General features: G+C 60.4%; 60 protein-coding genes (2 of these 60 only partly in view). 40 read left to right on the top strand and 20 right to left on the bottom strand.

What is annotated here, in order from left to right; genetic code table 11:
* From LG373_RS05055 to LG373_RS05000, 12 genes are all read right to left on the bottom strand, one after another.
* Positions 1-70, bottom strand: the 5' end (the start) of a protein-coding gene (locus LG373_RS05055; protein ID WP_225749195.1) for an ATP-binding protein. 1106 nt of this gene lie to the left of the window's left edge; the window shows 70 of its 1176 coding nt (coding positions 1-70); the start codon lies at positions 68-70; its stop codon lies beyond the left edge, outside the window.
* Entirely contained in the window at positions 71-1441 is a 1371-nt protein-coding gene (locus tag LG373_RS05050) for an AAA family ATPase (RefSeq protein WP_225749014.1), read from the bottom strand.
* A gap of 1 nt (position 1442) precedes the next feature.
* Positions 1443-2741 carry a ParB/RepB/Spo0J family partition protein gene (locus tag LG373_RS05045; protein WP_225749015.1) on the bottom strand — a complete coding sequence of 433 codons (1299 nt, stop codon included), beginning with the start codon at positions 2739-2741 and terminating at the stop codon, positions 1443-1445.
* A 44-nt stretch (positions 2742-2785) separates the two neighbouring features.
* Positions 2786-3343 (bottom strand): hypothetical protein, encoded by a 558-nt coding sequence (locus LG373_RS05040; protein WP_225749016.1) that lies wholly within the window; start codon positions 3341-3343, stop codon positions 2786-2788.
* On the bottom strand, positions 3340-3723 hold the full coding sequence (locus LG373_RS05035) for a hypothetical protein (protein ID WP_225749017.1): 384 nt from the start codon (positions 3721-3723) through the stop codon (positions 3340-3342). Before LG373_RS05035 ends, LG373_RS05040 begins: the two co-directional genes overlap by 4 nt.
* A complete protein-coding gene (locus LG373_RS05030) occupies positions 3714-3866 on the bottom strand; it encodes a hypothetical protein (protein WP_225749018.1) in 153 nt (50 codons plus the stop codon). The genes LG373_RS05035 and LG373_RS05030 overlap by 10 nt, the downstream gene beginning before the upstream one ends.
* A complete protein-coding gene (locus LG373_RS05025) occupies positions 3863-4099 on the bottom strand; it encodes a hypothetical protein (protein ID WP_225749019.1) in 237 nt (78 codons plus the stop codon). Before LG373_RS05025 ends, LG373_RS05030 begins: the two co-directional genes overlap by 4 nt.
* A 74-nt stretch (positions 4100-4173) precedes the next feature.
* Positions 4174-4548, bottom strand: coding sequence for a hypothetical protein (locus LG373_RS05020; RefSeq protein ID WP_225749194.1), 375 nt, complete (start codon positions 4546-4548; stop codon positions 4174-4176).
* A 10-nt stretch (positions 4549-4558) separates the two neighbouring features.
* Positions 4559-4720, bottom strand: coding sequence for a hypothetical protein (locus LG373_RS05015; protein ID WP_225749021.1), 162 nt, complete (start codon positions 4718-4720; stop codon positions 4559-4561).
* A gap of 88 nt (positions 4721-4808) precedes the next feature.
* On the bottom strand, positions 4809-5153 hold the full coding sequence (locus tag LG373_RS05010; RefSeq protein WP_225749193.1) for a hypothetical protein: 345 nt from the start codon (positions 5151-5153) through the stop codon (positions 4809-4811).
* A 12-nt stretch (positions 5154-5165) separates the two neighbouring features.
* Entirely contained in the window at positions 5166-5393 is a 228-nt protein-coding gene (locus LG373_RS05005) for a helix-turn-helix domain-containing protein (protein WP_225749192.1), read from the bottom strand.
* Positions 5394-5579: a hypothetical protein gene (locus tag LG373_RS05000; RefSeq protein ID WP_225749191.1), complete on the bottom strand. Its 186-nt coding sequence runs from the start codon at positions 5577-5579 to the stop codon at positions 5394-5396.
* Positions 5580-5707: 128 nt separating this feature from the next.
* Here LG373_RS05000 and LG373_RS04995 point away from each other — a divergent pair, with 128 nt between their 5' ends.
* The 25 genes from LG373_RS04995 (at position 5708) to hflX (ending at position 34039) form a co-directional block, all read left to right on the top strand.
* Positions 5708-6109, top strand: coding sequence for a helix-turn-helix domain-containing protein (locus LG373_RS04995; RefSeq protein WP_225749190.1), 402 nt, complete (start codon positions 5708-5710; stop codon positions 6107-6109).
* A complete protein-coding gene (locus tag LG373_RS04990; RefSeq protein ID WP_225749189.1) occupies positions 6110-6652 on the top strand; it encodes a hypothetical protein in 543 nt (180 codons plus the stop codon).
* 23 nt (positions 6653-6675) lie between these two features.
* Positions 6676-6843, top strand: coding sequence for a hypothetical protein (locus LG373_RS04985; protein ID WP_225749188.1), 168 nt, complete (start codon positions 6676-6678; stop codon positions 6841-6843).
* 131 nt (positions 6844-6974) lie between these two features.
* The gene (locus LG373_RS04980) at positions 6975-7607 is read left to right on the top strand and encodes a hypothetical protein (protein WP_225749187.1); all 633 of its coding nucleotides are present in this window, start codon (positions 6975-6977) and stop codon (positions 7605-7607) included.
* A gap of 88 nt (positions 7608-7695) precedes the next feature.
* Positions 7696-8820: a hypothetical protein gene (locus tag LG373_RS04975; RefSeq protein ID WP_225749186.1), complete on the top strand. Its 1125-nt coding sequence runs from the start codon at positions 7696-7698 to the stop codon at positions 8818-8820.
* Positions 8821-8963: 143 nt separating this feature from the next.
* The gene (locus tag LG373_RS04970) at positions 8964-9659 is read left to right on the top strand and encodes a response regulator transcription factor (protein ID WP_216528527.1); all 696 of its coding nucleotides are present in this window, start codon (positions 8964-8966) and stop codon (positions 9657-9659) included.
* A gap of 25 nt (positions 9660-9684) precedes the next feature.
* On the top strand, positions 9685-10863 hold the full coding sequence (locus tag LG373_RS04965) for a sensor histidine kinase KdpD (RefSeq protein ID WP_225749185.1): 1179 nt from the start codon (positions 9685-9687) through the stop codon (positions 10861-10863).
* A gap of 224 nt (positions 10864-11087) precedes the next feature.
* Entirely contained in the window at positions 11088-11375 is a 288-nt protein-coding gene (gene rpsO, locus LG373_RS04960; protein ID WP_114566115.1) for a 30S ribosomal protein S15, read from the top strand.
* A gap of 197 nt (positions 11376-11572) precedes the next feature.
* Positions 11573-13807, top strand: coding sequence for a polyribonucleotide nucleotidyltransferase (locus tag LG373_RS04955; RefSeq protein ID WP_114566114.1), 2235 nt, complete (start codon positions 11573-11575; stop codon positions 13805-13807).
* Between the two features lie 295 nt (positions 13808-14102).
* Positions 14103-14876 (top strand): 4-hydroxy-tetrahydrodipicolinate reductase, encoded by a 774-nt coding sequence (gene dapB / locus LG373_RS04950; RefSeq protein WP_216528526.1) that lies wholly within the window; start codon positions 14103-14105, stop codon positions 14874-14876.
* Positions 14877-14968: 92 nt separating this feature from the next.
* A complete protein-coding gene (dapA, locus tag LG373_RS04945) occupies positions 14969-15862 on the top strand; it encodes a 4-hydroxy-tetrahydrodipicolinate synthase (protein ID WP_216528525.1) in 894 nt (297 codons plus the stop codon).
* Positions 15863-16014: 152 nt separating this feature from the next.
* Positions 16015-17904, top strand: coding sequence for a ribonuclease J (locus tag LG373_RS04940; RefSeq protein ID WP_216528524.1), 1890 nt, complete (start codon positions 16015-16017; stop codon positions 17902-17904).
* Between the two features lie 97 nt (positions 17905-18001).
* Entirely contained in the window at positions 18002-20533 is a 2532-nt protein-coding gene (locus LG373_RS04935) for a DNA translocase FtsK 4TM domain-containing protein (protein ID WP_225749184.1), read from the top strand.
* A gap of 4 nt (positions 20534-20537) precedes the next feature.
* The gene (locus LG373_RS04930) at positions 20538-21707 is read left to right on the top strand and encodes a RodZ family helix-turn-helix domain-containing protein (protein ID WP_225749183.1); all 1170 of its coding nucleotides are present in this window, start codon (positions 20538-20540) and stop codon (positions 21705-21707) included.
* Positions 21708-21806: 99 nt separating this feature from the next.
* Positions 21807-22304 carry a YajQ family cyclic di-GMP-binding protein gene (locus LG373_RS04925; protein ID WP_114566108.1) on the top strand — a complete coding sequence of 166 codons (498 nt, stop codon included), beginning with the start codon at positions 21807-21809 and terminating at the stop codon, positions 22302-22304.
* A gap of 16 nt (positions 22305-22320) precedes the next feature.
* On the top strand, positions 22321-23658 hold the full coding sequence (rimO, locus tag LG373_RS04920; RefSeq protein ID WP_225749182.1) for a 30S ribosomal protein S12 methylthiotransferase RimO: 1338 nt from the start codon (positions 22321-22323) through the stop codon (positions 23656-23658).
* A gap of 4 nt (positions 23659-23662) precedes the next feature.
* Positions 23663-24916 carry a CDP-diacylglycerol--glycerol-3-phosphate 3-phosphatidyltransferase gene (gene pgsA, locus LG373_RS04915; protein WP_225749181.1) on the top strand — a complete coding sequence of 418 codons (1254 nt, stop codon included), beginning with the start codon at positions 23663-23665 and terminating at the stop codon, positions 24914-24916.
* A gap of 268 nt (positions 24917-25184) precedes the next feature.
* Positions 25185-26243, top strand: coding sequence for a recombinase RecA (recA, locus tag LG373_RS04910; protein ID WP_114566106.1), 1059 nt, complete (start codon positions 25185-25187; stop codon positions 26241-26243).
* A gap of 6 nt (positions 26244-26249) precedes the next feature.
* The gene (locus LG373_RS04905) at positions 26250-26903 is read left to right on the top strand and encodes a regulatory protein RecX (RefSeq protein ID WP_225749180.1); all 654 of its coding nucleotides are present in this window, start codon (positions 26250-26252) and stop codon (positions 26901-26903) included.
* Positions 26904-27206: 303 nt separating this feature from the next.
* A complete protein-coding gene (rny, locus tag LG373_RS04900; RefSeq protein ID WP_114566104.1) occupies positions 27207-28739 on the top strand; it encodes a ribonuclease Y in 1533 nt (510 codons plus the stop codon).
* Between the two features lie 12 nt (positions 28740-28751).
* The gene (locus LG373_RS04895; RefSeq protein WP_225749179.1) at positions 28752-29852 is read left to right on the top strand and encodes an ATP-binding protein; all 1101 of its coding nucleotides are present in this window, start codon (positions 28752-28754) and stop codon (positions 29850-29852) included.
* A gap of 169 nt (positions 29853-30021) precedes the next feature.
* A complete protein-coding gene (locus LG373_RS04890) occupies positions 30022-30369 on the top strand; it encodes a stage V sporulation protein S (RefSeq protein WP_225749178.1) in 348 nt (115 codons plus the stop codon).
* Between the two features lie 13 nt (positions 30370-30382).
* Positions 30383-31744: a tRNA (N6-isopentenyl adenosine(37)-C2)-methylthiotransferase MiaB gene (miaB, locus tag LG373_RS04885; protein WP_225749177.1), complete on the top strand. Its 1362-nt coding sequence runs from the start codon at positions 30383-30385 to the stop codon at positions 31742-31744.
* The gene (gene miaA, locus LG373_RS04880; protein ID WP_225749176.1) at positions 31737-32693 is read left to right on the top strand and encodes a tRNA (adenosine(37)-N6)-dimethylallyltransferase MiaA; all 957 of its coding nucleotides are present in this window, start codon (positions 31737-31739) and stop codon (positions 32691-32693) included. Before miaB ends, miaA begins: the two co-directional genes overlap by 8 nt.
* Before the next feature lie 32 nt (positions 32694-32725).
* Positions 32726-34039: a GTPase HflX gene (gene hflX, locus LG373_RS04875; RefSeq protein WP_225749175.1), complete on the top strand. Its 1314-nt coding sequence runs from the start codon at positions 32726-32728 to the stop codon at positions 34037-34039.
* 175 nt (positions 34040-34214) lie between these two features.
* Here the strand turns inward: hflX and lexA are convergent, their stop codons facing one another.
* A complete protein-coding gene (gene lexA / locus LG373_RS04870) occupies positions 34215-34853 on the bottom strand; it encodes a transcriptional repressor LexA (protein WP_114566098.1) in 639 nt (212 codons plus the stop codon).
* 562 nt (positions 34854-35415) lie between these two features.
* Here lexA and nrdR point away from each other — a divergent pair.
* The 4 genes from nrdR (at position 35416) to LG373_RS04850 (ending at position 37443) form a co-directional block, all read left to right on the top strand.
* Positions 35416-35871, top strand: coding sequence for a transcriptional regulator NrdR (gene nrdR, locus LG373_RS04865; protein WP_114566097.1), 456 nt, complete (start codon positions 35416-35418; stop codon positions 35869-35871).
* Positions 35864-36310, top strand: coding sequence for a dUTP diphosphatase (gene dut / locus LG373_RS04860; RefSeq protein ID WP_225749174.1), 447 nt, complete (start codon positions 35864-35866; stop codon positions 36308-36310). The genes nrdR and dut overlap by 8 nt, the downstream gene beginning before the upstream one ends.
* A 115-nt stretch (positions 36311-36425) precedes the next feature.
* A complete protein-coding gene (locus LG373_RS04855) occupies positions 36426-36803 on the top strand; it encodes a MerR family transcriptional regulator (protein WP_225749173.1) in 378 nt (125 codons plus the stop codon).
* A 151-nt stretch (positions 36804-36954) separates the two neighbouring features.
* Entirely contained in the window at positions 36955-37443 is a 489-nt protein-coding gene (locus LG373_RS04850) for a hypothetical protein (protein ID WP_225749172.1), read from the top strand.
* Between the two features lie 390 nt (positions 37444-37833).
* On the opposite strand, the gene LG373_RS04845 is transcribed toward LG373_RS04850, so the two are convergent.
* Positions 37834-38094: a DUF4177 domain-containing protein gene (locus tag LG373_RS04845; RefSeq protein WP_114566094.1), complete on the bottom strand. Its 261-nt coding sequence runs from the start codon at positions 38092-38094 to the stop codon at positions 37834-37836.
* A 172-nt stretch (positions 38095-38266) separates the two neighbouring features.
* A complete protein-coding gene (gene fadK / locus LG373_RS04840; protein WP_225749171.1) occupies positions 38267-39901 on the bottom strand; it encodes a medium-chain fatty-acid--CoA ligase in 1635 nt (544 codons plus the stop codon).
* A 199-nt stretch (positions 39902-40100) separates the two neighbouring features.
* On the opposite strand from fadK, the gene LG373_RS04835 reads away from it, so the two are divergent.
* Positions 40101-40556, top strand: a complete 456-nt coding sequence (locus LG373_RS04835; protein WP_225749170.1) for a hypothetical protein — start codon at positions 40101-40103, stop codon at positions 40554-40556.
* Positions 40557-40967: 411 nt separating this feature from the next.
* Here the strand turns inward: LG373_RS04835 and LG373_RS04830 are convergent, their stop codons facing one another.
* Complete coding sequence (locus tag LG373_RS04830; RefSeq protein WP_225749169.1) at positions 40968-41792, bottom strand: hypothetical protein; 825 nt, start codon at positions 41790-41792, stop codon at positions 40968-40970.
* 207 nt (positions 41793-41999) lie between these two features.
* Here LG373_RS04830 and LG373_RS12305 point away from each other — a divergent pair, with 207 nt between their 5' ends.
* Positions 42000-42617, top strand: coding sequence for a response regulator transcription factor (locus LG373_RS12305; protein WP_370632854.1), 618 nt, complete (start codon positions 42000-42002; stop codon positions 42615-42617).
* On the opposite strand, the gene LG373_RS04820 is transcribed toward LG373_RS12305, so the two are convergent.
* From LG373_RS04820 to LG373_RS04805, 4 genes are all read right to left on the bottom strand, one after another.
* A complete protein-coding gene (locus LG373_RS04820) occupies positions 42614-43903 on the bottom strand; it encodes an OFA family MFS transporter (RefSeq protein ID WP_225749167.1) in 1290 nt (429 codons plus the stop codon). The two genes, LG373_RS12305 and LG373_RS04820, sit on opposite strands and share 4 nt — an antisense overlap.
* Positions 43904-44349: 446 nt before the next feature.
* Entirely contained in the window at positions 44350-45618 is a 1269-nt protein-coding gene (locus tag LG373_RS04815) for a RidA family protein (RefSeq protein WP_114566090.1), read from the bottom strand.
* A gap of 425 nt (positions 45619-46043) precedes the next feature.
* On the bottom strand, positions 46044-46520 hold the full coding sequence (locus tag LG373_RS04810) for a low molecular weight protein-tyrosine-phosphatase (protein WP_225749166.1): 477 nt from the start codon (positions 46518-46520) through the stop codon (positions 46044-46046).
* The gene (locus tag LG373_RS04805) at positions 46517-46963 is read right to left on the bottom strand and encodes a thioesterase family protein (RefSeq protein ID WP_114566088.1); all 447 of its coding nucleotides are present in this window, start codon (positions 46961-46963) and stop codon (positions 46517-46519) included. The genes LG373_RS04810 and LG373_RS04805 overlap by 4 nt, the downstream gene beginning before the upstream one ends.
* A gap of 41 nt (positions 46964-47004) precedes the next feature.
* On the opposite strand from LG373_RS04805, the gene LG373_RS04800 reads away from it, so the two are divergent.
* The 9 genes from LG373_RS04800 to LG373_RS04760 all read left to right on the top strand — a co-directional run.
* A complete protein-coding gene (locus tag LG373_RS04800; protein ID WP_225749165.1) occupies positions 47005-48267 on the top strand; it encodes an Mbeg1-like protein in 1263 nt (420 codons plus the stop codon).
* 49 nt (positions 48268-48316) lie between these two features.
* Positions 48317-49210, top strand: a complete 894-nt coding sequence (locus LG373_RS04795) for a prenyltransferase (protein WP_225749211.1) — start codon at positions 48317-48319, stop codon at positions 49208-49210.
* Positions 49211-49219: 9 nt separating this feature from the next.
* Complete coding sequence (locus LG373_RS04790) at positions 49220-50425, top strand: MalY/PatB family protein (protein WP_225749164.1); 1206 nt, start codon at positions 49220-49222, stop codon at positions 50423-50425.
* 11 nt (positions 50426-50436) lie between these two features.
* Positions 50437-50874, top strand: a complete 438-nt coding sequence (locus tag LG373_RS04785) for a lipocalin (RefSeq protein WP_225749163.1) — start codon at positions 50437-50439, stop codon at positions 50872-50874.
* A 427-nt stretch (positions 50875-51301) separates the two neighbouring features.
* A complete protein-coding gene (locus tag LG373_RS04780) occupies positions 51302-52057 on the top strand; it encodes a hypothetical protein (protein WP_225749162.1) in 756 nt (251 codons plus the stop codon).
* A 23-nt stretch (positions 52058-52080) separates the two neighbouring features.
* Complete coding sequence (locus LG373_RS04775) at positions 52081-54903, top strand: molybdopterin-dependent oxidoreductase (protein ID WP_225749161.1); 2823 nt, start codon at positions 52081-52083, stop codon at positions 54901-54903.
* A complete protein-coding gene (locus LG373_RS04770; protein ID WP_225749160.1) occupies positions 54903-55517 on the top strand; it encodes a 4Fe-4S dicluster domain-containing protein in 615 nt (204 codons plus the stop codon). Before LG373_RS04775 ends, LG373_RS04770 begins: the two co-directional genes overlap by 1 nt.
* 98 nt (positions 55518-55615) lie before the next feature.
* The gene (locus tag LG373_RS04765; protein WP_225749159.1) at positions 55616-56284 is read left to right on the top strand and encodes a molecular chaperone; all 669 of its coding nucleotides are present in this window, start codon (positions 55616-55618) and stop codon (positions 56282-56284) included.
* A gap of 62 nt (positions 56285-56346) precedes the next feature.
* Positions 56347-56945 carry the 5' portion of a ferric reductase-like transmembrane domain-containing protein gene (locus tag LG373_RS04760; RefSeq protein ID WP_225749158.1) on the top strand. It continues 85 nt past the right edge of the window, so the window shows 599 of its 684 coding nt (coding positions 1-599); it begins with the start codon at positions 56347-56349; its stop codon lies beyond the right edge, outside the window.

Raw genomic sequence — 56945 nt, 5'->3', positions numbered from 1 at the left:
CGCCTTCGGGCCCGTACACGACGACCTTCTGCGCCTTCGGCACGATGCCGCGCGTGATGTTGAGCGCCATCTACATCACCCACTTCGACTCGGTCTCGACGGCCTCGGCGTCGAGCACGGCATGGTTCGGGGCGATGGGATTGCCGCAGTTGAGCACCTTTCCCGCGTCGGGATGCGCAGCCTGTCCGCCGTAGCCGTCCTCGATGACGATGGAGCATTCGTCTCCCGTGCTGACGCGGGTGGCGATGACCTGCAGGCCCTCGGCCTCGGCCCACTCCCCGAACTCGCGCATGGTCTCGGCGTCCATCTGCTCCAGCTTGTCGACGAGGACGAAGCCGCACTCCGGCTTGAGGCGCCGCACGATCGCGGTTGCGGCCCGCAGCTGCTCGGAGCCGCTCATGCAGTCCCACTTGCGGCCCTGGTAGGTCAGCAGGCCGTTCTCGACCGCCAGGCCGGGCAGCGGGAGGTCGGCGCCTTTCAAGAGGTCCATCTTCGCCCGGCGCACCGACTCGATGCGCTCGGTCATCTCCGCGTACTGCTCGTCCAGCTCCTCTGCCTCGCGCTCGGCGTCCAGGCGGCGCTGGTTGTCGCGGACCTTCGCGTTGACGGTCTCGATCTGCTGCAGCTCTTCCTCGATCTCGGCCGTGGACTCGTCCTGCAGCTGCTCGGCGGTCTTCTTCGCGATCAGGAGGTCGGCGTGCAGGTCGGAGACCTCCTCGCACTTCGCTTCGAGGGCTTTCTGCAAGCCGGCGATCTGCTCCTGGATCAGCAGAGCATCGTTCGTGGCGTTGTCGTACGCCGTTTTCAGCTGCTCCGCCTTCTGCCGCTTCTTCTGGTTCTCGCCGTTCCTGGCCAGGATCTCCTGCTGGCTCTGGATCAGCTCCATCGCGCTCACCGGCTCGGCGGGCGCGTCGGGGTGCATGGGCATGTCGGCTGCCGCGCCCTTCTTCTGGTCGCGCATCTGCCCGATGCCGGTGCGCTGGTTGTAGAGCGTCTGCTCCTCCAGCTCCAGGCACGCCAGGTCCTCGCCCACGCCGATGATGCCGAGCAGCGTGCGGGCCTTGTCCTTGTCGTTCATCGCGAGGAACTTCGGCAGGTCGAGCGCGAGCGACTCCACGAACGAGTCGAGCAGCTGCTGCCCGCCCTTGCGGCCCTCCGGGTCCGTCACCTTCAGCGAGCCGGACTTGCCGCGGCGCTCCACGACGATGCCGTTGGACAGCTCCACCCGCAGATGCGGGTCGGTCGCGCTGCCGTCCCGCTTGGCGTCGCTCGGCCGCTTGCGGTCGCCGCCGAGCGCCCAGGCGATGGCGTCGAGCACGCTGGTCTTGCCCTGCCCGTTGCGCCCGCCGATGACGGTGAGCCCGTCCTCGGACGGCTCGAGGGCCACGGCCTTCACGCGCTTGACGTTCTCGACTTCCAGGCTGTTTATCTTCACGGCCATTCTATTCCTCCTCTTCGGTTTCTTCCTCAGGCGCTGATTCGAGCCATGCGCCCACCTCGGCGACGACGTCGGCGCATGAGAGCGGCATCTCCCAGCCGTCGGCCCTTGCCAGGGCTACGGCGTCGCGGAACGCCCTCGCGTACTCGACGGCCCAGCGGGGATTCCCCTCGTCGGCGCCGGTCGCGTACGGGATCGCGACCTTGACTCTGCGGGCGGACGAGAGCCAATCCTGCAGAATCGACACGCCTGCCATGCAGGTGGCCTTTCCGATCCGGCGCGGGCCGTCCCAGCCCGATGCGTTCACGGCCTCCGCCGCCTTGCTGCGGCGGCTCCACTGATCGTCGCAGCCCATGAACTCGTCCATGGCGCGCGCCATGGTTTTCTCCGGGTACGGCCCCTCCATGAGCGCGGCCACCAGGTAGTCGCTGACGGAGTCCAGCGCCTTCTCGGCCGCGTTGGCGTACGCCTCGGCGAGCTCGCGGGCCGCCGACGCCTCGGGGTCCTCGGCCTCGTCCGGCGCGTAGACGACGACGCGCGCGCCGTTCCATCGGTCCGCGATCGCAACGTACGCGGCCCCGTCTGGGGCGTCGGAGCACGCGGTCTCCAGGTCGTCCGGCGTGCGGCAGGTCGCCACGTAGGACATGCCCTCGACGCTCTCCAGCAGCTCGATGCCGAGCTCCGCGGCCTTGGAGCGCAGCTCCGCCATGGCCCGCTCGTTCTCGGCCTTCTCGCGGAGATCCTTGGCGATGCGCCGCCAGTCCTCGTGCCGGCAGCTGGCAAGCTGCTCGACCGCGTCCTCGTCGCCGGCCTCGTCGAACTCGGCTATGGCCAGCATGCGGTCGAGCGTCATGTCGTCTCCCGCGTCGTCGACGGCCTTCCTGGCGCGCCGCAGCCTCGCGGCGCTGCCCTTGGCCATGCGCCCAGCGCGCTCGACCTTCTCCGGGTCCACGCCGAGCAGCAGCATCTGCTGGACGCCGCGGCTTCGCTCGATCTCGGTCAGCTGGCGCTTGTCGTCGGTCGCGACCATGGCCACCATGGCGTTGGCCTCGTCCATGCCGTCGCACACGACGGCATGGCAGCGCTTGAGGCGGTTGGCCTTCATGGCCTTGTAGCGGCGCTCGCCGTCCACGATGCGGTAGATGCCTCCGTCCTGCACGACCACGATGGGGTTCACCGGCTCGCCGGGGTTGACCGCGTTGAGCATGCAGCTCTCGGCCAGGGCGGAGATGTCGCCGAAGTCCTGCCTCGGGTTCTTCTCGTCGGGGTACACGTCCTCGACATTGATTTCTCTGAGTTCCATTGACACCCTCCTAACAGGGGTTTCGTTGAAAACCCCCACTCGTTTCACTTTTTTCTCGGGTTCGTTCCCGTGACTTCCCGCATGCGGCGCAGTCGTGTCTTGGCGGCGTCGTACGGCAGCTTGAGGCGGCGGTACTCCCACTTTTCAAGATCGAGCAGGTACTCCGCCTGCGCCTTGTCCCTCTCGTAGCGGCTCATGGGGCAGCTCTCGCGCTTGGCGGGCCTCGGCCTTGCGTCGAAGCGGCGCGTCGCGCGCAGCGCCTCGCTCTCGGCGTACACCGCTCGCTGCTCCGGGGTCATGGCCGCCAGCGCCTCGGCGCACGCCGCCTCGCGCCCTGCCAGCTGCTCGCGCATCCGGCACACCCGGCACCTTCCGTCCCTGTCGAGGGCGGAGCGCCACGTGGCGCACTCGTCGCACCATACGAGCCTCGTGCGGCAGCACCTCAGGGACAGGCCGAGCCTGGCGGCGGCGTGCTCCACCGATTTGCGCGAGCGCTTGAGGTTGCGGCATATCTCGCGCACGGGGATCCTGCCGGCCATGTCGCGCAGCCGGTCGATCTCGGCGGTGGTCCACGCCCTCTGGGCCGATCCCCTTCGCGTCATCGCGGCATGGACGCTTTCACGTGCCGCCAGCTGCGGACCAGGGGGCGGCGCCCCGTGACCTCGGCGAACTGCAGCTGCAGCCACGTCGTGCCGGCCTGGCTGTCGAGCGTCGGGTCGAGATGCGGGTGTATCCGGTCGGCCAGGCCGGGATTGTCCATGATCAGCAGCCTGGACAGGCACGGCCAGTGGGCCATGGCCAAGCCGGGGAGCTGGTGCACGACCGCCTGGCCCGCGTCCGTCGTGCGGACGACGCGCAGCACGTCCAGGTACAGCGCCGTGTAGTTGTTGACGGCCGGGTCGACCTTTGACGGGGCCTTGCCCCACGCTACGGCCTCGCGGGCCGCCTTCATCGCGGGCGCCTGCTCCACGGTCACCACCATCCCTGGGCCATGCCGTGCGCCGCCAGAACGATGACGGCGTAGGTGACGGCGAACGACCCGAACGCGAACAGCAGATCGCTTCGCATGTCGTTGTATGCTCCGCGCCGCCCGCTTTCGCGGCCCTTGAACGACGATCCCTTCATCTGACGCCCTCCTCGAACCATTCGTCGAACCACTCGGGCTTCACCAGCTGCCCTCGCTCGCGGCCTGGCGGCAGGAACGTCTTCAACCGCCCTCGGCTGGCTTCGCGCCGAAGCGTCGTAGGGGACACGCCCGACGCCGCCGCGATCTCGCTGATGGTGTACGCTCCTTTGACCGGCAGCCCGACCAAACGGGCCATCCCGAGGAGCTGACCGGTATCTCCGATGGTCTCCATTGTGGTATCCTCTCTCATGTCATGCGGGCGTTCCTGGCAGGGATTGCCGCCCGCTTGTCTTTCCGGCCACCGCATTACGCGGTGGCTTTCTTGTTCAGCGCGTAGCCCATCAGCTGCATGTCTACGGCGATCGGCCTGGTTCCATTCACGATGACGTTCGATTCGTCGGCCAGGTTGGCTCCGACGTTCACGCTTCCGGGACTCGACCTCCTGATGTGCACGGAGTCGACGGTGTAGACCTTCCCGTCGGCCAGCGACAGCAGCTTGTCGCCGACGGCTACCGTGTCCCCGTACGCGTCCATCAGCCCGAGCGCGTCTGCGATCTGCTGCGCGTCCACGTGCACGGAAGCGCGGCGCTGCTTCTCGGCCATCCCCGACTCGATGCGGGCGACGGCCTCCTTGAGCTCCTCGAACTCGGCGAGGGTGGGGTACTTCCTAGGCGTTGCCATGTCTCGCCTCCTATCGTTGACGGTTCGACTTTGCGTCTCGGGCGGCCTCCTGTTCGATGCGATAAAGGCGCTTGTTGGCCTTTAGCGCTTCGGAATAGGTAAAAAAGATGCTTACTAAGATCGCAACGCTTGGTCCGTCCCATTGGCGGATCCAATCCGTAATCCATTCCATCTGGGCATTCACCTCCTTTTCGCTTTCTTTCGGCTTTTCGCGAGCTTGACGATGTCGAGAAAAAACACGAATCTCCGGCGACCGGCGCTTACAGATTGGCGGCCACTCTCGTGGCGACCTTCGTCACCGGATCGTTGCTCCATGCTGCGAGGTTCTGGTATTCAGAGCCGATTGAAGCCAAGCTGAGAAGCATGGAGAATGCGGCTATTGCGCCGATGGTGATCGCAACCCAGCAAACCCCGGCCCAAACGTCCTCTCCGCCGTGCTTCAACTTGCGCCAGGCAGCCACTGCGGCGACGGCGCAGACGGCGACGATCGACAGCTCGATGGCGACGGCCATCTGGTACCCTGAGATCGCGAGTTCGCACGAAGCGATCTTTTTCGCGACGTAGTCCGGCGTCGCGATCTGGCTTGCGAATTCGAACAGTTCCATTGATCTTCCTCTCTATCCCGCCTTGCGTTCGTCCCATCCCATGAGGTAGTCGGGCGTGCATCCGAGCGCCTCTGAGAGCAGGCACACCTTGTCCGCGCCGGGCGTGTAGCTGCCGCTCTCGTACTTCACGATCGCGTCGACGCAGACGCCGACCTTCTTGGCGAGCGCAGCTTGGCTGATGCTCGCCTCGGCTCGCTTGCCCCGCAGCCTCGCGGCGAACACATCCTTGTCGAATCCCATTCATTCACCCCCTTCCCAGTTTCCGAGGCCGATTCCAATGCCCGTGATTAAGATTCCAAGCAAGACGTTGACCTGCCACCACGGGTTGAAAGCGGCGAATGCGATCGAGCCGAACAGGAACCAGAACCCACAGATGCGGACTTGCAGCGCGCAGGTCGGGCGGATCGCTTTCCAGAGCTTGTCCACGTGGGGCCTCCTTTCGCCAAAATAGGAAATATCTCGCTTATCATGATTGAAGTATAGGCGAATTATCGCACAAATCAAGAGTAAACTAAGAAATATCTCGCTTATTTTATTGAACTGAATTACAATTAATGGCAATAGGTCGCCACAATACTGGAGGCATAGTGGAGCTTAAACTTAGAGAATTGAGAAAGAAGTCTCGTATTCCTCAGACAGACTTGGCTTCAATGGTTGGCGTGTCGCTTAGGACTGTAGGGGCATGGGAAAGAGGCGAAACGATACCGGATGCCGAGCAGGTATGGAACTGCGCGGTCGCGCTCGGATGCACGCCGAACGACGTGCTGGGCTGGTACGAGTCGCATCCGCGCGAGGCGATGCTCGAGGACGCCTACGAGCGCGAGCTCGTCGGGTGCTACCGGGGGAGCACGGTGCAACGCAAGGCGAACATCCTGCAGACCGCCCGCGACGCTGCGGGAATGTCTAAAGAAGCTGCCGAACATGCTGTACATGAACCCGGCAGAAAGGCGATGTAGATGAAGGTGACGAAGGACAAAGTGACCGAGTGGTCGCTCGGGTCGATCGTCGGGAGTATCGTACTTGCAATTTTGACGGGCATCGTGACGGTTTACACCGGATCATGGGACGTGGTAGCGCCGTTTGTCGCGGAGAACAAGTTCGACTCGGTCATGTGCGCGTCGTTCGTGCTCGCGCTTGGGATCGCAATCGGAGCATCTGTCGTGAAGTTGCAGAACGCAATATCGAGAAGAAAACTGCGTTCTGCTATTCTCGCACTCCCCGGAGAATCAAAGGCGATGCTCGAATGGCTCCATCGTGAAGGCGATGTATCTACGGTTAACAAGCAGAGCAACGCAAGGATGATGCATCTTATGGGCTGGGGAATGGTTGGAATGGTTGAGAAGACTATAAGTCTTGACGATTCGATAGGGGATACCTGGATGGTCGTTCCTCGCGTCTCTAAGCTTATCAACAAAGACAGCAAGGTTTCAGAAGATCTCGATAAAGCATATTTTGATTGGTACGAAGATGCTGAACTTCTTGGAAGAATTCCAAGTTAGTAGTCTATTGAAAGGATTCAAGAATGACCGTAATACTTCAGATCCTGGCGTTCGTGCTCGTTGCTACGGGGCTGCTCGCTATGTTCGGAGCGAGCCTCCCCACCGGCCTCATCATATTCGGCATCGGATCTACCGTGCTGGCGCTTGCGTGGATCCTCGACGAGCTGAAGAAGATCGAGAAGAAGCTCTAACAGAAGAGCGCCACCGTCATGATGGCGAGCATGCACAGTAGGAGGGCGAGGACGACGATCCAGCAGCCGATGATGATCTTGAACAGCGTGTCTATGCTCATGGAGCTTCTCCTAACGGTAAAGGATGCAGTATGAACATCCCAGATATGTCACATTTCGATTGGGGCCAGGCGTTACCGTACCTTTCGGTGCTGGTGGCGGCTGTTGCCGCTGTCGGCGCTATAGCGTCGGCGATCGTTTCGCGCAAAGTGTACTTGTCCCAAACGCGTCCTAACGTGATCGTCTACGTCGACCACGACAGATCGAAAGGATCCATTGTTCTCTGGGTGAAGAACATTGGAAACGGCGTGGCTTTCGACATATCGTTTGAACTGAATGGCCTGCCTGGGCTCGATTGTTTGGATCGTGGCTTCGTGGACAAGCTCAACAAAAGCGGGATTAAAATGCTCGCTCCCGGAACGTACGTGGACTCAGTGGTCGGGATATCGTCCGATGCCGTATTTCGTGATCCTGTTGGAGTTATACCGGTTCGAGTATTCTATTACGGTAGAAGCAATAAAGAAGGAACCCGGTTTTGCGACGAGTACTTTCTGGATTACGATGCATTTCTTGGCTCGATATATACAGATTCAGAAGAGCGCCAAACCAGGCGCGCGGTCGAGAGGATCGCCGATTCCATCGGTAAAAACGGCAGCGGCCTGAAAAGCGAGATAGCCAAAGCGGGAACCGCTATAAAAGGAGCGATCGAGGAGATGTCCAAGTAGGGTCTACGGCAATCGCACCCCCGCGTAAGTTTGGCGACCTGGGCGGGGGTGCAACCTAACCTGACGGAAAGGCAAGGTGGATTGTACCATGCCGAGGAAGAAACGGCGGCGCTCGTGGGGTTCGATCACGAGCGTGACGAAAACCAAGCACGTCCTGCGCTGGACGGAGAACACGCCGGAGGGGCGGAAGCGGCGCTCGCGCACCGTCGAGTGCACTTACAAGGAGGCGTGCTTCGAGCTGAGCCGCCTGGAGGTCGAGCATTCGGAGGACCGCCCCGTCCCGACCATAGGGGAGGCGTACCGAATGTGGTACCTGCCGTGGATCGAGCGGCGGGTTGCGGACGGTCGCACGAAGCCGAACACCCGCGACGCGTACGCCGTCTGCTGGCGCAACGTGGCGGCGCCGCGATGGGATCGCGTGCCCGTGGACAGCGTCGAGCCGGCGAGGGTCCAGGAGTGGCTCCTGACGCTCTCCGTCGGCAATGCTAGCCATACCGTCGTGATCCTGCGCAAAGTGCTGGACTTCGCGGTCCAGTACGATCTGGTCCTATCGAATAAGTTTCGCCTTCCGTACGAGATGCCGGTCAGAAAAGCGATCGAGAGGCGAGTCGGGACGTACGACCTTGCGCGCGCGGAAGCCGTGCTCGCGAAGCTGCGAGGGACCATCGTCGAAGCACCCTACATAATGGCTTGCTTCGGAGGGGCGCGCACGGGCGAGTCGCTGGGCGTCAAGCCGGAGGAAGTGGAGCTCGTCGAATCCCACGGCGTGCGACTGGCGGTCGTGCCGATAGTGCGTCGCATGGAGAAGGCGGGGGAGGCCCCGATGCCGGACGGCGATCTCAAGAACCCGCAGAGCGTGAGGACGACCGTCATACCGGAGCCTTACGGGGTCCGCTTGCACGAAATAGCGCGCCAGAGGATAGCCGAGGGGTCGGGATGGATGGCCGACCGCGGCGACGGGGTGCCGCTCAGCATGAACTCGTTGAAGCACGCCTGGGAAGCGTCCGCCGGCTCTGACGCGATACCGTTCGCCAGCCTCCGGAACTCATGGCGCACCATCGCCCAGTACGATTGGATGGTAGACTTCGACACGTTGGAATTCCTTATGGGGCACGTCCTGCCGGGGGTGACCGGCAAGCACTACCTCAAGCCGACGGTCGACAACCTGGTGGACGCCGTGGGCCGCGCCTTGGTGCAATCTGCGTCCAGTTAGGATATTTAAGGATATTTCGACGAATAACCCCAGGTCAGAGAGATTAAATCTTAAGCTTTCCTTAAATTTTGAGTCGCCGCGACCGGGGGATCGACCGGGGCGGATACAATGAATCCAACGAGAGGCAAGGAAAGGGGCTAGACGTGGAGTCGAGGAACCGGGTGGCCGTATGCGATGACGAGCAGGCCATCGCCGACCTGGTAGGACAGCTGCTTTCCGAGCGGGGCTTCGAGCCCGCGGTGTTCTACGCGGGCGCCGATCTGCTCGACGTTTTCGAGCGCGAGGGGTTCGACCTCGTCATCCTCGATATCATGATGCCCGGTATGGACGGGTTCGCCTGCTGTCGCGAGATCCGCAGGACAAGCGCCGTTCCCATCATTTTCCTCACGGCGAAAGACGAGGAGATCGACAAGGTGGTCGGCTTCGAGCTGGGCGCCGACGACTACGTGGTCAAGCCGTTCAAGCCGCGCGAGCTGATAGCCCGCGTACGGGCGCGTCTTCGCCGCACGGCTCAACCCTCAGATGCGCGGTCAACGCCGTCGCTGTTGGAATCGAGCGGAATCGTGCTCGACGAGGGTGCCCACGAAGCCTCGCTGCACGGCGAACCGCTCACGCTCACGCCGAAGGAGTTCGCTATACTGGCGGAGCTGCTGCGCGCGAAAGGGCGGCCGGTGGCATCGCAATCGCTGTTCGAGAGCGTATGGAACGAACCTGCGAACCCTCAAAGCAACAACACGGTCATGGTGCATATCAGGCACGTGCGCAAGAAGCTGGCCGCCGTGGATTCCTCGCAGGAATTCATCGAGACGGTGTGGGGCGTCGGGTACAAGTTGGGCTGACAGCCTCGCGCTTGCAAGGAAAGGGATGGATGCTATGAAGGAAACGGTCCTCGACCAGGCCCGGCAGGATCAGACGCGCAGGCTTTCGAATGCCATTTTGCGCCGTACGATCGTGAACGTGATCCTGTTCTCGGTGGCGTACATAGCAGGGTTCGCGCTGTTCATGCTGACGCTGGGCAACGTCGTATCCAACCTCGTCTACCGATTGGTGCTGTACAACGACCAGATTCACGGACTGATCGCCATGCTGTTCATCCCGCTGACGATTTGCGGGTTCGTCCTGGGAATTGTGCTGGTGGTGCGCTCCGGCATTAACCGGGCGCTCGGCTACTTCGATCTGCTGCTCGACTCGGTGTCCGACATTCTCGCGAAGCGGGAAGGCCCCATCGTGCTGCCGGCCGAGCTGGCTCCAACGGCCATGGCTTTGAACGGGATAAAGGTGGAGTCGGAGCAGAACGAGCGCACGGCCAAGGCGGCCGAGGAGCGCAAAAACGAGCTGGTCATGTACTTGGCGCACGACATCAAGACGCCGCTCACGTCCATTATCGGCTACCTCTCGCTGCTTGAAGAGTCGCCCGACTTACCAGTGGAAGTCCGCGCTCGCTACACGGGCATCGCGTTGGCGAAGGCGCATCGGCTTGAGGAGCTGCTCGAAGAGTTCTTCGAGATCACGCGGTACAATTTACAGGCGCTTCCCATTGAGCGCTCGCGTTTCGACGGCGTTCTGTTCGTGAACCAGGTGATCGAGGAGTTCTATCCTCTGGCCGAAGGGCGCGCCCTGAGCCTGGCCTACGAAGGACCCGAGGAGCTTTCGGTCTTTGCGGACGCAAGCCGCGTCGCGCGCGTGCTCAACAACGTGATGAAGAACGCGGTGGCGTACGCCGATGCCGGAACCGACGTGGTCGTGCGCACGAACTTGACCGTTGCGGCGGACGGCTTCGTGTGGTGGGAGCTGACGGTGACCAACCGGGGCCGCGAACTGTCTCCCCAGCATATCGAGCGCATTTTCGAGAAGTTCTTCCGCGCGGACGAGGCGCGCGCCTCGTCGGGAGGGGCGGGGCTGGGGCTTGCCATCGCGCGCGAGATAGCGCGGGCGCACGGCGGCGACATCTATGCGACAAGCGATGCGGGCGTCACTTCGTTCACCATCTGGATTCCCCAGGGGCCGAGCGTGATCGCGCCGTCGCAGAGCGCTTGCGAGTGACCGACGCCGTTATATGTGGGCAAGCTGTGGCGCGCCCGTATCGTCTGCTTGCCGGGCGCGGGTGCTTGGCATACAATAGGCGGGCTGCGAAAACGCAGGCACTTTCCGCTTGGTTCGCATACGTCCACCGTATGTCCACCCAGAGGAAAGCGCGTACCCCGCGCTCCGTTTTCGGACGAGCGCAGAAAACGCGGAGCCGCAAGGCCCGCAGGAAAGGTGGAGACATGGCTGATAGGCTTAGCATCAGCAAGGAGCGTACCGCGGAGCTCATCAAGGAGTTCGGTAAGGGCGAGGGCGACTCCGGTAGCCCCGAGGTGCAGATCGCGATTCTTTCCGAGCGCATCCGCAACCTGACCGAGCACTTGAAGGTGCACAAGAAGGACAACCACACGCGCCGTGGCCTCATGATGCTCATCGGTAAGCGTCGCGGTCTTCTGAAGTACGTCAAGAACCGCAACATCGAAGAGTATCGCGTGCTCATCAAGAAGTTGGGCATCCGCGACAACATCTAAGCTCCGAGAAGCCCGCCCCGGCGGGCTTTTTCGCATAAACGCAGGGATCTTTCCCCGCACGAGCGGGGTTGGAAATACAAGCGGTCGGAAGCGCAAGGGCGCATTCGCTCGCGGCAGAGAGAAAACGTAAGTACCTCGTCGCCGAAGAAGCTGAGCAGCACTAGGGCCGCTCAGGTGAAGAGAAAGAAAAGAAGCTTATGGAGAAAATCGTCGAATCCTTCGAACTGTACGGGAAGCAGTACCGTTTGGAGACAGGCGAGCTGGCCAAGCAGGCCACGGGCTCGGTCGTCGTCACTCAGGGCGACACCACCGTGCTGGTGACGGCCGTCATCTCGAACCAGGAGAAAGACTACGACTTCTTTCCCCTTACGGTCGACTTCATCGAGAAGATGTACGCCGTCGGCCGCATCCCCGGCGGCTACCTCAAGCGCGAAGCGCGTCCGTCCGACAAGGGCACGCTGACCGCGCGCATGGTCGACCGTCCCATCCGCCCCGGTTTCGTGGACGGATTCAAGCGCGAGGTGCACATCGTGTGCACGACGCTCGTGGTGGATAGCATCAACCCGCCCGACACCGTGTGCGTCATGGGCGCTTCCGCGGCCCTCATGCTGGGCGCCGCTCCGTTCGACGGCCCTGCTGCGTGCGTGCGCATCGGCCGCAACCCCGAAACGGGCGAGTTCATCGTCAACCCGACGTTCGAGGAATCCGAGAACTCCGACCTCGAGCTGACCATCGCCGGTACGGCCGACTACATCTCCATGGTGGAGGCCGGCGCCGACGAGATCTCCGAAGAGGACATGCTGGCGGCCATGACGTTCGGCCAGGAGGCCATCGCCGCGTTCTGCGAGGCGCAGCAGCGCTTCCTCGACCGCGCCCATATCGAGCCGCGCGAGTGGCCCGTGCATGTGGCCGATCCGGCTATCGCCGAGCGCATCGCTCCGTTCGAGGCCGAGATGGCCGCCGCGCTGCGCGACGCCGACAAGCAGGCTCGCATGGGCAAGGTGGAAGAGCTCAAGAACCGCATCAAGGCCGAGCAGTTCACGGACGAGGAACTGGCCGCCTGGAAGGGCGACGTTTCCGCCGAGCTCAAGAAGCTCGAGAAGAAGGCTATGCGCGCCATGGTCATCGAGACGGGCGAGCGCGCCGACGGACGTCGCCCCGAGGATATCCGCCCGCTCTACATCGTGCCGGGCTACCTGCCCCGCGTGCACGGATCGGGCCTGTTCCAGCGCGGACAGACGCAGGCGCTTTCCATCTGCACGCTCGGCATGCTGAACGAGTGGCAGCGCCTTGACACCATCGACCCCGCCGAGGGCAAGCGCTACATGCACCAGTACAACTTCCCGCCGTACTGCACGGGCGAAACCGGCCGCATGGGCGCTCCGAAGCGTCGCGAAATCGGTCATGGCGCCCTTGCGGAGCGCGCTCTCATTCCGGTTCTGCCGAGCGAGGACGACTTCCCCTACGCCATCCGCGTGGTGTCCGAGGTGCTGGAGTCCAACGGTTCGTCCTCCATGGCGTCCACGTGCGGTTCCACGCTGGCGCTCATGGACGCTGGCGTGCCCATTAAGGCTCCCGTGTCCGGCATTGCCATGGGCCTCATCAAAGAGGGCGACGACGTGGTCATCCTTTCCGACATCCAGGGCATCGAGGACTTCCTCGGCGACATGGACTTCAAGGTGTGCGGCACCGAGAAGGGCATCACGGCTCTTCAGATGGACAACAAGGCCCGCGGCCTGTCCGTCGACATCCTCGCTCGCGCGCTCAAGCAGGCAAGCGAGGGCCGCGCTCACATCCTGGGCGCCATGCTGGAGACCATCGCCGCACCGCGCGAGGAGCTTTCCCAGTTCGCGCCGCGCATCGAGACCATTCACATTCCCGTTGACAAGATCCGCGACGTCATCGGCAGCGGCGGCAAGGTCGTGCGCGGTATCCAGGAGGAGACGGGTGCGCACATTGACATCCAGGAAGATGGCACCATCCACATTGCCGCCATCGAGGGCCCTGCTGGCGACGCTGCAAAGGCCATGATCCTGGGCATCGTCAAGGAGCCCGAGGTGGGCGAGGAGTTCGACGGCGAAGTCGTGGGCATCAAGGACTTCGGCGCGTTCGTCAAGCTCACGCCGGGCAAGGACGGCCTGCTGCACATCAGCCGCGTGGCGAACGGCCGCGTGGGCAAGGTGGAAGACGTGCTGAACCTGGGCGACATCGTCAAGGTGAAGGTGCTCGAGGTCGATCCCAACTCCGGTAAGATCTCGCTCGACCGCCTGGACAAGCCGGAAGCGCCCGCCGGCTCAGCTCCCGAGCGCGGCGACCGTCCGCGTCGCGAGGACCGCGGAGACCGCGACACCCGTCCCGGTCGTAGCGGTCGCGAAGGCCGCGGCGGCAACGGCGGCAACGGCCGTACGCCTCGCAGGCGTCACGAGGGCTAATCTTTCGGGAAAGGCTGCCGAAGCGGCTTTTCCGAGTTCGAGCGTTTTCGTTTGACGACGGGCGCCGACGACCCTGCGGTTGTCGGCGCCCGTTTCGTTTCTCCGGAAGCGGTAGGGCCGCTTCCGGAGATTTGGGCGCGAATGGTCGCAGGGACCACGCAGGGCGTTCTGCCGCTGACGGGCTTCATGTGCGAACGCCGCCCGATCCCGCCGCCGAAGCCCCGATGCGCCGATGCAGCGCCGTTCCTTTCCGGCTCGTGGTACTATGCTGCAAACAAAAGACGAAAGGAAGAACATGATCAAGGTTGCAGTGTCGGGTTGTGCAGGTCGGATGGGCACCGCGGTGGTAGATGCAGTAGGGAAGGCCGAAGACATGGAAGTCGTCTGCGGCATCGATCCGCACGGAGCGGAGCTCGACGCTGCGCAGCCCGTGTTCGCCAGCATTGCCGAGGCGCTCGAAGGCGCGACGTTCGACGTGCTGGTGGACTTCACGCAGCCTTCCGTCGTGGCCGACAACGTGCGCGCGGCCCTGTCGGCCGGCGTTGACTGCGTCGTAGGCACGACGGGCATGTCAAACCAGGTGCTCGAGGAGCTTGCGGCAGCGGCGGCGCCGGGCGCGTGCTTGTTCTACGCTCCGAACTTCACGACGGGCGCCGTGCTCATGATGGAGTTCGCCAAGGCGGCGGCACCGTATTTCCCGGAGGCCGAGGTCATCGAGTTCCATCACTGCAACAAGAAGGACGCTCCTTCGGGAACGGCCGTGCGCACGGCGCAGATCATCGCGGAAGCTCGCGGCGGGCGCGCAAGCGAGGCTCCGGGTCGCGAAACCGAGATGGAGGGCATGGAGGGCGCGCGCGGCGCGCTCGTCGAGGGCGTTCCCGTGCATGCGGTGCGCTCGATGGGCTACGTGGCAAGTCAGGAGGTCATGTTCGGCTCGCTCGGCCAGACGCTGACGATTCGCCACGATTCGTGGGATCGCACGTCGTACATGCCGGGCGTGCTGCTGGGCATCCGCAGCGTAGGCGCGCGCGAAGGCCTCATTGTAGGTTTGGAGAACTTCATGTCATGACGCTTGCGTCGTGGCATAATGACGGTTTGTACATGATGTAGGAACAGCAATGCGGCACGGTGCCGCGTTGCAGCAAGGTGAGGAGCACGAGCATGTCGCAGCCCCGTTTCGGTCGCATGATTCCGGCCATGGTGACGCCCTTTAATCAGGATCGCGAACTGGATCTGGACAAAGCCCAGGCTCTCGCCGTGCGCCTGGTCGACGGCGGCAGCGATTCGCTCATCATCAACGGCACCACGGGCGAGAGCCCGACCGTGTTCTACCCGCAGAAGATGAAGCTGTTCAGCGCAGTAGTCGAGGCCGTTGGCGATCGCGTCCCCGTCATCGCCAACGTTGGCGACAACTGCACTGCCGATACGGTCGACTTCGCACGCGACGTCGCAGCCTTGGGCGTCGACGGTTTCATGTGCGTGGTCCCGTACTACAACAAGCCGCCGCAAGAGGGCATTTACCAGCACTTCCGCGCTATCGCGGGCTCGGTGGAGCTGCCCATCATCCTGTACAACATCCCCGGTCGCTGCGTGGTCAACATGGAAGCGGAAACCACGCTGCGCCTGGCCAACGAATTCGACAACGTGGTAGCCGTCAAGGAAGCGTCGGGCAGAATGGACCAGGTGAAGGCCATCATCGACGCTGCCCCCGAAGGCTTCGACGTATACTCGGGAGACGACTCGGCCACGTTCGACATCATGCAGATGGGCGGTGCCGGCGTTATCTCGACGATCGGCAACGTGGCGCCTGCTCGCATGAAGGAAATCGTCGATCTGTGCGCCGCCGGCGATTGGGAAGTGGCGGCGGCCGCCAACGACCGCCTCATGCCGCTTATGACGGGCCTGTTCGAAACGTCGAACCCGATCCTCGTCAAAGAGGCGCTGCGCCTGCTCGATTTCCCGGTAGGCGGCGTCCGTCTTCCCCTGGTGGATGCGACACCCGAACAGTCCGAGCGTTTGGCGCAGATCATGCGCGAAACGGGCGTACTGCAATAAAGGAATGTAGCGTCGGTCACGACGCATTGACATAGCCGCGACGTGCGGAAGCGTAGAAGCTGGCCGTTTTGGTTCAGGCTTCGCGCGAGGAAGCCGGGTCTCCCGGCTCCTTGCGTATGCGCTGACGTGCGCGCACGATGAAAAGGAATGACATGGAAGAAAACAAGCCGCGCGCGCAACGCGGAAATGGACGTGCGCGCAAAACCGAACAGGACCAAGCCGGCAATCCCCAGCAAGGGCAGTCGGGCGAGAAGACGCGTTCGTACAAGCACGTGAAGCTGGACCGGCAGCGTCCGCAGCTCTCGAAGGAAGGCGTCGGCAATCGCCGCGCGCCCGGTTCCGGAAACCAGAGCTCGCGACGCAACTTCTCGTCGCCCAAGAAAGACGGCTCCGCAACGCTCAAGATCATCCCGCTGGGAGGCCTTGATGCCATCGGCAAGAACATGACGGCCTTCGAATGCAAGGGCGACATGATACTCGACGACGCCGGCCTGATGTTTCCCGACGACAACCATCCGGGCGTGGATCTGATCCTGCCCGATTACACGTACGTTTTGCAAAATGCCGAGAAGCTTCGCGGCATCATCATCACGCACGGTCACGAGGACCACACCGGCACGCTGCCGTACCTCATGAAAGACCTTGACCGCCAGGTGCCCATCTACGGCACGAAGATGACGCTGGGCCTGATCGAAGGCAAGTTCGCTGAGCATAAGATCAAGAACGCGAAGCTCGTGGAGATCAAGCCGGGCGACCAGGTGAAGCTCGGTTGCTTCACCGCCGAGTTCTTTGCCGTGAACCACTCCATCCCCGGAGCGGTGGGCGTGTTCTTCCAGAGTCCGGCCGGCAACGTGCTGCACACGGGCGACTTCAAGCTGGATCAAACGCCCATCGACGGCGTGACCACCGACTTCGCCGCGCTCTCGAAGTTCAGCGGCATCGGCGTGGACCTCATGATGAGCGACTCGACCAATGCCCAGAACCCGAACTTCACCCCCTCCGAAGCCGAAGTGGGCAAAGAACTGGCGAAGATCATCTCCCAGGCGAAGGGGCGCGTCATCATCGCGTCGTTCGCCAGCCACATCCACCGCATGCAGCAGATCTGCGACGCGGCCGTGGCGAACGGGCGCAAGGTGGTGGTAACGGGCCGTTCGATGATCCAAAACACCGACATCGCCCGTCGCTTGGGCTACCTGGACATCAGCGACACCGACATCGTGGACGCCTACGACCTCAAGGGCATCCCGGCCGACCAGGTGGTCATCATGTGCACGGGCAGCCAGGGCGAGCCGCTTTCGGCGCTGGCGCGCATCGCCAACGGCGACCATCGCACCATCTCCATCGACGAGGGGGACACCGTCATCGTGTCCGCCACGCCGGTGCCCGGCAACGAGAAGGCGGTGACGCGCGTTATCAACTCCCTGGCGAAGATCGGCGCCGACGTGTACGACAAGAGCCGTGCGCGCGTCCACGTGTCCGGTCATGCGGGAGCTGAGGAGCTCAAGCTGGTGCTGTCCATCGTGCAGCCCAAGGCGTTCATGCCGGTGCACGGCGAAGCCACGCACCTGCGTGCGCATGCGCGTTTGGCCGAGGCTACGGGCGTGCCCGCCGAGAACGTGTTCATCTGCGAAAACGGAGAAAGCCTCGAGCTGACCTCGCGCGGCGTCCGTCGCGGCGAGATCGTGCAGTCGGGCATCGTGTTCGTCGACGGCCTGTCGGTGGGGGATACCTCCCAGGGCGTGCTCGACGAGCGCAGCGCGCTGGCGGCTCAAGGATTCGCCGCCGTGGCTGCGGCGGTTTCCGGGAAGAAGAAGTCCGTGGCGGGAGCGGTGCAAGTCGAGATGCACGGCATCACGGGCGGAGATGACGACTACCTGGTCCGCGAAGCCCAGACTACAGTGAAGAACGCCATCGGGCGCGCGCTTTCCAAGGATGGCGGCGTTAAAGAGATCAAGAAGGCCGCGCGCGACGCGCTCCTTTCGCTGCTGTGGGAGCGCACGAAGACGCGCCCCATGGTAATTGTAAATTTGCTGGAGGTTTAAGCTATAATGGCCGCATGTGCCTTGGGTGCATGCGGCCCTCGCCGACGAAAAACGAACTCATCAAACGTAGATCAAATGCAGCACGAAGGAGCGGGGCGTGGCCCGGAACTCATCAACCACATCGAAATCTAAGGCAGCGACCTCGAAGTCCAAGGGACGTGCCGCTTCGCCCGCGGAGAAGCGCGGCGGCAAGAACTCTTCGAGCCGCGCGAAGGCGGCGGCCGACGAGCAGCGCTTGTTCGACGATCGCGTGCGCCGCGACATCACCGGCGTCGCGTTCGCCATCGCGGGCATCGTCTTGTTCGTGACGGCCGTTCTGCCCTCCGACGCGGTGGTGACCTCGTTCGTTTCGAGCGCGTTGCATCTGCTACTGGGCCTGGGCGCCTACATCCTGCCGTTTTTCCTGCTGGTCGTAGGGGCAAGCTTTCTAGCTCGGTTCGAGCGCGAGCGCGTTCCCCTGCGGGTGACGGTGGGACTGGTCATGATATTCGTGGCAGTGCTCGTGCTGCTTGCCCTGTTCACGCCCGAATCGGCTCCTGATGCCGTCGATCGCCTGTTCGTCGAGGCCGAGCTCGTTTCGCGCGGCGGATACGTGGGCGCCGGCATCGCCTGGGTCGGCCTTCGTCTGTTCGGCCAGGTCATATCGTGCATTATCATGCTCGGCGTCATCTTGGCCGGGCTGATCGTCATCGGCTTCTCCCTTTCCAAGCTCATCGAGCGCGTGCAGGACGCGCGCGCAGCAGCAGCGGGGGAGGGCGGCGACGACGTGCTGGCTGCACCGCCCTTCGCGCGCGTCAAGCGTTCGGCAAGCTCGAAGATCCCCGTCGTTCCCACGATGGGCGACGCATTCTCGCAAGGGGCCACCAACGTGCTGCCCAAGGGCAAGAAAGCCGAAAAGGAGCGGTCCTCGAAGGCTCGTCGCGGCTCGCAGTCCCTGGCCACTCAGGCCATCGGTCGCGTAGAACCCGCCGCCGATACGGCAGGGGAGGCTCCTCAGACGCTTACGCGCAAGCTCGGCCGTAAGCACGAACGCGAGGCCGACGCCTCCGCATCCATGCCGAAGCCCTCGTCGGGTTCGAGCACGCCGTTGGCCGCTCCGCGCCCTGAAGACGGCTTCGAGCTTCCTCCCATGAGCCTGCTGGCCACGTCCAAGAACGCGAAGAAGGACGTCGCGTCGGATGTCGAGCTGAAGGAGACGGCGGCCTGCCTGCAGGAATCGCTCGAGAGCTTCCAGATATTCGCGGAAGTGGTGGGCTGGGTGGCCGGACCTACCGTCACGCTGTTCAAGGTCGACCTGCCCGCCGGCGTGCGCGTGAGCCGCATCACGGCGCTCGAAGACGACATCGCGCTTGCGCTGGCCGCGCCGGGCGTGCGCATCTTCGCGCCCATTCCCGGGACGAACTACGTGGGCATCGAGGTTCCGAACCGAACCCGCCAAAGCGTGCTTTTGGGCGACGTGATCAAGGACGCGCCTGCCGGGCCGCTCCAGATCGTGATCGGCAAGGACGTGGAAGGACGCTCCATCGTGTCCGACCTGGCCAAGATGCCGCACCTGCTTATCGGCGGCACCACGGGTTCGGGCAAATCGGTGTCCATCAACGCGATGATCATGTCCATCCTCATGCGCGCCACGCCGTCCGAAGTGCGCTTCATCATGATCGACCCTAAGCGCGTGGAGTTCACGCCCTACAACGGCATTCCCCATCTGTACGTGCCCGTGGTGACCGAGCCGCGCGAGGCGGCCAGCGCCCTGTCGTGGGGCGTGGCGGAAATGGAACGCCGCCTCAAGGTGTTCTCGAAGGTGGGCGCGCGCAATATCGGGCAGTACAACGCCAAGGTGCAAGCGGCGCAGGCCGAGGCCGAGCGCGCGGCGGACGCCGGAGAAGAGCCTCCCGCCAACGACCTGGGCGGCGAACTGCCTTACATCGTGATCATCATCGACGAGCTTGCCGACCTCATGATGAACGTGGGCAAAGAGGTGGAATTCTCCATCAGCCGCATCGCGCAGCTGGCGCGCGCGGCGGGTATCCACCTGATCGTGGCCACGCAGCGTCCGTCCACGAACGTAGTCACGGGCCTCATCAAGGCGAACATCACGAACCGTATCGCGTTCAATGTGGCGTCGGGCATCGACAGCCGCGTGGTGCTGGACACGCCCGGAGCCGAGAACCTGATCGGCTTGGGCGACCTTTTGCTGTCGAAGCCCGAGTACGCCAAGCCCCAGCGAATCCAAGGCTGCTACGTCTCGGAGGACGAGATCAACGCCGTGGTGGACATGCTCAAAGAGCAGGGCGAGCCCGAGTACCATTCCGAGATCCTGCAAACGAACCTCATCACCTTGGGCGCTTCGCAGCCCGACGGCAGCGGCGGTTCGGGGCTTTCGGACGATCCGCTCATCTGGGAGGCCGCAGACATCGTGGTGTCGAGCGGCCTGGGATCCACGTCGAACATCCAGCGCCGTCTTAAGGTGGGTTATTCGCGCGCTGGCCGTATAATGGACATGCTGGAGGAAAAAGGCGTCGTGGGGCCGCCGAACGGCAGCAAGCCCCGCGAAGTGCTGGTAGACGCCATGGAGCTCGAAACGCTGAAGGCGTTCGAAGCGAACGACGCGTCGGGTCCGGAGGAGTAACAGGATGGCTCAGGTTAATTTCGGGATGATTCTGCGCGAGGCGCGCGAGCGCAAAGGCTACGATCTGGCCACGGCCGCGCGCCGGCTGCGCATCAGGCCCGACATCTTGCGTGCGATCGAGGAGAACGACTTCTCGCGCATGCCTCCGCGCGGTTACGCGCGCAACATGGTGAACGCTTACGCGCGCCTCGTGGGGCTCAATCCCACCGAAATGACGCGCATGTACCTGGACGAGGCGTACGCTTATCAGGTAGGACGCGTGCGCACCGAGACGAAAACCGGCGCACGCTTCGACATGGGCGCGGCGTCGCGCCGCGCAGGAAGCTCGTCGGGCAGCGGTAACGGACCGGTCCGCCCGCGCGAGCGCGCAGCCCAGCAAGAGGCCGAACGCCCGCCGCGCCAGAACGCGCTCGGGCGCACGATGTACGACGATCGCCGCGAATACGTGCGCGATTACAGTTCGCGGGCCGGCGCGCCTGGGCGTCTGTACTCAGAGGATCGCACGCATCCAAGCAGGCACGCAGCGCTTCCGAACGGGCACTACACGAATTTCTACGCCGGCCCCAAGGCCCCCAATGCCGTGCAATCGAAGCTTCCTTTCATCATTGCGGGCGGCGTCATCCTGATTCTGCTGGTCCTGGTTCTCGTGCTGGCGTTCGGCGGCAAGGGAGGCAGCACCGACGACGCGCCGAAGGTGCCCATTACCGGCGTGACGGACACGACGCAAAACGGAGAGGGATCGAACGGCGGGCAGGAAACGGCGCCGCCGCAAGAGGCGAAGCCGGTGGAAACCGCTCCCACGAAGGTGACCGTCGAGTACAAGGTTGCAACCGGGAAGGAAGTGTACGCGGTCATAACGGCTGACGGGACCCAAACGCCCCAGATGATCACCGGTCCGGTAACCGAAGCCGTCGACGTTACGGGCACGTGGAGCTTTGCCACCTGGGTCGTCGACGCGGTGACCATCACGGTGGACGGCAAGGCTGTGAGCTTCGACGGCAAGGATGCGTCCGGCATGCCGCAGTGCACGGTGGATTTCCAGGCGTACCTCGAGCAATGGAAGGCCGACCATCCCGACGCTGCGTCGACCGGCTCGAGCACGTCGACGGGCACCGGATCGAGCAGCAGCACGGCAACCGGCGCGACGGGATCTACGGGCGCCTCCACCGAATAAACGAACAAGCACCTGCAGAAATGCGGTATGCTGTCATGATGCGAACGCTCAAGCGGCCTGCGCTCTTGCAGGCCGCGTTGTACGGAAAGGACGGTCTCCATGGCCAAGGAATCTAGCTTCGACGTCGTCTCCACGGTTGATATGCAGGAGGTCGACAACGCCTTTCAGCAGGCAAAGAAGGAACTTGCGCAGCGCTACGACCTGAAGGATTCGGGTGCCGAGATCACGCTTGACAAGGCGAACAAGACCATGACGGTTGCGGCTCCTGCCGACTTCGTGGCCAAGCAGGTCATTGACGTGATCGCGTCCAAGATCATTCGTCGCGGCATCGACCTAGGCGCGATCAAGTGGGCCGATCCGGAGGCTGCCGCCGGACAGAGCGTACGCCAGAAGGGCACTATCGTCGAAGGCATCGACAAAGAAACCGCCAGCAAGATCAACAAGGATATCAAGGCCGAGAAGTTCAAGGTGAAGGTGCAGATCGAGGGCGACAAGCTGCGCGTGAGCTCCGCATCCCGCGATGCTTTGCAGGAGGTCATCGCCTTCCTTAAAGAGAAGGACTACGGCCAGCCCCTTCAGTACGTCAACTACCGCTAAGGACGGCAGCCTTATCATGATGTCAGCAACAAAGCCGAACGCCGCGGTTCCCGCCGTGGCGTTCGTTACGCTCGGGTGCGCGAAAAACGAGGTCGACACGGCGCACATGAAAGCGCGCCTTACAGAAGCAGGGTTCGCGCTGGAGGACGACCCTGCCGCCGCGGACGCCGTCGTGGTCAATACGTGCTCGTTCATCCAAAGCGCTACCGAGGAAAGCCTCGAGGCCGTGTTCGATGTAGCGGGCCTTCCCAATGTGGCCGAGGGAGCCGCGCTCATCGTTGCCGGATGCATGCCGGCGCGCTATGGCGACGACCTTGCAGGCGAGCTGACCGAAGCGCGCGCGTTCGTTCCGTGCAGCCGCGAGGACGACATCGCGCAGGTTCTCGTGGACGCGCTCGGCCTTGGCGAAGAACCCGCTGCATCGGATCGCTTCGATACGGTGGAAGCCGCCTGCGCGAAGCAAACGGCCCCGACAAGCGTCTCGGCTTACGTGAAGATATCCGATGGGTGCGACCGATTCTGCAGCTTCTGCACCATTCCGTACATCCGCGGTCGGTACCACAGCTTCGCGTACGAGGACGTGCGCGCCGAGGTAGCCGGGCTGGTTGCCGGGGGCGTTCGCGAGATCGTGCTGATCGCTCAGGACACTGGCAGATGGGGGACGGATCTCGACGAGCCCTCTTCTCTCGCATGGTTGGTTTCCGCTTTGGCCGAAGAGTTTTCTCACACTTGGTTCCGCGTGATGTATATTCAGCCGCAAGGGCTGACCGATCAGCTGCTCGATGCGGTAGCCTCGCACGAAAACGTGTGCGACTACTTCGACATCCCGTTGCAGCACGTCAATCCCTCCATCTTGCGCGCGATGAATCGTTTGGGCTCGCGCGCCGAGTTCGAGGCGCTTGCGAACCGCGTGAGGACGCGCATTCCCCATGCCACGCTGCGCACTACCTTGATAGCCGGGTTCCCCGGAGAAACCGACGATCAGTTCGAGGATCTGTGCGATTTCGTGGAAGAGGGCCTGTTCGATTACGTGGGCGTCTTCCCGTATTCGCGCGAAGAGGGCACGAAGGCCTATGATTTGCCCGATCAGGTGGATGAAGACGAGAAGGCCGACCGCGCGCAGCGCTTGCGCGACCTTGCGGACGCGGTGTGCTGTCCGCGCATAGCCGCCCGCGTGGGGCTTGAATTGGACGTGCTTGTGGAGGGCGTGGAAGAGGACGGTCAGTTGTTCGGCCGCGCCATGTGCCAAGCTCCCGAGGTGGACGGCGTCACGTACGTGGAGGCGGGCGAGCCGGGGCAGATCAAGCGCGTGAAAATCACGGACACGCTGCTGTACGAGATGGAGGGGGAGTAGTCCCATGGCCAGCTCAAGCCAGATGAAGCCCACGCCGACCGACAAGCTGTGGACGCCGGCGAACATCGTGACGCTTGTGCGCATCTGCTTGGTGCCCCTGTTCGTCGTAGCATTGCTCAGCCCCTGGCCGCAGTGGTTCGGCCTGCCGCAGGTGGCGGACGACTCCAAGAGCCTCATCGCTGCCGGCATATTCATTCTGATCTCATGCACCGACTGGCTTGACGGCTACCTGGCCCGCAGCCGGGGGGAAGTCACCGATTTCGGAAAGTTCATGGATCCGCTGGCAGACAAGATCCTTGTTGCGGCGGCCCTGCTGGCGCTCATCGAGCTGGGAGCCCTGCCCAGCTGGGTGGTGCTCGTCATCTTGGCTCGCGAGTTCATCGTTTCGGGCGTGCGCATGGTGGCGGCCAGCGAGGGCGTGGTTATCGCTGCCAGCTGGTACGGCAAAGCGAAAACCGTTTCGCAGATGGTGGCTATCGTGCTGTTCACCATCAAGGACAGCTACATGGTGGGCAGCGTGCACGCTGCGTTCTCGGACTGGATGTGGATGATCAGCTGGCTCGTCATGATCGTGGCGCTCGTGCTGACCATCGTGTCCATGCTGGACTACATCGACAAAGCGCGTCACCTGATCGGGCTGAAGCCCAAGGAGCCGAAGCGGAAGCGTCGGGGATCGAAGGATGCGCGCGCGGTGGCGTCCGAACCGGCGTCGCCTGCTGCACCCGTAGAGAGCCGGGTCCTTTCCGATGCGGATCTTGCCGAGATAGCCCCCGAGGCGCTCGAGGCCCTTGCTTCCACCGTGCTTTCCACGGCGCGTGCAGCTGGAAAGACCATCGGAACGGCGGAAAGCCTGACAGGCGGGCTGATCGCCGCTACGCTTACGCAGATCCCGGGCAGTTCCGATGTGATGCGCGGAAGCGTGGTCAGTTACGCGACCGAGGTCAAAAGCCTGGTGCTTGCGGTGGATCCCGACACGATCGCCGCGCATGGCGTAGTGAGCGAGCAAACCGCGAAGGCCATGGCTCAAGGTGCGTGCGCGGAGCTTCGCTGCGACGTGGCGGTGGCTGTGACGGGCATAGCCGGTCCGGGGGGAGCGGAGCCGGGCAAACCGGTGGGGACGGTATGGCTCGGCTGCGCTGACGGCTGCGGTACGGTCAAAGCGGAGACGCGCTGCTTTGCCGGCACGCGCGAGCAGGTGCGGCTCCAAACAGTGCATGCTGCGCTCCAGGTCATGCAGCATGCGCTGGAAAGCCGCTAGAACGGCGATAGGTTTCTGCTAGATTCGCGTGACGGTTCAGCAAGATTCGACGCAGGTCCCCGATAGAACCATGTTGGAAACCCGCTTGATTCGAAAAGGATCGAGCGGGTTTTTGGCTGTACGCGCGTCATGATTCAGCTAGAAAGGGCTTCTATACTTGAATTGCGGACTTGCCGATAAAAATGCTTGACCGACAAACAGATGTTCGTATAATAGGAGAAGTCGAAAAGCGGCGCTTTGGCGCACCTGCGGAAAGAGAAGGAAGCGCATGAACGAAGAAAAATCGAAGATGCTCAAGCTGACCACCGATCAGATCGAGACCAAGTTCGGAAAAGGCTCCATCATGAAGTTCGGCGAAAGCGACCAGAGCCTCAATATTGGCGCTATACCCACAGGCTCGCTTCCTCTTGATGCCGCATTGGGCATCGGAGGGGTGCCGCGCGGGCGCATCGTGGAGGTCTACGGTCCTGAATCGAGCGGCAAGACGACGCTTGCGCTTCAGGTGCTTGCCGAAGCGCAAGCGCTCGGCGGCATCGTCGCTTTCATCGACGCCGAACATGCGCTCGATCCGGTGTACGCGGCGCGTCTCGGCGTCGACATCGACGAAGTTCTTATATCCCAGCCCGATACCGGCGAGCAGGCGCTTGAAATCTGCGACATGCTGGTGCGAAGCGGCGCCATCGATTGCATCGTCATCGACTCCGTGGCGGCTCTTGTGCCCAAGGCCGAGATCGAAGGCGAGATCGGCGATACTACGGTGGGCTTGCAGGCGCGCCTTATGTCTCAAGCGCTTCGCAAGCTGGCAGGCTCGCTCTCCAAGTCGAACACCACGTGCATTTTCATCAACCAGCTGCGCGAGAAGATCGGCGTCATGTTCGGCAATCCCGAAACCACGACCGGCGGACGGGCGCTCAAATTCTTCTCGAGCGTGCGCATCGACATCCGACGCATCGACTCCATCAAAAAAGACGGCGAGATCGTGGGCAACCGCGTGCGCGCGAAAGTCGTGAAGAACAAGGTGGCGCCGCCGTTTCGCCAGGCTGAATTCGATCTCATGTACGGCGAGGGCATTTCTCGCGAAGGCTGCATCGTCGATATGGCGGTAGAGGCCGGCGTCGCGAAAAAGTCCGGTGCATGGTACACCTACGGCGAAGAGCGCTTGGGGCAGGGCCGCGAAGCCGCGAAGCAGACGCTTAGGGAGAACCCCGATCTGCGCGACGAACTGGAGAACAAGGTGCGCGAGGCGTTCGATATCCCCATTATCACGCGAACGGCAGAAGAGGCGGACGTCCTCTCTCCGGTAGCGAAGCCCAAGGGAAAGAAGTAGCGCGTCATGTCGCATAGCTCCGACGACGTGAAAGCCCTCTTGCGGGCGAATATCGCTGCGATCGAATCGGGGGAACGGAACTCGTTGCCCGGTGCGCGTCAGGCAACGAGCTCCGAGCGAAAAGCACGACCCGCCTCGTGCGAGAGCGTTTCCGTCGGCCGGGATAAAGAAGGGCCGGACGATTCGCCTGAGCGCGCGTTTCGCAAGATCGAGCGCCTTGCCTGCGCGCGCGAACAGGCAAGCGAGGCTTTGCGCCGACGTTTAGTGCGCGAGGGATTTTGCGAGGATGCCGTCGAGGAAGCGGTGGCGCGCGCCCAGGCATGCGGTCTTGTCGACGATCTTCGCTATGCCGACGTGCTCGTCCGAAGCCGTCTTTCGCAGGGCAAGGGGCGCCGCGGCATCGTCGCCGAGCTCGAGGATCTTGGCATTGCCGTCGACGAAGTCGCGTCGTTGTCCGAAGGGCAGGGGGTCGGCGACGATGCGTCGGAGATCTCGCGCGCCATCGCTTTGCTCGAGCGGAAGCCCCCTCGGTCGAAGAACGCTCGAGAGGCGGCGTATAGAAAACTCGTCCAGAAGGGCTACGGCTCATCGGTCGCTTCCTCGGCCGCCCGTCAATGGCATGAATCCCTTTGCTCGGCGCAGTTCGACCGGATAGGGTAAGGCCGGGCGTCGGACGTGCAAGCCGTCCGACGCCTCCGTTTTGCCGACCCTGTTCGTGAAGGTGCGTTTCGCCTTGTCGTTTCCGAATATTTCTTGTCGAGGGCTTTTACAAATCGCATACAAGCCTTATTATGTATAGAAGCTTGGGTGAAACGTACCTGATGAGGGTACTTCTTATAGACAAATTCATACGATGCTTCCCGTATCGCGTGCGTTCGCTCATGCCCGGTTTTGCCGGGATTTTTTATGCCTACGAGTACTTTGAAACACACTGACAGAATGCGAAACGAAAGGGGGGAGCGTATGCCTGAAATCATCTGGCTCGTTGTCGGAGCCGCAGCTGGCATCGCCCTCGGATTCGTCATCACGCGTTTTCTCGTCAATGCGTCCACTAAGCGTGCGGCGCAAGAAGCGGAATCCGTGGTGACCGATGCGAAACGACAGGCGGAGACGTTGCGCCGAGAAGCAATCGTCGAAGCGAAGGACGAAGCGCTTCGGCTCAAGCAGGAAGCGCAAGTTGAAAGCAAGGAGCGCATGCGCGAGGTGCGCGCCGCCGAGAACCGTATATCCCAGCGTGAGGAATCGCTCGACCGTCGCGTGGAGTCGCTTGATTCGCGCGAACATCAGATCTCGTCGATGCAAGGGCAGCTCGATCGCCGCGAACGCGATCTGTCCGAGGCAGAGCAGGAGATCAACCACCGTCTAGAGCGCGTGGCAGGCATGAGTCCTGACGAGGCGAAAGCCGAGTTGCTCGATACGCTGAAGGACGAGGTCACGCATGCCTCTGCAGCCATCATTCGCGATGCTGAAGCGCGCGCGAAGGCCGAGGCCGACAAGAAGGCGCGTTCGATCCTGAGCCTGGCAATCCAGCGCGTTGCAGCCGACCATACCGCTGAAACCACGGTATCGACCATCCATATCCCGTCGGATGACCTGAAGGGCCGCATCATTGGCCGCGAAGGTCGCAACATTCGCTCGTTCGAGCAGCTGACGGGCACGAACCTCATCATCGACGACACCCCTGAGTGCGTGACGATCTCCTGCTTCGATCCGGTGCGCCGCGAGATCGGTCGCGTCACGATGGAGAACCTTGTTGCGGACGGCCGCATCCATCCGGCTCGTATCGAGGAGATGTTCGGCAAGGCCGAGGCGTTCGTGAACCAACGCGTCCAGGAGGCCGGCGAACAAGCTGCGTTCGATACGGGAATTCACGACCTGCATCCTGAGCTCGTGCGGACGCTCGGTCGTTTGCGGTACCGCACCTCTTACGGGCAGAATGTGCTCAACCATTCGCTCGAAGTCGCGTACCTGTCGGGCGTCATGGCTTCGGAGTTGGGACTCGATCCCATTCCGGCCAAGCGCGCCGGCTTGCTGCACGACTTGGGAAAGGCCGTTGACCACGAGGTCGAGGGAAGCCATGCCGTGATCGGCGCCGACCTTGCGCGCCGTTTCGGCGAAAAGGGCGATATCGTGCATGCTATCGAGGCTCACCACAACGACGTGGAGCCTTCGAGCGTGCTTGCGGTTCTGGTCCAGGCTGCAGACGCCGTATCCGCCGCGCGCCCCGGTGCGCGCAAAGAGACGCTTGACGCCTATATCAAGCGTCTTGAGAAACTTGAGGAAATCGCGAATTCGTACAAGGGCGTCGAGCGCACCTACGCAATCCAAGCGGGTCGCGAAGTACGCGTCATGGTGGAACCCGAAGCGGTGGACGAAGCGGCTACCACGGTGCTCGCCCACGATATCGCGCAGCGCATCGAAAACGAGATGCAGTACCCCGGCCAGGTGAAGGTCGTGGTCATTCGCGAGAGCCGTGCGGTCGGCATCGCGAAGTAAGGCGGATCTGTTGTGAAGCACGACTCTCTCGAGAGCTTCATCGAGGACGTCTGCGGCGAAAGCCATCTCCGGGTCGAAACCGACCTCGGGGATGGCTTCGTCCGTTTGAGGAGCGCAGAAGCCGAGCGGCGCCAAGCTGCGCACGACATACGGTCAACGGAAGACATCGTTATCGAGATGTTGAGAAACGCACGCGATGCTCATGCGCGCAGTATCTTCCTTGCGGTTACCCGCGAGGATCGGCGGCGGAAACTGGTCATGATCGACGATGGAGACGGCGTTCCCCCTTCCATGCACGAGCGCATCTTCGAGCCGCGCGTTACCTCGAAGCTCGACACTATGTCCATGGATAAGTGGGGCGTCCACGGACGCGGCATGGCTTTGTATTCTATTGCCGTCAATTCCGAGTCTGCGTACGTAGCAGCTTCGGATTCGGGCAAAGGATCTTCGCTGTACGTCGAGACGAACCTGGACAAGGTGGGGGAGAAGACCGATCAGTCGAGTTTCCCCACGTTCGAGCGAAATGAATCGGGGAACGTGGTCGTACGCGGTCCTAAAAACATACTGCGTACGGCATGCGAGTTCGCCATTGAAAGCAGAACAAGCTGCACGGTATACCTGGGATCCGCTACGGACGTGGCCGCCACGCTGTACGCCTTCGGGCTTGCTTCGCTGACCTCGTCGGCAAGGGCGTTTTGCAAAGAGCCATCCCGCCTTCCCGTCAGCAAGCGGTTGTCGGTGTGCGCCGACCCCGCTTCGTTCGCACAGGAAGCGGCCCGATTGGGTCTTGAATTGTCCGAGCGAAGCGCGCGACGCATCATGGACGGAGAGATAGCCCCGTTATCGCCGCTTATCGATCGAATTCGCATCGAGGCTGTTCCAGAGCCCGACAACGCCCCGACACCTCCGCGCAACGTGCGCGATCGCGCAGCTGCACAGGATGCGCGCGGCCTGAAAATCGCCACCGAGGATTTGGAGATCTTCTCGAAGCGCGTTGCCGCAGCTTTCCAAGACGTGGCGCGCGATTACTACCTCGAATCGGGGGTAAGCCCGGAGGTTCGCGTTGGGAAGGACTGCATTCGTATCACCATTCCTATTGCCAAGTTGCGATAACGCCTAGATGCCCTGATCGCTTCGAGTTCTCCATGGTTTCGGTATACCCGCAGGTTGCACGCCATAGATCGAATGGGTAGAATGTTGAATGCATAAACATTGCAGGCTGAGCGAAGCATATTTATCGAACTAAACGCACGCGTAACGGACCAAACGAAAAAGGATATGCATGTCCACTACAGAGCATAAGCCAGACGTCGGCTGCCTGAAGGTGTCGTCGAAATCGTCGCCCGCTTCCGTAGCGGGCGCCATCGCCGGCATGGTGAAGGACGGCGTTTCCGTCGAGATTCAAGCCGTGGGAGCGGGAGCCGTCAATCAGGCGGTCAAAGCCATCGCTATTTCTCGAGGGTTTCTGTCGCCTATTGGAATCGAAATCGCTTGCGTCCCTTCGTTCGCCGACATCGTAATCGACGGCGAGTACCGCACCGCAATCCGATTCACGGTAGATCCTCGCTATACGCGCGGCGTCGGAGCTTCCGTTTCCGACGAGCGTCGCGACTCCCTTTCCGACCTCTAAGATAGACGAGCCTATGCAAACTCCCTTTATGAACTTGACGTTCTGCATCCGTACGTTCGGATGCCAAATGAACAAGCATGATTCCGAGCGTATTGCCGGGATGCTCGAGGGCTTAGGGGCCCTCATGGTGGATTCCATCGAGGATGCGGACATCGTCGCGTTCATGACGTGCTGCGTTCGCGAAGCGGCCGATACGCGCCTGTACGGCCAAGTCGCCTCGCTCAAGAATATCCCGCTGCGCGAAGGCACGCCGCTTTCCAAACGCGTTGTGGCCGTTGGAGGCTGCATCGGCCAGCGCGACGGCGAGAAGCTTACCGAAGAACTGCCTCATCTTGATGTGGTGTTCGGAACGCACAATCTAGGATCGCTGCCACGCCTTTTGCAGGCAGCTATAGAAGAGGGCGGCCATCAGGTGGAAGTGCTCGATGCGGCCTCTTCGTTTCCGACCGAGCTGCCCACGGCGCGCGAGCACGAATGGGCGGCCTGGCTTCCCATCACCATCGGCTGCAACAACTTCTGCTCTTACTGCATCGTGCCGTACGTGCGCGGGCGGGAGAAGTCGCGTCCGCTCGAGGACATCGTCGGCGAAGCCGAGCGGTATGTGGCTGCCGGCGTAAAAGAGATCACGCTGTTGGGCCAAAACGTGAATTCGTACGGTCGCGATCTGTATGGATCGCCTCGTTTCGCGCAGGTGCTCGATGCGCTCGACGCAACGGGAATCGAGCGGCTCCGCTTTGCCACGAGCCATCCGAAGGATTTGACCGACGAGGTGATCGCGAAATTCGGTTCGCTACGCTCCCTTATGCCTGCTTTGCATCTTCCGGTTCAGTCCGGGTCCGATGCCGTCTTAGCTGCGATGAATCGTCGCTACACGCGCGAGCACTACCGGGGCCTTATCGCCAAACTGCGCGACGCCTGCCCCGATATTGCGCTGTCGACCGACATCATCGTAGGCTTTCCGGGAGAGACCGCCAAGGATTTCGAAGATACCTACCGATTGCTTGACGAGGTGGGCTACCACCAGGTGTTCACGTTCATCTATTCGAAGCGCGAAGGCACGCCTGCCGCCTCCATGGACGATAGCACCCCGCGCGAGGTTATCCAGCAGCGTTTCGATCGCTTGGTGGACCTTGTGCAGGACAAGGCGTTCGAGGCGAATCAGAAAGACCTGGGAGCTACGGTGGATGTGCTGGTAGAGGGCGGATCGAAGCGCGACGAAACCCTTCTGACGGGCAAGAGCCCGAAGAACCAAACCGTTCACGCAGCTGTTCCTGCAGGACTTTCGGTGGAGAGCCTGACCGGCCAAACGGTGCGCGTGCGCATCGACGAAGCGAAAACGTGGTATCTGGCAGGCGAGGTTGTAGACGGTGCTTAGCCTTTCGGCCCCTGTCGTATGCGTCGTAGGTCCCACGGCATCGGGCAAGACTGCGCTTGCGCAAGCGCTTGCCCTCGAATTGAACGGCGAAGTGGTCAGCGCTGATTCGATGCAAGTGTATCGCGGTATGGACATCGGCACGGGAAAGCTCCCTATCCGGGATCGCATCGTGGCCCACCACGGATTCGACTTGGTCGACCCGGGCGAGCCTTATTCGGCGGCATTGTTCCAGGCGTATGCGCGAGAGCGTTTTCTTGACGTCGACGCACGCGGAGGAAGAAGCGTGCTCTGCGGCGGTACGGGGTTTTACGTGCGTGCAGCGATAGACGATTACGATTTTCCCAAAGGCGAGCAGGTCGGCAATCTTGTACGAGATCGCTGCAATCGCATTGCGCAGGAGCAAGGCCCTGAAGCCCTATGGAATCTTCTTGCGGATCGCGACAAGGAAAGTGCCGCTTTGATTCCGTCTGCCGACGTGAAGCGCGTTGCTCGTGCCTTCGAACTTCTCGAGGACGGTACGACGTACGCCAAACAGCGCGCCAAACTTGCGCAGTTGCCGCAATGCGTTCCCGCCGTGTTCGTGGGGTTGGCGGTCGATCCCGACGTTCTTCGCGCTCGGATCGACGCACGTGTCGACCAGATGATCGAAGACGGCTTGGTCGACGAAGTGAAGCATCTGCTCCAAAAAGGGTTCAGAAACGGAATCACGGCTCCGCAGGCTATCGGGTACAAAGAGATCGTTGCCGCGCTTGACGGTGAAACTACCATGGAGGAAGCGATTCTCAGTATCAAAACGGCAACGCACCGGTACGCTAAGCGACAACGTACCTGGTTTCGCAAAGATACGCGCATCCGCTGGATCGATGCAAACGCTCCCGATGTGCGTGCGATGCTGCGCGCGTCTTTAGCGGTTCTCGAAGAAGCTCAACCGCTTGCAAGCGGTTGTTGAAGATAGCGATGTTCTCTGGGAAGGATGGCTTGATGTCCGATTTCGAAGCAGTGATTACGCGCGGCATGACGCCTACTGCCGAAGTACGGCGCGAACGGGCCGTTCTTGTGGGGGTCGACCGACCCGGAACCGCATGGCCCTTAACCTCGTCGCTTGCAGAGCTCGAGCGGTTGGTAGATACGGCGGGAGCCGACGTCGTCGCCAGCACGACGCAAAAGCTCGAGGCGCCGAACCCTCGCACCTTCGTGGGCACGGGCAAAGCCGAGGAAGTTGCCGAACTCGCACGCGCCCATGCTGCGGACCTCGTCGTTTTCGACGATGAGCTGACGCCTTCTCAGCAGGCGAATCTGGAGAAGGTGGTAGGGCGCGATGTGAAGGTCATCGACAGAACGGCCCTCATCCTGGACATTTTCGCCTTGCATGCAACCAGCAAGGAAGGTCGTTTGCAGGTGCGGCTAGCTCAAAACCAGTACTTGCTGCCTCGCCTGCGCGGCATGTGGGCTCACTTGGCATCGAACCGCATGGGCGGCGGTGTGGGGTCGCGCTTCGGCGAAGGCGAGAGCCAGCTCGAAGTCGACCGACGCATGGTTCGCAAGCGAATCACTTCGATCAAGCGCGAGCTCAAGCATCTTTCCGAGGTGCGTGCGGTACAGCGTGAAAGTCGCTACGAGAGCGGCATGTTCAAGGTGGCGTTGGCGGGCTATACGAATGCGGGTAAATCGAGCTTGCTCAATCGTCTGACGAAGGCCGATGTGCTTGCGTACGACAAGCTGTTCGCCACGCTGGACTCCACGACGCGCAAGTTCGAGCTTCCTGAAGGCCGGGAAATAACCATCACCGATACGGTCGGGTTCATTCAAAAGCTTCCGACGACGCTTGTCGAGGCGTTCAAATCGACGCTTGACGAGATTACGGGCGCGGATTTGGTACTGCATGTAGTGGACGCTTCTTCAGAGGAATACCAAGGTCAGATAGATGCCGTCGATGCTATTCTGGGTCAAATTGGCGTTCAAGACCTTCAGCGCATTCTCGTGTTCAATAAATGCGACCTGCTTGACCAGGAGCATCAACGTGCGCTCAAGACGCGTCATGCTCAGGCTCGGTTCGTTTCCGCTGAAACAGGGGAGGGGATTGCGGGGCTGATCGAGCATATCGCGCGCGTTGCTTCCGCGCATGACGATCACCTGAGCGTGTTGCTGCCGTACCACCGAGGGGATCTTGTTTCGCTTGCGCACGAGCGTTGCCATATTCTATCGGAGACCCACGAAGAGCAGGGAACGAAGATCACCATGCTGGCATCGCCTTCGTTTTCCGGATTGTTCACGCCGTTCGTTTGCGAAGAATAAAACGACGGGCAGTCTCCAGGTCGCGTGCTTGCTGCATCATGCGAATCCTTGCTAACCGCATCGCAGCACACGAGAAGATCTACGCATCAGGTCCATGCTAGAGTAACTCTAACATGGACCTGAAATCGTTTCGCCACCATAGGAGAGTGCGTCTCTCTCGAAAAACCGCTTACGCTTAGAGACGGCGAAACACTGCGACTACTTTGCCCGCGATAGAGCAATCGCGGGTGATGATGGGGTCCATGGAGGAGTTCTCCGGTTGCAGCCGAATATGATCCTGCTCTTTAAAGAAGCGCTTGACTGTTGCACCGTCGTCGATAATCGCCACGACGATATCTCCGTTGTTCGCAACGGGTTGCTCTTTCACTACAACATAGTCACCGTCGTTGATCCCGGCTTCAATCATGCTCTCCCCGCGAACCGATAGAAGGAACGAGGGAGAATCCCCCACTATATCGGTCGGGAGAGAGATGGTGTCGGTGATGTTCTCTTCCGCAAGGATGGGGGAGCCTGCTGCAACGTTTCCGACCAGCGGAACATTCACGATCTTGCTGAAACTCGGCTGCACGACGTTCGTTGCAAGCGCAGCATCTTCAAGGGGATAGGTAAGCGCTATAGAACGGGATTTGAGCGGGTCGCGCTTGATAAGCCCCTTGTCTTCAAGCGCTTTCAAGTGAACGTGCACTGTGGAAGGGGAGGAGAGCCCCAAGCTTTGGCAAACCTCGCGCACGGTAGGGCCGTACCCCTTTTCGCGAATGCACTCTTCAATGCAATCAAGTACAGCCTGTTGGCGCTTCGTCACTTTTTCGGACATACTCCATCCTTTCCTAAAAGCGAACAAATGTTTTGATTTTATGTTGACATGAACCTTTGTTCGCTCTATTATATACGCGAACAAAGGTTCTACGCAAGAGCAAGGAGGCAGAAAGATGAGGAATTTCGAGGTGCGCTACCCGACTGACGGCACGTCTGCTTTGCAACCCGAGCTTCATAGTTGCTCGGTAAAAAACGCGCGCATACTTTCGTTCCCGAATCATGCGGTCTCTTCTGATTGTTTTGAAGTTCGATCGATTTCTGCCTCCCGCCCAGGATCATGCGGTACGCTCCAAGGCTTTGTTCGGACTTTACGGCAGGGCAATTGTCGCGGACGGGCTTATGATCGCTTTAATACGGGGCAGGCTGTTGCAGGCGGAATTGTTCTTACGGCTTGTTCTTTTGCCGGCGTGCTCTTGAGCTTGTAACTGCGACGGCTTTCAAGCGGCGCATGTGATTGCACAGTGGAGGCGTTGGTTTTCTTGCAGTGATCAAAGAACGCGATTGAACCACTATATGTAGTATGTTAGGCTAGGGCAAATTCGAGAGAAGGAGTCCAGCCTATGCGTTGCCCAGCCTGTGGAAATCCTGAATCGAAGGTTGTCGATTCCCGACCTTCTGAAGACGGCACGGCTATACGGCGCCGTCGCGAATGTCTTGATTGCGGCCGACGATTCACCACGTACGAACGACTAGGCGACAACCCCTTGCTCATAATCAAAACGGACGGATCGTCCGAAGCTTACGACCGCCAGAAACTCATGCGAGGCTTGCTTATGGCATGCGCGAAGAGGCCTATATCGCCTGAGCAAATCGGATCGCTTATCGACAGCATAGAGAGCGAGCTCCGCAACGCCTCCAAGAGCGAGATTAAATCAAAAGAACTAGGCGACATGGCGCTTGTCCGTCTAGCTAAGCTTGACGATGTGGCTTACGTTCGCTTTGCGAGCGTGTACAAGGACTTCCAGAACGTCGAAGAATTCTCGGCTGCACTTGAAGGGTTGCGATACCATGACTGACCTTACAATACCGGTAAAACAGCTCGATTCCGGTTTACCTGTACCTGCGTATGCCTACGCAGGCGATGCGGGAGTTGATTTGCGCGCTACCTGCGACGATGTGCTGCAACCTTTTGAACGAAAACTTGTTCCTTGCGGCCTTGCGATGGCAATACCGCAAGGCTATGCGGGCTTCGTCCTTCCGCGAAGCGGGCTGGCCATTAAACACGGCATTTCCCTGGTAAATGCACCCGGTTTGATCGACAGCAACTATAGAGGGGAGATAAAGGCGGTTCTCGTGAATCTCGATCCCCAAACGCCGTTTGAAATCAAGCGCGGCGATCGTATTGCTCAGTTGGCTGTCATGAAGGTTCCCGACATCGCTTTCGAGTCGGCCGATGAGCTTCCTGAGAGCAGCAGGGGCGCGGGTGGTTTCGGCAGCAGCGGAGTGCGTTCGTAAGACAATGCGATCAACTTAGAGTAACTCTAAGTTGCAGTACAAGAGTACTTAGAGTTACTCTAAGTACTCTAATTCTTGGCTGAATAGACTAGGACACGAACGAAAGGGATCCGACGTGAGCGGCGTGCCATGTTACAGCATAAGCGACGTTGTCGACACGACGGGTATCTCTGCATTTACGATTCGCTATTACGATAAGTGCGGCTTCTTTCCAGATCTCGCGCGTGATCATCGTGGTGTGCGTTCGTTTTCACAGGCTGACATCACGCAATTGCTGTTTGTAGATGCATTGAGAAAAAGCGGGCTTTCAATCGAGGGTATTCAGTACTTCGTGAAGCTGCAGAAACGCGGCGCTGCGACGCAGGCTGAACGCTTGGAGATCGTCAGAGACCAGGAAACCGTCCTCGAGTACCAGATCAGTGAATTGAAGGAAAGCTTGAAGCGCTTGCATGCAGCGAGTATGGAGTTGTCGGCAAGCGATTCGAGTCAATAGCGCACCATGGTATAGTTTGATAACAGGTCATCGAAAATCATTGCGATTTCCATGGCCTAGGAGTCGCGAAAGGGCAATATAGGGCCTTAGAACGGCTCTCAGAGCGTCGTTTACAAAAAGCCTGGTCAGAGGCATGAAATAGAGGGTACTTATGGCAGATGAAGAAAACAAAGCTCCTGAAGCGCCTCCAGCGCCGAAAAGCAACCGAGAAGAAAAGTATCAGCCTCCGACTGGTCCGCGGATATCGATTGCGCCTCCGCCGTTTCAGCCGAACATGCAGGATTATCGAGAACTGAAATCTTCCCAGACGCTGATCATGGTCGCAAATATCGCCGGACCCGTTTCGTTGTTCATCGGCGGTGTCTTATTGAGCGGCACGGGGCTTATATGCGGAATAATCGGTTACAGAAAATTGAGCGCGCTTGCAAAGAAGCAGACCGAAGTTGCTGCCGTTGCATCTCGCTTAAGACGGTCGAGCGTCGTAGGCATGGTTATCTGCGGCATCGCACTCGTCCTCAATGCGGTTTCTCTATACTTCCTGCTTCCTGAAGTCATGCAATTGGTCGAAAGCGGCGATTACACTGGGCTTGCAGCCGATGTCGGAAGCGGAGCTGCTGGTCCTAGCACGACGTGGGGCTAAAGTCGCGTATTTGCAACCAGTCTGTTTTGCATGCCGACGGCAATCGTATGCATAAAGCATCACGAAACCGTCGGCATGTTTTCTTTAAAGTAGCTAATGGGTTTACGAACCATGCTTTCCATCAGCCCCTTTATCACTCCCCTTCATACGCTTTCTAATTTATTGATAACATGTCTTATGTAAAGTAACACTCATAAAAAATTCGGGGTGATAACTACCCCGATAAACCCGTTCCATTGTCAATTGACGGCGCGAATCCCCCTACGTTTATCCCGGCCCCCTGCCAGGACTGCTACGCTTCGCATGATGCCATACAGCCCGCAGCGGCAAGGGCAGCCGACCGGCGGGTTCCTTGCCGCTGCGGGAACGCAGCGCCGTCAAGCGCTTACGCTACATCATCCTCTCGAAAACCAGGTTGCATACCGTTCTGTCGCCGCCGCCGAATCCAGCAGAAGCCGCCGTGGACTGGGCGAAGGTGTGCAGGCGATATCCTTGCGCATATTGCTGATTACAAATTTCCTCGATTTCCGTGAAGTTCTTCGATCCTTTGCCGACGAACTTCTCCCTCAGTACCACCTGCATAACGCGGTATTGCCCTCCGTTGAAGTTGGTCTTTCCTGCTTCGTCATTGAAGTTGTCCATAAAGCCCATGGCCGCACTCCCCCACTCGTCGTCGAGCGCACCCGCTAAAGTACGCTACCCCTGATCAGAACACTGTCTTTCATCAGTATAGACCCTCTTCAAACACGCAATGATCGTCAGGAGAGGAAACTTGCCGGAAAGGAGCTCCCCGGGGAGGCGATGCGCCGCAAGCCCTACCCTTCTAGCCCCGAACCTCTTCCTCCATTCGACGCTTCAACTCTTCGACCAGCAGAAACCGTCGCGTTTTTCCCGTTGCAGTATGAGGGATCTCGTCCACGAACTCCAAGCGCACGGGAAGCAGGTGCTCGTGCGCCTCTTGAGCGCGCATGTAGTCCCGCACTTCCGCAAGCGTTGCGCACCTGCCGTTCTCCGAGACCGCGAAGAGGCATACCACTTCGCCCAGACGTTCGTCGGGCATGCCGATCGCCGCATGATCGCCGATGCCGGGACAACCGTCGACAAGATGGTCCACCTCGACTGCGCTGATGTTCTCGCCGCCGCGGATGATAATTTCCTTTTTCCGTCCGTTGATGCGTATTCGACCCTGTTCATCCTGGTAGCACAGGTCGCCGCTGTAGAACCACCCCTCATCGTCAAGCGCCTTGTCAGTGCGTTTGGGATCTCCCAGGTAGCCGACAAACTGATGCGGTCCGCGCGAAGCCTCTTCCCCCTGCGTTCCCCGCGGAACCTCGTTGCGATGCTCGTCCACCACGCGCACCTCGATCCCCGGATACGGAATTCCCGACCAGCTTCCATTCCAAGCAAGACAATCCGCAGGTGGCACGTATACGTGCGGGCAGCTTTCGGTCGAACCGTACACCTCGCAGAGCAGCACCCCGTGCTTCCATGCGCGTTGGACAAGAGAACCGGGAACCGGGGCACCGCCGCAAAGGAACAGCTCAAGAGATTCGAGTTTTTTGCCGGTCCGGTCAAGCTCGTTCAGCAGGTCGAATATGAAGGGCGTCGCCCCCATAGACCACGTGCACCGCTCCGCATTGACCAAGTCAACGGCTTCTTCGACATCAAATCGCTCCTGCAGCACGGCGCGCCCGCCCATGATCATCGGAGAAAGCAGTCCGTGGAAGAACCCCGTAGCATGATTGAGCGGCGACGGCATGTACATCACATCTCGCTTCGTCCTTCCGGCACCCGCAATGAACGAGGTTTCGGAAAACAGGATGTTGTTGTGCGTGAGCATGGCCGCCTTCGGTTTTCCCGTAGAGCCGGACGTTGAGAGAATGCAGGCCACGTCGTCAGAAGATACCTCAGGCCGACCAGGAGTCCGTCCGACGTCTTGAAGAACGGCGGACAAAGCCGTGCCCCGTTGCACAGGAGCAAGACGATCGACGAACAGCAAGCAACGCAGCGAAGGAACCTCGTGCCGGGCATCGAGCGCCAACGACTCGAAATCAGTGGATTCGAACAACGTGGGGCCTATGTAAGCCCTCGACGCAACTTGGTTCATGTTCTGAACGACGCTGCGTCTCCGGCGATCAATGGAAAGCGGATGCATAACCACGCCCGCTTTCAGGCAGGCAACGTAGACGATGCAGAACTCTGCCCAGGTGGGCATCTGGAACGAAACGACGTCACCGGGCTCTATCCCCTGATCGATCAGCCAAAAGGCAAGCTTCGAAGCGGATTCGTCCACTTCGCCGTACGTAAAACTGGAACCCTTGCTGTCGGTAACGTACGTATCAGACCAGCAAGCTGCCGCCTGCGCTTCCCATACATCCAGGATGGTCTTTTCAGTCCACAGCCCCTCGCGATAGTACCGCGACTTCCGGTTCTCGTTGATTCTTGCTTCGGTGATCATGACGCCCCTTTCATGAAAGCCCTGGTATCATCCTAGCGTTCCATGAACGGGGAATCACCGGTCAAACGCGTAGCTTCGCGCGGTCCGCCACCTGGCTGAATGGTTCGTCTGAGCGGTCCGCTGGTCTGGACTGATCTGCTGAAACAAGGTATCCTTCCTGATAGAGGCCGAAAAGGGCGGCCTATGAAGGAGGGGTAGCATGAAGACCAGGAACGTGTTTGTCGCGTGTGCGGCTGCAATGCTCATGGCGTTTGGGGCGGTTGCGCTCACGGGATGCGGGCCCAGCGACGAGGAGATCATTCGCGAAGGGGTCACCGAGCAGCTCGAAGCTATCAAAACGCTCGATCCCGCTTTGCTCGATGAACTTGCCACGGGCGCAGGCACGGCGGAAATGGCCGCATACGGGATAGATCCGAAGGAGTTCGTCACATCGTATCTGGCGGGTTTCGACTATCGCGTTGACGGCATAACAGTGGATGGCGACAAAGCCCAGGCCAGCGTGGTTCTCACCTGCAAGAACCTCAAGGAATTCGAGAAGGGATTCGCGGAAGCGACCCAGGCGCTCGCTTCCGATGAGACCGTTGCCAACATGACCGAAGCCGAGATCACCTCGAAGATCGGACAAATCATCATGGATACGCTCGGGGCTCTTTAGCCGGCTGAAACGGCGCCCATCACCATAGGATACGAGCTCAAAGATGACACCTGGATGCCTGATTCCAATGCCGAGCAGGCTGTTTCAAACGCGCTTTTCGGCAACTAAGCATGCTCCAAGTCGCTTGATGAGCGCTACGGTTCGGCTACCGCTCGGTAACCGAACGCGCTTTTCGTAGCAGGCCATCGCGCAAAAGCGTATTCTGCGGCTAGGGCTTGAGAGCGTGCAAGGAGGATGCAATGGGATACGTCATAGGCCTGTTATGCTTTATGGGGGCCGTAATGTGCGCTTCATTCGTTCGGCGCCTTGCATAACGGCAAAAAGCTCGATCAAGAAAGGCGGGCTGCTTTCGCAGCCCGCCTTTTGCATGGGCAGAGCGGCTATCCCGCAATGACTTAGAGTTACTCTAATCTACGGGGCCAGCAGGAACCGATAACAGATTATCGGGTTGTAGTCGAATATCTGGATGCACCAGTTCGAGAGCTCAGGTTGCGCCGAAGCTACCAGAAACGGCAGCGTGAGCTCGCGCGTTTCGCCTGGCGCAAGAGCGCTCCATGATTCGTCGAGCGCATTGCAGGTTATGCCGACATCTTCAGGATTCGCCGGATACAGCGCTCCGAGCAGGTGTTTGCTCATGCCCGTCTCGCTTTGACTGACGCTGGCATCCGAAGCGTCGTCCGAGTACCGGAGGCTCAATATCGGAATAGTCGCCACTGTTTCAAGGGAAGGATTGGATGCTTCGACATTAACGAGCATGACCGTTTTACCTGGATCGTAATCGAATGAAGACAGATATGCGGGATAAAACTCAGCAAACGAAGCGGACGAAACGGTTCTTGCGCCGGTCACTTTCATGCTGAAGGTCGGCAAATCGGAAGCAACCCGCAGATATCGAGGCCACGGTCCCTCCTCTGAGTTCTTCTGCACGCTCAGCAAGGGAAGGCTCGCTTCGACGAAAGGCTTCACCTCGTCGGGAATCATCGCCCATTCGTCTTCGTCGAAGTCGTCGCGGCTATACGCCTTTCCCTGCGTGACGCCAGTCAAATCGAGCGTATCGCCGAACGCGGTCTCGACAACCGTATCCACGATCACTTCAGACCGATCGCCCACTACGGAAACCTCGCGAGTACCGAGGGTCTGCGAAGCAGGACTATCTGGTTGGCCGGGGATATAGTGCCCCGCGAACCATCCCATCGTAAGCAGAAATGCCGCAATGCAGCAAACGCAAAGCAGCATGCGTGCTCGTTTCGCGGTCGAGGTCATGCAATCACCTTCGTCCAAATCGTCCTTTACCTGGGTGGACTCTAGCATTGATCGGCGGCGTAGGACAATGGTGATATTTTTCACCCAACCTCACGGCATTGATTGCGGGCTTTGCGGATTCAGAGCGGCATCCGGTGGAGTATGCTTACGCAATGAAACGAACGGAAAGGACGCACGTCAATGCTGGATGCCCCTACCCTGCTCATGCTGGCCTGCGTTGGGGCATTGTGTTTGGCAAGCTGCTGGCTTATGATACGTGCCCTTGTCTTCAATCCTCACGATCGTGCGGTCTTGCGCAGCGCGGGGGTTGCAGCAGCTTGCTTCGCGGCGTCGATCATCGGATGCTTGGCGCTTTCGGACGCCTTCGGGTCCGAAGCTGCCGCTGCATGTTCCGTAACGATTTTCGCGGCGGCAGCGGTATTGCTGGCAGCGGCGAATCGAACGCGGCGGCAAGCAAGCCCCGATACTGAACTCACCAGCGGGAACGCCGGCGTCGCCCCGACGGACGGGCCGTACCCTTGCGCGCCGCAGCTCGACGATACGGCGCTGCGAGCGCACATGGCGCGCGCATACGATCTAACCCGTCGCGAAGAAGAGATTTTAGGACTGATTCTTGACGGGCGCGCTCAAGCGGATCTGCCGACCGAGCTTTGCATAGCGGAGAACACCGTTAAAACCCACGTACGACATATCTATCGCAAGCTTGGCGTCCGCAGTCGCGACGAGCTGTTTCAGAAAGCAGAATCGTTCCGGATATCGCATCTCGCTCGTACGACATCCGGAACGAGCAAAAGCTAGCTTGCAGACGATTCCTCACAATCGAGATTCGCCGCTTTCCCGCTCGCAGCGTTAAGCTGGCGCTTCAAGACCACGCCGAGCAGGATGCACAGCGCCAGGATTGCGGCGCATATCAGATAGGCTGCATCGAACGTGCCCGTGACGTCGAACACCACATCGGCCATGACCGGCGCCAGCACGCCCGAAAGCCCCCAGGCAAGATAAAGAATGCCGTAGTTCGTCCCGTAGTTCCTCAAACCGTACAGATCCGCTGTCATCGAGGGAAACACGCTCAAGAGCGTTCCGTACGAGAATCCAACGAACAGCGCCCCCAGCGTCAGCAGCGCGAAGTTTCCGTACAACGCGAACAAGCACATGTTGAGGCACTGGATGGCGAACACTAGAACAAGGGTGTTGATGCGCCCGATCTTGTCCGACAGGATGCCGCCCACAACACGACCGCCCGTATTGAACAGGGCCAGAAGAGAAACGAGCAAGGCTGCGTAGCCTGCGGCGCTCGCAGGATCCTGGATGGTCGCGATCTTCGAAAGGTTGCCGATGATCATGAGACCCACCGAAGACGACAGCGCGAACAACGCGAACAGCAGGTAGAACTCCTTGGTTCGAACCATTTGACGCCACGTACGATCCGGGGTCCGCTCGACGGATGCCTTCCCCGCTTTGCGAACGGAGGATGAAGCGGGAACGTAGTCGGTTTCGGGGTTCTTGATAAGCTGGGCGATGGGCACGCTTACGACGATCGTGACAATGCCCAGGATCAGGAACGTCTGCGAAATGCCGAAGCCCTCGATCAACATCTGCGTAGCCGGTGCAAGATAAACCGCCGCCAGCCCGAAACCGCCGACGACGAGTCCTGCGACAAGCCCCTTCTTGGAGGGATCGAACCACTTCAAAGCGCACGGCGTAACGCAGCCGTAGCCCAATCCGATTCCCGTTCCAGTAAGAACTCCGTACGTGAGGCACACTCCGAGCACGCTTTGCCCCGCGAACGAAGAAAGCACCATGCCCAAGCCGGCCAGCAAGCCGCCCGCCGTGATGACCTTACGAGGCCCTATCCTGTCCTGCACGATGCCGCCGCCCAGCAATCCAAGCGCGAAGAACACGATGGCGATGGTGTACGGCAGTCCCGCCTGTGCGCTCGACCAGCCGAACCCGCCTGCGTCAGGCGCGGCGGTCAGCCCTGATTTGATAACGCTCCACGAATACAACAAGCTGATGGAGAGGTTGAACAAAACCCCTGCTATCAGGACGACGTTCGCTCTGCTTTGAGTCTTCGATCGTTGCATGGATCCTCCTCGTCTTGGGGGAAAGCACGCAGTATAGCGAACGAGGTTCGGTGTCTTGATGCTTGCCCATCCTTTTCCGATAAGCGGCAAACGCATCGTTTACGCCGCGAGCCATCGTTTCCGGGAAGGAGCAACGAGAACATGCATATAACCTAGTAAAACACTTTCGATTATGCGAAAACGGACACCCGATCCGCAGGGCGTTCGGAATACGCCCAATCGGCGAACGGCTGCCGGCGCGCGACCCGCACAGCCGTTGAGGCCCATTGAACATACGAGATCCAACAAGCGAAACCTCCGTCTAAGCCGTACCGACGTCGATCGAGCATCGGAATCCCGGCATACGGCCCCGAAACGGCGAAAGCGAGACCGTGTCGGCCTCGCTTTCTTGCCAAGGAACTTCAACAGCTCCTTTTATATCAGGTTGATCGACTCCTGCTGGAAGCTTACGCCACCGGAGGGGTGCCCTCGGCGTTGCCGAAGATGGCGTCGATCTGCACCAGGGCGTCCATGGGCAGAGCGGAGGCGCCCACGACGCGGCGAGCAGGGGTGCCGCCCGGGAAGAACGTCGCGTACACTTCGTTCACCGCATCAAGGTCATCGATGTTCTTCAGGAAGATGTTCACCTTGACGGCGTCCTCCATCACGTGGTCGACGCACTCGATGATGGCCTTGATGTTCTTGAAGCACTGCTCGGCCTGCTCCTTGACGCCGCCGGCAACCATGGCGCCCGTGGCGGGGTCGATACCCAGCTGAGCGGAGATGTTGTTGTAGTGCGAGAAGGCAACGGTCTGCGTGGAGAGCTTGCACTTCGGCGCGGCGTCCGTGTTGTTAGCCTCGAGGATGAGCCCGTGACGGTCCTCAACCAGCTGCGGGGGCGTGCCGTCGCCATGGGAAACCACGGCTTCGATCTGCACGAGCGCATGCATGGGAAGGCCGGCAACCTCGACCACCGTGCGAGCCGGCATGTAGGCGACCGCGCGAGCGATGCCCGAATCCGGGAAGAAGCGCGTGTACGCCTCGTTCATGGCATCCGTGTCGGCGAGGTCCTTGAGGAACACGTTCACCTTGACGATGTCGTCGAAGGGCACGTCGATGCTCTCGAGCACGGCCTTGATGTTCTTCAGGCACTGCGCGGTCTGTTCGCGCACGCCGCCGACCACGATCTGGTTCGACTTGGGGTCGATGGGCAGCTGGGCGGAGATGTTGTTGTAGTGCGAGAAGGCCACGGACTGCGTGGACATGACGTCCAGCGGAGCGTTGTGCGTGTTGTTCGTGTACTTCAGGATGTCGCCGGCCTGCGGAGCGTTGGGGATGGTGCCTTCGCCGTTGGAGATCAAGGCCTCGACCTGGATCAGGGCGTCCATGGGCAGAGCGTCAACGGCGACGACCGTGCGGGTGGGCACGTAGGTCGGGAAGAACACCTTCTGCACCTCGTCGACGGCGTCCATGTCCTGGATGTCCTTGACGAAGATGGTGATGCGGATGACATCGTTCATGACGTGATCGATGCTGTCGATGATCGTCTCGATGTTCTCGAAGCACTGCACGGCCTGCTCCGTGATGCCGCCGGGCACCAACTCGCCGGTGGCGGGATCGATCGGCAGCTGAGCCGAAAGGTTGTTGTAGTGCGAGAAAGCCACGGTCTGCGAGTACAGATCGCTCACCGGGGCATCTTCCGTGTTCCTTGCCAGTACTACGTTATCGCCGCTCATTAGTACCCTCCTTTTAGAGTGTCTCGCTTACGATGCTTGCGATCGGACCGCATGGGCCCTGTTCCCGAGGCGGACCGCCCGAAGGACGCTCCTAGTCTTTTTGGGAGGGCTGCATTATACCTATTTGTGCAGGTGCACAAATCCCTTTTCGGCAGATTTCCCCGCAGCCCTACCGGGCCCGTCCGACCGTTCGCCGCAAAATCTGGAAGGCTGAAAGCTGGCATGCAAAAAACGGGTGCGTTGCTCTTGTTTCATGCAGGATTATCGCACCTACCGTTCACCGATTAATTTTCGCGCACGTGCGCACGACCGCAATATCACCACGGAATATACCGAACTTCGTCCCGCAATGAAATGAAGGCGCCCTCCTGCGCAAAAAGCGACAGGAGGGCGCCTTCGTCAATGCACGACGAGCGCTTCCGAAGCTACCCTCGCCTTCCTCCGGCGTTCAGCCAGGCCAACAGGCCCGTGCAACCGGCCAGCACGTCGTCGTACGTGGTTTCGAAGTCGCCCGTGTACCACGGGTCGGCCACATCACGATCCGTGTCTGCAAATTCAAGCAGCTTAATGCAGCGGCCTTCGGCCTCCCGACCCAGTTGACGACGCATGTCGCGCATATTCGCCTCATCCATGCCCACGAACAGGTCCCACTCCCCCGCGTCTGCCCGCTTGAGCCGTCGCGCCCTCTTGCTAGAGCAGTCGATCCCCTGCGCCGCGAGCACGGCGCGCGTTCCCGAATGCACGGGGCTTCCTATCTCGTCATCGTGGGTGGCCGCCGACTCGATGACGAACGCATCGGCCAAACCGCGCTTGGCAACCAGGTCCTTCATGACGAACTCCGCCATGGTAGAGCGACAGATGTTGCCATGGCACACGAATAGGATGCGGTACGGCGCACTCATCGAGCGGCCTCCTCGGGCTCGAGCACTTCTTCGTAGCAGGCAAGCAGGTCGGGCATGACGCGCTTGATGCTAACGGGCTTGAACGTAGTCGCATCGACCAGGCAATGGGTGCTGCGCCCCGTGCAGCACGGCTTCTCCGTTTCCATGTCCTGCCCTTCCCTGAACACCTCGTAGGCGTACACGGTCTTCGTCGGCCGTGACAGCACGACGCGCGTGCGCACGATGGCCGTGTCCCCGTAGCGCAAGGGCATGCCGTAGTCGCATTCGAAATGCGTGACGGGAGAAAGGTAGCCTGCTTCTTCGATGCGCGCGTACGGAAATCCGATCGCCTCCAGAAACGAGGTGCGCGCATCTTCGAAGTACAGCAGGTAGTTTGCATGATAGACGATGCCCATCATGTCGGTTTCAGCATAGCGTATGGTTATTGGCGTGCAGACGCGCATGGGTGGCGGCCCTGCCTTTCGCAATCGGCTACAATGTGAGTATGCGCAATATCGTATCGTATATAGCAGAAGAGCAGCGGACTTTCTCCGAATTACCGTTCAACCCGGTGGACTCCCTCGTATTCTCGACCCTGGCTTACCTCAACTACGAAGAAGCCGGACGCGACCAGGCTGACGCCTTGCGCTCGGACGGCTCGATCGCCGCCCCCTGGGAGGCGCTGCTCGACGCAAGCGGCCCCCGGCGCGTGCGCTTGCACGACGTTTTGGCCTTGTCGGACTGGGAGGCCCTTACCGCGCACAGCTGGATGGAGGATGCGCGGGACACCGTGGCTTTTTTGCACGTGGCAATGGCGAGCCGTCGTTTGCGCGACGTGCGGGTATCCTTCTATGCCAACGAACGATCCGAGGTGGTTGAGAAGCAGTTCAGCGCCGTAACCTTGTTCTTCCCCGCCATTGAGGGAGAGCGTGCTTACCTGGCGTTTCGAGGCACGGACGGCAGCTTCGCCGGTTGGAAAGAAGACTTCAACCTGTGCTTCAAAGACGTCATCCCGTCGCAGTGCACGGCGGCGGCCTATCTTTCGGGCGTGGCGTCGGCCTGCGCGTGCCCGCTTCTGGTTGGCGGCCACTCGAAGGGCGGAAACCTTGCCGAGTACGCGGCTCTGGTTGCAGACGACGGCACGTTCTCGCGCCTTGAAGGCGTGTTCAACCACGACGGCCCGTCGTTTTTGGACAACCCTTCCCCGCGCATCGACGATCCGGCGTTCTGCTCGCTCCTGCACAAGAGCGTCCCCGAATCTTCCGCGTTCGGCATGATATTGGAACGGCGCGCCGACTACCGCGTGGTAAGATCATCAGCGCTTTCGGTGTTTCAGCATGAGCCGTTCACCTGGCAGACCGAAGGATCGGACTTCCTGTACCAGGACGAGCTCAACGCATCGGCCGTGTTCTTCGACGAAACGCTCGACGCATGGCTGCGCAGCAGGAACGCGTCCGAGCGCGAGCGGTTCATCGATTCGATCTACGATCTGTTCGCCTCGACCGAGGCGAACACCTGGGCCGAGTTCCAGGAAAACCTGTTCGCGAACACCCGGCAGCTTTTGGGATCGGGATCCAAGTTGGACGCGGAAACGAAGAGCTTCATCTGGAAGACGCTGGGAGGATTGGGCAGCGTGCTGAAGGAAGAGACCATCAAGCGCTTCAGGTCGTCGCCGCCCATGTGGCTGCCGCGCCGTCGCGAAGCGTATGCAATGAGGACGAGGAAGGAAGCGAAGCATGAGCGCAGAAGCGCCCGCAAGGACGGCTGACGAAGGGAACGCGGTAACGAAGAGCGCATACGGAAGGTTCACGCTGCGCATGGCGGTGCAGCTGGCGGCCCCTCACACATGGCCGGCAGCCATTCTGCCCGTACTGGTGGCCACCGCAGCGGCCGCTGCCACAACGGGAGCCGTTTCCGCCGTGATGGCGTGCGTACTGCTGATCATCTGCATACTGATGCAGGCCTCGGTCAACACGTTCAACGACTACTACGATTACGTGAAAGGCGCGGACTCGGCTGACGACAACGTGGATCCGACCGATGCCGTGCTGGTATACAACAACGTGAATCCGCGCGCAGCGCTCGGACTTGCCGTTGGGTTTCTGGTTGCGGCGTTCGGACTGGGCATTTACGTTATCTGGCAAGCCGGATGGATTCCGCTGGCTTTGGGCGTCGTCGGCGCGATCATCGTGGTTTTGTACTCGGCGGGGAAAACGCCCATCTCCTACCTGCCCATTGGCGAGCTTGTCAGCGGGCTCGTCATGGGCGGGCTCATTCCCCTTGCCTGCTACCAAGCACTGACCGGAGCGTTCGACCTGCGCGCGCTGCTGTGGGCGGTGCCCACCGTGCTGGGCGTCGGGCTGATCATGTTCACGAACAACACGTGCGATATCGAGAAAGACGTCGAATCAGGACGCCGCACTCTGTCAGTGCTGCTGGGACGCGACCGCGCGCGCAAGCTGTACCACGGCGTGGTGGCGGCCTGGATGATCTCGATCGTAGCGCTGGTGGCCCTGTTCTTCACGAGCGGTGTCATCGTGATTCCGTTCATGCTGCTTGCGTCGTATCCATTGGTGAAGGCGCTCATGGCGAATCCGCTTGCGCCGCCTTCGCGCATAGGCGCCATGGCGCAGGTATGCAGCCTGAACATTGCGTTGGGCGCGTTCTATGCGGCGGCGCTGTTCGCAAGCGGTTTCACCTTGTTCGCATAGGAGGCCGCCATGACGTACGATTTCGATCGGATAATCGAGCGACGTGGAACCAATAGCGAGAAATGGGACTGCGGGCCGCAACTCAAAGGGCGCGACGATCTGTTGCCGCTCTGGGTCGCCGATATGGATTTCGCGCTGCCCGATGAAGTGCTTGACGATATGCGCACAGCCGTGAACCATGGCGTGTTCGGCTACGGTTTCGCAGGAGCTGCGTACTACGAATCGGTTTTAGCCTGGTACTCGGATCGTTTCGACTGGACCGTGGAGCGCTCGTGGCTCACGCAAACTCCCGGCGTGGTGTTCGCGCTGGGAATCGCTCTGCAGGCGTTCACCAATCCAGGCGATGCCGTGCTGATCCAGCAGCCCGTTTACTACCCGTTCGCACAGCTCATCGAATCGAACGGATGCAAGCTTGTTGACAGCCCGCTCGTTTACGAACAGGGACGATACCGGATAGACTTCGATGATTTCGAGAAGAAAATCACGTCCTCTCGGGTGAAGGCGTTCATTTTATGCAGTCCCCACAACCCGGTCGGCCGGGTATGGACGCACGACGAGCTGGATCGGATCGGGCGCATCTGCCGCGCGCACGACGTGCTGGTCATCTCGGACGAGATCCATGCCGACTTCACCTACCCAGGGCATCGCCACCACGTGTTTCCCACGGTAGATCCTTCGTTCGCCGAACGCTGCGTAGTATGCACGGCGCCGAGCAAGACGTTCAACATCGCCGGGCTGCAGATAGCCAACATCGTCATCCCGAACGAGGAGCTGCGTACGTGCTATCGCAAGGCTTTGGAGCGGATCGGCTACTTCGGAGCAAGTCCGCTCTCCCTGGAAACGTGCCGTTCGTGCTACACTCACGGCGGCCCTTGGCTGGACGAGCTGAAGGACTACCTGGCAGAGAACCTGAGGTTTTTAAGAAATTTCCTGAGCGAACGGATGCCCGAGATCGCGTTGGTCGAGCCGCAAGGCACGTATCTTGCATGGCTCGATTGCTCGGGCTTGAGCCTAGACGATGCGCGGCTTGAAGAGCTCATGGTGGACGACGCGCACGTGTGGCTTGATTCTGGCAGCATGTTCGGACCGCGCTCGGGGCAGTTCGAACGCGTGAACATAGCCTGTCCGCGCGCCACCCTCGAACGCGCCCTCGAGCAGATAGAATCAGCTGTCGGAAAGGTGCGCGCGCAGCGCGCGGCCAACCGGAAAAGATAAAGGAGCACGCTATGGAAATCGTTCGTTTCGGCGTAGGGTTGGTGCTGTTGATTGCATCAGGTGCGTTGACGGTGCAATTATGGAACGGCAACTGGCTATCGCTGATCGCAAAGCCCACGACCACGAAAAAAGGTACGTTCTACCCTGAGGGCACACGCAAGTCAGGGCAGCGCGCAGCCTGGGTCATGGTCGCATGCTTCGCGGTGGTCGCGACGCTCATGGCGTTCGAAATGGCGAAGATGACCGGACTCGTCCTGTTCGCGCAGATCGCTTCGGTGCTGTGCAACGTGATGCTGGTTGGATTCTGCGCATTGGCGGTATGGACCCTGTTTTCCCGCTCGAAAGGCGCAGACGGCAAGCTGAACTTCGGCGGCGACAACGTGCGCCTGACGCTTTTACTGCTAGGAAGCTGCGTGGTCCTTACGCTCGTGTCGCTCCTGTTCGCGTAGAGATCCGTCGTCGTTCAGCGAAACCTAGTGGGAGGCTGCGGTCGAACCGTTTCTAACAACTGAACCCCGAATTCCAGCAAGCGTTCAATCTCACTCGTTATTCTAGGGCAGGCTTCACGAAAGCCTGCCCTGACTTTTCTCCAGCTGAAAAGCCGCCCCTTGCCACCCTGTCGACTTGTTACCAAGGTTTCGCGATACAAGAGCGGTTAATCAGCAAGGCTCCTACCAGGGGAAACTTTCTCACTCACGCATTATGCGTTAACGAAAAACCCTCGAATTCCCGACATTTCATGCATATTGCGGTTAGCGTTTCCTCCTATCCGTTTTTACAGTTCTCGCAATGGGATCTCCATTCGAACCAAGGGGAAGACCGACAAGTTCGCTTTAGAAGCACTTACCGGTCGAGGAGGACGGGGAGGACGAACGCATGATGCAAGCATGGGCTGCAGACGATTCGGGTGCCGGGCAGCAAGAAAACGGCTTAACGGACCCGGCGAAAACCGATATCGAATCAAAGCAGGAGCACGAACCGGATCTCAGTTTCGACGAAAAGCTGTCGACGTTGGAAGAATCGGTTACGAGGCATCCGCTCAATCGAGAAATCCTTTACAAAATACTGGCGCATTGCACGGAAGAACGGTTGCTATCCGATCTGGAGCGATACGTTGCTTCGTGCCCCGAATTCAGAGGCGCTACGCAAAACCCTCACCACATGGCGCTGACGCTGAAGGACGCTTACGGGCTTGAACTGATCGAGCGGGATCAAGAGGGTTGCGAGATCACGCCCGAAAGAAAGCTCGGGCTGAACGAAGACGAGCTTGACGATCTTGTCGACACCCAGTCGTTTCGAAGCACGGAGGTTGGATCCCGCTTCGTCGAGCTGCATCACCCGCAGGCACGCCTCATTGAGCTTCTCGACCTTGCGCCCGAACGTGCGTCGACCTATCGAGAATTGCTCGAATTCATTTTGGAAACTCCTCGAAGCTATCCGCAAATCGAGACCTTGCTTCAAGGAAAGCCGGTGCTCGAGGCTTTTATCGACGGCGAGCGCATCGTCATGCAGCCAAGCGTGTTCGTGGATGAATTGGAGCGCTCCGGCGCTCTGGTTTGGGATGGAACGTGGAACCTGACCAAGGAGGGAACGGAGTTTTTGAGGGACTTGCAGGAAAAGCAAAGCGTATAAAGCTCAGGAGGAAGGAAACTACTATGGCGGAAACCACATTGACGCGGCGCAGCTTCGTCAAAGCGTCTGCTCTTGCCGGAGCGGCCACGGCCATCGGCGCATCGATGGCCGGCTGCATGCAGGAAAAGCCGAAGGAGGAAGCTGGCAAAGACAGCACGAGCGATCTTGTGAAAATGAAGACCTCCTGCCATGGCTGCATTCAAATGTGCCCGGCAATCGCGTATTTGCAGGACGGCGTCGTTGTCAAGTTGGAAGGAGACCCGGACGCTCCGGTCAGCCGCGGCTCGCTCTGCATCAAGGGACTGAACCAGCTGCATACCATGTACAGCCCGCGCCGCGTCCTGCATCCGCTCAAGCGGGCGGGAGAACGCGGCGAGAACAAATGGGAAGTCATCTCTTGGGACGAGGCGATCGAAGAAGCAGCCTCCCATATCGTCGACTCTATCGAAAAGTACGGACCGTATTCGTTCTTTGCAAGCGTGGGCGGCGGCGGATCCTATTCCTTCATAGAGGCTATGACGTTACCCATGGCGCTCGGCTCCCCGACGGTGTTCGAGCCCGGCTGCGCACAGTGCTACCTGCCGCGTTGGAGCATGTCGAAGTTGTTCTACGGCGGCGTGGACCAGTCCATCGCCGACAACGCCGTGCAGGAGATCTTCCGCACGGGGGAAGACAACAAGGCAGAGGTCGTGGTCCTATGGGGCGCGCAGCCGTCCGTCAGCCAAACGGCGGAGTCCGGCCGCGGTATGGCGGAACTGCGTACCAAAGGAGTCAAGACCATCGTGGTCGACCCCAACTTCTCGCCCGATGCTGTCAAGGCAGACGTATGGCTACCGATCCGACCGGCAACCGACACCGGTCTTCTGCTGTGCTGGTTCCGCTACATCTTCGAAAACAAGCTTTACGACGAGAAATTCACGAAATACTGGACGAACCTCCCCTTCCTGATCGATCCTGACACGAAGCTGCCTGTAAAAGCACAGGAGCTGTTCCCTGATTTCGAGCAGAGCACGCCTGAGAACACGCCTGCTTATGTATGCTACGACCTGAAGACGAACGCCGTGGCACCCTTCGAGTACTCGGCGCCCGACAAGGCGACGGTCGATCCTGAAATATTCTGGTCCGGCGACTTCAACGGCAAGACGTACAAGACCGCCGGTCAAATCTACCGCGAGGAGGCCGACCCCTGGACGCTTGAGCATACGGCCGAAAACTGCTGGCTGCAAGCGGACAAGATCGAAGAAGCTATCAAGATCTACGCTGAAGCTGCCGTAGCAGGCATCGCCAACGGCGTAGCGTCCGACATGACCGAATCGGCCAGCCAGGTGCCGCTCGGCTGCATGGGCCTCGATTCCATCATGGGTTACATCAACAAGCCGGGTTGCACGATGACGCAGTACGGCGCAGCGGGCGTGCAGCCCACCAAGCGCCCGGTCACATACAACAACGGGTTCGACGGCATGTTCTCCGACATGTACGGCGTCGGCGCGGTTATCGGCATGTCGGAAGCGGAAAACGAAGCACGCATCAAGAAGCTGGGCGAAGAGAACCCGCAGCAGAAGCTTGCAAACAAGCTGCTGGTCGATCGCTTGGGCATGAAGGATCACAAGGGTCTGTACGCTTGGTGCCATTCGCACATCCCCACAGTGCGTCAAGCCATCGCAACGGGCGAACCGTACAAGCCGCGCGTGTGGTTCGACATGTCGGGCAACAAGCTGGCGATGCTCGGCAACGCGAAGTCCTGGTACGAGGTGTTCCCCGAAATAGACTACATCATCTGCCAGTATCCGCATCTCACGTCCTTCCAAATCGAAGCAGCCGACCTTGTCTTCCCCGTACGCGAGTGGCTTGAAGAGCCTATGGTGAACATGTGCCAGCTGAACACGCAATGGCTCCAAAACGAATGCGTTCACATTGGCGAGACCGTGTCTCATAGCATTCCCGCTGCTCAGGTCCTCGCGAAATGCGCTGAGAAGATGGGCGGCGAGCTTCCGGGCTTGAAGCCGGGTTATTTGGGAGCCCCGACCGAAGAAGCCGTGAAGGCCGATGTTGCTCAAAAACTGCAGGCTCCCAGCTGGGAAGAGCTTGTCAACAATACGGACAAGTACGTGCCTTGCGTGACGCCTGCCGAAGAGTACTTCCAATACAACCAGCATGAACCCATCGTCGACGACGGCTTGCCTGCCGGTTTCGGCACGGAATCCCGCAAGGTCGAAACCTATTGCCAGATCTTGCTCAAGCTCTCCCGCACGGGATATCCCTTCTGCTATCCGGAGCCGCAAGAACCGTGCGCGGATTACAGCCCCATTTGCTCTTACATCGAGCCTGCGGAAAGCCCGCTCACCGACACCGAGTTCCCTTACGTTTTGACTTCGGGTCGCGTGCCCTACTTCCACCACGGCACGATGCGCCATGCGGCGTTCTCGCGCGAGCTGTTCCCCACGGCCGAAATCCGCATCAACCCTGCAACCGCAGCCGAGCACGGCATCAAGCACATGGATTGGGTGAAGGTGTCCAGCCGCCGCGGCGAGGTGCACGCTCGCGCGTACCTGACCGAAGGCGTGAATCCGAAGACGGTCTGGATGGAGCGCTTCTGGAACCCCGAATGCTTCGACGAGTCGCAGGCGAACCCCACTGCCGGATGGCGGGAATGCAACGTAAACGTGCTGACGAAAAACGACGCTCCGTTCAACGAGGTTTACGGCTCGTACACCAATCGTGGCTTTACGGTGAGCATCGAGAAATCGGAGAAGCCCGCGAACGTCTGGGTCTCCCCCGAAGAGTTCGCGCCGTTCCTGCCGTCCGCGGAAATGAAAGCTGAAGCTCAGACTAAGGATGTGTTCTAATGAAAAACTGCCTTGTTATCGATCTGGATCGCTGCAGCGGATGCGATAGCTGCGTAGCGGCCTGCAAGCATGAGAACAATGTCGACCTGGGCATATACTACAGCAGGGTGAACGCGGCGGGTCCTGCGGGCACGTTCCCCGACATCGAGATGTACTGGCTTCCCTCGCAGTGCCAGCAATGCGAGAACCCGGGCTGCATCGAGGTGTGCCCGACCGGCGCATCGTATCGCGACGAGGAAACAGGCGTGGTATTAGTGAATGCGGAGGAATGCATCGGATGCGAGTCGTGCCTGTCCGGCTGCCCGTACGACGCCCGCATGCTCAACCCCGCCACGAACGTCGTCGAGAAGTGCACTCTGTGCTTCCAACGCCACGCCGACGAGAACTGGACGCCCGCCTGCGTCCACAACTGCTGCTGCGGCGCTCGCTACTTCGGCGATCTGGACGATCCCAACGGCCCAGCCTCGAAAGCCATTGCCGAAGCAGGGGCCGACAACTGTCACCATCTGGCCGACCCTGACGGCCTGAAGCCCTCCACGGTCTACATCCTTTCGAAGAAAACCGCGGCTTGGCACGACGCTCCCGATGTTGTCACGCGCTCCGTACAGGAGTAGACGCAGATCAAACAATCTACCGACCCCCGGCAGGCTCCCCTCCCTTTTTCGCCTGCCGGGCGGTCCTCTCCACCCGATGCATTCGAAAGGCGGTTCTCATGACGGATATGGAAGACGCACTGGTAGGACGCGCTTCGTTTTACGATCTGCTTGCAGCGCTGTACTTCAAACCCTTGCGCGAAGACCAGCTTGACGGCATCGCTTCGCTCGACTTATCTGCGTACGCCGATGTGAATCAGGATTTTGCGGATGGACTGAACGACATCGCAAGATCCTTGGCCAAGCGGACCTCTGCAACGCGCCAGGATTTTGCCGTAGATTTTACGGGGGCCTTCGCGGGAACGTCCACCTGGGAGGGAAAGTGCGCCGTTCCCTACGAATCGGTGTTCACGAGCGACGACGGCCTTATGTTTCAGGATTCTTTCCACGAGGTGTACCGCATATTCCGCGAAAACAGCGTCGAACGGGCTCCGGGATACGATTTCCCCGACGACCACCTCTCGTTCATGTGCGAGTTTTTGTCCATGCTCTCTACGAAAGCGGCGAACGCTTTGCGTGCCGGGGATCTTCAGGCAGCGCGCGAGGATATCGAGCTGTCCCGAGACTTCCTGCAGGAGCATATCCTGTCTTGGTTCGATGACTTCGAAGACTTGGCCATGAAGCTCCTCAAGACGCGCTTTTACCGCGGCGTGCTCAAGGTGAGCAAGGGGTTCTTCCAGTTCGACCTGAACGTTACTGAAGACTTGCTCGAAGAGCTGAACCGTTGATCCTGTTCAGAAAGCATGCCTGAGACGAACTGCGGGCATGCGACAACCGGAAAGAAGGCATTATGACGTTCGCCATTGTTCTTGCTTGCACCGTTGCGGTGTGCTTCGCCTTGCGCAATCCCCTCAAGAAGCACCCTCTGCTTTTCTACGCAGCCGCCGTGGCGATCGACGTCATGTTCATAGCGGGATCATTCGTGGATCTGCCGCGATCGGTGTGGCTTGCGCTGTTTCTGCTCGTGCAGAAATGCACGCTCTCGCTTGCCCTTTTCGTTGTGGTCATGTATATAGGCGTGTTCGCAAGCGATTCGAAGATCGGGTTGTGGCTCAAACCGGTGCGCGCCGAGCTTTCGATCGTCGCGTGGATCCTCTCGCTCGGCCACATGGCCGTCTACCTGGAATCGTATCTGCCGCGCGTAATGGCCGGAGGCCCGTTCGATGTGAACATCGTCTGCTCCTTCCTTGTTGCGCTCGTGCTGTTCGCTTTGCTGCTCATTCTGGGGATCACGTCGTTCAATATCGTGAAGAAACGCATGCATACGGAAACATGGAAGAAGGTCCAGACGCTTGCCTATCCGTTTTTCCTGCTCGCGTACGTCCACTTGCTGTTGATGCTGCTGCCCTCGGCCCTGCGCGGCGGCGTTGCGTCGTGCGTTGCCGTTGC

This window comes from Paraeggerthella sp. Marseille-Q4926, assembly GCF_916618935.1.
GTDB lineage: Bacteria > Actinomycetota > Coriobacteriia > Coriobacteriales > Eggerthellaceae > Paraeggerthella > Paraeggerthella hominis.
Note: the sequence above shows the minus strand (reverse complement) of the source record. Positions and strands in the feature narration are given on the sequence as shown.

Bases quoted from the DNA above. Each gene is read 5' to 3' on its own strand.
- LG373_RS05050 (WP_225749014.1), bottom strand. From the start codon at position 1,441: ATGGCCGTGAAGATAAACAGCCTGGAAGTCGAGAACGTCAAGCGCGTG.
- LG373_RS05045 (WP_225749015.1), bottom strand. From the start codon at position 2,741: ATGGAACTCAGAGAAATCAATGTCGAGGACGTGTACCCCGACGAGAAG.
- LG373_RS05040 (WP_225749016.1), bottom strand. From the start codon at position 3,343: ATGACGCGAAGGGGATCGGCCCAGAGGGCGTGGACCACCGCCGAGATC.
- LG373_RS05035 (WP_225749017.1), bottom strand. From the start codon at position 3,723: ATGGTGGTGACCGTGGAGCAGGCGCCCGCGATGAAGGCGGCCCGCGAG.
- LG373_RS05030 (WP_225749018.1), bottom strand. From the start codon at position 3,866: ATGAAGGGATCGTCGTTCAAGGGCCGCGAAAGCGGGCGGCGCGGAGCA.
- LG373_RS05025 (WP_225749019.1), bottom strand. From the start codon at position 4,099: ATGGAGACCATCGGAGATACCGGTCAGCTCCTCGGGATGGCCCGTTTG.
- LG373_RS05020 (WP_225749194.1), bottom strand. From the start codon at position 4,548: ATGGCAACGCCTAGGAAGTACCCCACCCTCGCCGAGTTCGAGGAGCTC.
- LG373_RS05015 (WP_225749021.1), bottom strand. From the start codon at position 4,720: ATGGAATGGATTACGGATTGGATCCGCCAATGGGACGGACCAAGCGTT.
- LG373_RS05010 (WP_225749193.1), bottom strand. From the start codon at position 5,153: ATGGAACTGTTCGAATTCGCAAGCCAGATCGCGACGCCGGACTACGTC.
- LG373_RS05005 (WP_225749192.1), bottom strand. From the start codon at position 5,393: ATGGGATTCGACAAGGATGTGTTCGCCGCGAGGCTGCGGGGCAAGCGA.
- LG373_RS04995 (WP_225749190.1), top strand. From the start codon at position 5,708: ATGGCAATAGGTCGCCACAATACTGGAGGCATAGTGGAGCTTAAACTT.
- LG373_RS04990 (WP_225749189.1), top strand. From the start codon at position 6,110: ATGAAGGTGACGAAGGACAAAGTGACCGAGTGGTCGCTCGGGTCGATC.
- LG373_RS04985 (WP_225749188.1), top strand. From the start codon at position 6,676: ATGACCGTAATACTTCAGATCCTGGCGTTCGTGCTCGTTGCTACGGGG.
- LG373_RS04980 (WP_225749187.1), top strand. From the start codon at position 6,975: ATGAACATCCCAGATATGTCACATTTCGATTGGGGCCAGGCGTTACCG.
- LG373_RS04975 (WP_225749186.1), top strand. From the start codon at position 7,696: ATGCCGAGGAAGAAACGGCGGCGCTCGTGGGGTTCGATCACGAGCGTG.
- LG373_RS04965 (WP_225749185.1), top strand. From the start codon at position 9,685: ATGGATGCTATGAAGGAAACGGTCCTCGACCAGGCCCGGCAGGATCAG.
- rpsO (WP_114566115.1), top strand. From the start codon at position 11,088: ATGGCTGATAGGCTTAGCATCAGCAAGGAGCGTACCGCGGAGCTCATC.
- LG373_RS04955 (WP_114566114.1), top strand. From the start codon at position 11,573: ATGGAGAAAATCGTCGAATCCTTCGAACTGTACGGGAAGCAGTACCGT.
- dapB (WP_216528526.1), top strand. From the start codon at position 14,103: ATGATCAAGGTTGCAGTGTCGGGTTGTGCAGGTCGGATGGGCACCGCG.
- dapA (WP_216528525.1), top strand. From the start codon at position 14,969: ATGTCGCAGCCCCGTTTCGGTCGCATGATTCCGGCCATGGTGACGCCC.
- LG373_RS04940 (WP_216528524.1), top strand. From the start codon at position 16,015: ATGGAAGAAAACAAGCCGCGCGCGCAACGCGGAAATGGACGTGCGCGC.
- LG373_RS04930 (WP_225749183.1), top strand. From the start codon at position 20,538: ATGGCTCAGGTTAATTTCGGGATGATTCTGCGCGAGGCGCGCGAGCGC.
- LG373_RS04925 (WP_114566108.1), top strand. From the start codon at position 21,807: ATGGCCAAGGAATCTAGCTTCGACGTCGTCTCCACGGTTGATATGCAG.
- rimO (WP_225749182.1), top strand. From the start codon at position 22,321: ATGATGTCAGCAACAAAGCCGAACGCCGCGGTTCCCGCCGTGGCGTTC.
- pgsA (WP_225749181.1), top strand. From the start codon at position 23,663: ATGGCCAGCTCAAGCCAGATGAAGCCCACGCCGACCGACAAGCTGTGG.
- recA (WP_114566106.1), top strand. From the start codon at position 25,185: ATGAACGAAGAAAAATCGAAGATGCTCAAGCTGACCACCGATCAGATC.
- LG373_RS04905 (WP_225749180.1), top strand. From the start codon at position 26,250: ATGTCGCATAGCTCCGACGACGTGAAAGCCCTCTTGCGGGCGAATATC.
- rny (WP_114566104.1), top strand. From the start codon at position 27,207: ATGCCTGAAATCATCTGGCTCGTTGTCGGAGCCGCAGCTGGCATCGCC.
- LG373_RS04890 (WP_225749178.1), top strand. From the start codon at position 30,022: ATGTCCACTACAGAGCATAAGCCAGACGTCGGCTGCCTGAAGGTGTCG.
- miaB (WP_225749177.1), top strand. From the start codon at position 30,383: ATGCAAACTCCCTTTATGAACTTGACGTTCTGCATCCGTACGTTCGGA.
- hflX (WP_225749175.1), top strand. From the start codon at position 32,726: ATGTCCGATTTCGAAGCAGTGATTACGCGCGGCATGACGCCTACTGCC.
- lexA (WP_114566098.1), bottom strand. From the start codon at position 34,853: ATGTCCGAAAAAGTGACGAAGCGCCAACAGGCTGTACTTGATTGCATT.
- nrdR (WP_114566097.1), top strand. From the start codon at position 35,416: ATGCGTTGCCCAGCCTGTGGAAATCCTGAATCGAAGGTTGTCGATTCC.
- dut (WP_225749174.1), top strand. From the start codon at position 35,864: ATGACTGACCTTACAATACCGGTAAAACAGCTCGATTCCGGTTTACCT.
- LG373_RS04850 (WP_225749172.1), top strand. From the start codon at position 36,955: ATGGCAGATGAAGAAAACAAAGCTCCTGAAGCGCCTCCAGCGCCGAAA.
- LG373_RS04845 (WP_114566094.1), bottom strand. From the start codon at position 38,094: ATGGGCTTTATGGACAACTTCAATGACGAAGCAGGAAAGACCAACTTC.
- fadK (WP_225749171.1), bottom strand. From the start codon at position 39,901: ATGATCACCGAAGCAAGAATCAACGAGAACCGGAAGTCGCGGTACTAT.
- LG373_RS04835 (WP_225749170.1), top strand. From the start codon at position 40,101: ATGAAGACCAGGAACGTGTTTGTCGCGTGTGCGGCTGCAATGCTCATG.
- LG373_RS04830 (WP_225749169.1), bottom strand. From the start codon at position 41,792: ATGCTGCTTTGCGTTTGCTGCATTGCGGCATTTCTGCTTACGATGGGA.
- LG373_RS12305 (WP_370632854.1), top strand. From the start codon at position 42,000: ATGCTGGATGCCCCTACCCTGCTCATGCTGGCCTGCGTTGGGGCATTG.
- LG373_RS04820 (WP_225749167.1), bottom strand. From the start codon at position 43,903: ATGCAACGATCGAAGACTCAAAGCAGAGCGAACGTCGTCCTGATAGCA.
- LG373_RS04815 (WP_114566090.1), bottom strand. From the start codon at position 45,618: ATGAGCGGCGATAACGTAGTACTGGCAAGGAACACGGAAGATGCCCCG.
- LG373_RS04810 (WP_225749166.1), bottom strand. From the start codon at position 46,520: ATGAGTGCGCCGTACCGCATCCTATTCGTGTGCCATGGCAACATCTGT.
- LG373_RS04805 (WP_114566088.1), bottom strand. From the start codon at position 46,963: ATGCGCGTCTGCACGCCAATAACCATACGCTATGCTGAAACCGACATG.
- LG373_RS04800 (WP_225749165.1), top strand. From the start codon at position 47,005: ATGCGCAATATCGTATCGTATATAGCAGAAGAGCAGCGGACTTTCTCC.
- LG373_RS04795 (WP_225749211.1), top strand. From the start codon at position 48,317: ATGGCGGTGCAGCTGGCGGCCCCTCACACATGGCCGGCAGCCATTCTG.
- LG373_RS04790 (WP_225749164.1), top strand. From the start codon at position 49,220: ATGACGTACGATTTCGATCGGATAATCGAGCGACGTGGAACCAATAGC.
- LG373_RS04785 (WP_225749163.1), top strand. From the start codon at position 50,437: ATGGAAATCGTTCGTTTCGGCGTAGGGTTGGTGCTGTTGATTGCATCA.
- LG373_RS04780 (WP_225749162.1), top strand. From the start codon at position 51,302: ATGATGCAAGCATGGGCTGCAGACGATTCGGGTGCCGGGCAGCAAGAA.
- LG373_RS04775 (WP_225749161.1), top strand. From the start codon at position 52,081: ATGGCGGAAACCACATTGACGCGGCGCAGCTTCGTCAAAGCGTCTGCT.
- LG373_RS04770 (WP_225749160.1), top strand. From the start codon at position 54,903: ATGAAAAACTGCCTTGTTATCGATCTGGATCGCTGCAGCGGATGCGAT.
- LG373_RS04765 (WP_225749159.1), top strand. From the start codon at position 55,616: ATGACGGATATGGAAGACGCACTGGTAGGACGCGCTTCGTTTTACGAT.